Origin of the sequence: Priestia sp. 40, assembly GCF_049368575.1 — a bacterium.
Classification (GTDB): Bacteria; Bacillota; Bacilli; order Bacillales; family Bacillaceae_H; genus Priestia; species Priestia zanthoxyli.
Genome location: NZ_JBMPZA010000014.1, coordinates 114,419 through 172,089, shown reverse-complemented (window position 1 = coordinate 172,089; position 57,671 = coordinate 114,419). Strand labels below are relative to the sequence as shown.

The 57,671-nt window shown below is 37.7% G+C and carries 53 protein-coding genes and 1 pseudogene (2 of these 54 running past the window's edge); 11 read left to right on the top strand and 43 right to left on the bottom strand.

What is annotated here, in order from left to right:
* From ACO1DI_RS14890 to ACO1DI_RS14840, 11 genes and pseudogenes are all read right to left on the bottom strand, one after another.
* Positions 1-593, bottom strand: the 5' portion of a protein-coding gene (locus ACO1DI_RS14890; protein WP_243556977.1) for a Ger(x)C family spore germination protein. Its footprint begins 568 nt before the window's first position; 593 of the gene's 1,161 nt are visible here — the first part of the coding sequence; it begins with the start codon at positions 591-593; its stop codon lies beyond the left edge, outside the window.
* Positions 593-2,116, bottom strand: coding sequence for a spore germination protein (locus ACO1DI_RS14885; RefSeq protein WP_014460537.1), 1,524 nt, complete (start codon positions 2,114-2,116; stop codon positions 593-595). The genes ACO1DI_RS14890 and ACO1DI_RS14885 overlap by 1 nt, the downstream gene beginning before the upstream one ends.
* Entirely contained in the window at positions 2,103-3,200 is a 1,098-nt protein-coding gene (locus ACO1DI_RS14880) for a GerAB/ArcD/ProY family transporter (protein ID WP_042992171.1), read from the bottom strand. The genes ACO1DI_RS14885 and ACO1DI_RS14880 overlap by 14 nt, the downstream gene beginning before the upstream one ends.
* Positions 3,201-3,394: 194 nt before the next feature.
* Positions 3,395-3,967: an HTH-type transcriptional regulator Hpr gene (locus tag ACO1DI_RS14875; RefSeq protein ID WP_209368935.1), complete on the bottom strand. Its 573-nt coding sequence runs from the start codon at positions 3,965-3,967 to the stop codon at positions 3,395-3,397.
* A gap of 232 nt (positions 3,968-4,199) precedes the next feature.
* Positions 4,200-5,414 (bottom strand): cystathionine gamma-synthase family protein, encoded by a 1,215-nt coding sequence (locus ACO1DI_RS14870; protein ID WP_209368933.1) that lies wholly within the window; start codon positions 5,412-5,414, stop codon positions 4,200-4,202.
* A 285-nt stretch (positions 5,415-5,699) separates the two neighbouring features.
* Positions 5,700-5,936 (bottom strand): annotated as a pseudogene (locus tag ACO1DI_RS14865) (butanediol dehydrogenase); the annotation flags it as partial.
* A gap of 77 nt (positions 5,937-6,013) precedes the next feature.
* Positions 6,014-7,891, bottom strand: a complete 1,878-nt coding sequence (locus ACO1DI_RS14860) for a sigma-54-dependent Fis family transcriptional regulator (protein ID WP_209368930.1) — start codon at positions 7,889-7,891, stop codon at positions 6,014-6,016.
* A gap of 265 nt (positions 7,892-8,156) precedes the next feature.
* Positions 8,157-9,536 carry a dihydrolipoyl dehydrogenase gene (lpdA, locus tag ACO1DI_RS14855; protein ID WP_209368921.1) on the bottom strand — a complete coding sequence of 460 codons (1,380 nt, stop codon included), beginning with the start codon at positions 9,534-9,536 and terminating at the stop codon, positions 8,157-8,159.
* 16 nt (positions 9,537-9,552) lie between these two features.
* Entirely contained in the window at positions 9,553-10,782 is a 1,230-nt protein-coding gene (locus ACO1DI_RS14850) for a dihydrolipoamide acetyltransferase family protein (RefSeq protein ID WP_098626748.1), read from the bottom strand.
* A 24-nt stretch (positions 10,783-10,806) separates the two neighbouring features.
* Positions 10,807-11,841: an alpha-ketoacid dehydrogenase subunit beta gene (locus ACO1DI_RS14845; RefSeq protein ID WP_042992173.1), complete on the bottom strand. Its 1,035-nt coding sequence runs from the start codon at positions 11,839-11,841 to the stop codon at positions 10,807-10,809.
* An 18-nt stretch (positions 11,842-11,859) separates the two neighbouring features.
* A complete protein-coding gene (locus ACO1DI_RS14840; protein WP_049164126.1) occupies positions 11,860-12,852 on the bottom strand; it encodes a thiamine pyrophosphate-dependent dehydrogenase E1 component subunit alpha in 993 nt (330 codons plus the stop codon).
* A gap of 457 nt (positions 12,853-13,309) precedes the next feature.
* On the opposite strand from ACO1DI_RS14840, the gene ACO1DI_RS14835 reads away from it, so the two are divergent.
* The gene (locus ACO1DI_RS14835) at positions 13,310-14,644 is read left to right on the top strand and encodes an ArsB/NhaD family transporter (protein ID WP_014460545.1); all 1,335 of its coding nucleotides are present in this window, start codon (positions 13,310-13,312) and stop codon (positions 14,642-14,644) included.
* A 79-nt stretch (positions 14,645-14,723) separates the two neighbouring features.
* On the opposite strand, the gene ACO1DI_RS14830 is transcribed toward ACO1DI_RS14835, so the two are convergent.
* The 3 genes from ACO1DI_RS14830 to ACO1DI_RS14820 all read right to left on the bottom strand — a co-directional run bounded on the left by ACO1DI_RS14830 (position 14,724) and on the right by ACO1DI_RS14820 (position 18,155).
* Positions 14,724-16,100: an NCS2 family permease gene (locus ACO1DI_RS14830; RefSeq protein WP_140450718.1), complete on the bottom strand. Its 1,377-nt coding sequence runs from the start codon at positions 16,098-16,100 to the stop codon at positions 14,724-14,726.
* A 255-nt stretch (positions 16,101-16,355) separates the two neighbouring features.
* Entirely contained in the window at positions 16,356-16,682 is a 327-nt protein-coding gene (locus ACO1DI_RS14825; RefSeq protein WP_013056580.1) for a Na-translocating system protein MpsC family protein, read from the bottom strand.
* A 36-nt stretch (positions 16,683-16,718) separates the two neighbouring features.
* Complete coding sequence (locus ACO1DI_RS14820) at positions 16,719-18,155, bottom strand: NAD(P)-binding domain-containing protein (RefSeq protein ID WP_209368918.1); 1,437 nt, start codon at positions 18,153-18,155, stop codon at positions 16,719-16,721.
* A 390-nt stretch (positions 18,156-18,545) separates the two neighbouring features.
* Between ACO1DI_RS14820 and ACO1DI_RS14815 the strand changes: the two genes are divergently transcribed.
* Entirely contained in the window at positions 18,546-19,448 is a 903-nt protein-coding gene (locus ACO1DI_RS14815; RefSeq protein WP_098999848.1) for a COX15/CtaA family protein, read from the top strand.
* A gap of 47 nt (positions 19,449-19,495) precedes the next feature.
* Here ACO1DI_RS14815 and ACO1DI_RS14810 read toward each other — a convergent pair whose 3' ends face one another.
* The 7 genes from ACO1DI_RS14810 to ACO1DI_RS14780 form a co-directional block, all read right to left on the bottom strand.
* On the bottom strand, positions 19,496-20,380 hold the full coding sequence (locus ACO1DI_RS14810) for an SDR family oxidoreductase (RefSeq protein WP_209368916.1): 885 nt from the start codon (positions 20,378-20,380) through the stop codon (positions 19,496-19,498).
* Between the two features lie 347 nt (positions 20,381-20,727).
* Positions 20,728-21,222 carry a universal stress protein gene (locus ACO1DI_RS14805; protein WP_026106550.1) on the bottom strand — a complete coding sequence of 165 codons (495 nt, stop codon included), beginning with the start codon at positions 21,220-21,222 and terminating at the stop codon, positions 20,728-20,730.
* A 147-nt stretch (positions 21,223-21,369) separates the two neighbouring features.
* Entirely contained in the window at positions 21,370-21,666 is a 297-nt protein-coding gene (gene cyoD / locus ACO1DI_RS14800; RefSeq protein WP_182420708.1) for a cytochrome o ubiquinol oxidase subunit IV, read from the bottom strand.
* Positions 21,667-22,266 carry a cytochrome o ubiquinol oxidase subunit III gene (gene cyoC, locus ACO1DI_RS14795; protein ID WP_014460554.1) on the bottom strand — a complete coding sequence of 200 codons (600 nt, stop codon included), beginning with the start codon at positions 22,264-22,266 and terminating at the stop codon, positions 21,667-21,669.
* A gap of 1 nt (position 22,267) precedes the next feature.
* On the bottom strand, positions 22,268-24,235 hold the full coding sequence (qoxB, locus tag ACO1DI_RS14790; protein ID WP_209368907.1) for a cytochrome aa3 quinol oxidase subunit I: 1,968 nt from the start codon (positions 24,233-24,235) through the stop codon (positions 22,268-22,270).
* A gap of 1 nt (position 24,236) precedes the next feature.
* A complete protein-coding gene (locus tag ACO1DI_RS14785; RefSeq protein WP_115655145.1) occupies positions 24,237-25,175 on the bottom strand; it encodes a ubiquinol oxidase subunit II in 939 nt (312 codons plus the stop codon).
* Between the two features lie 426 nt (positions 25,176-25,601).
* On the bottom strand, positions 25,602-26,495 hold the full coding sequence (locus ACO1DI_RS14780; protein WP_182420710.1) for a TetR/AcrR family transcriptional regulator: 894 nt from the start codon (positions 26,493-26,495) through the stop codon (positions 25,602-25,604).
* 212 nt (positions 26,496-26,707) lie between these two features.
* On the opposite strand from ACO1DI_RS14780, the gene ACO1DI_RS14775 reads away from it, so the two are divergent.
* Together ACO1DI_RS14775 and ACO1DI_RS14770 are read left to right on the top strand one after the other, a co-directional pair.
* The gene (locus tag ACO1DI_RS14775; RefSeq protein ID WP_209368905.1) at positions 26,708-27,961 is read left to right on the top strand and encodes a cytochrome P450 family protein; all 1,254 of its coding nucleotides are present in this window, start codon (positions 26,708-26,710) and stop codon (positions 27,959-27,961) included.
* Positions 27,962-28,082: 121 nt separating this feature from the next.
* Positions 28,083-29,315, top strand: coding sequence for a cytochrome P450 (locus ACO1DI_RS14770; protein ID WP_423145430.1), 1,233 nt, complete (start codon positions 28,083-28,085; stop codon positions 29,313-29,315).
* Between the two features lie 203 nt (positions 29,316-29,518).
* Here ACO1DI_RS14770 and ACO1DI_RS14765 read toward each other — a convergent pair whose 3' ends face one another.
* Entirely contained in the window at positions 29,519-29,983 is a 465-nt protein-coding gene (locus ACO1DI_RS14765) for a hypothetical protein (RefSeq protein WP_140450712.1), read from the bottom strand.
* 216 nt (positions 29,984-30,199) lie between these two features.
* Here ACO1DI_RS14765 and ACO1DI_RS14760 point away from each other — a divergent pair, with 216 nt between their 5' ends.
* Positions 30,200-30,622 (top strand): CBS domain-containing protein, encoded by a 423-nt coding sequence (locus ACO1DI_RS14760; protein WP_014460561.1) that lies wholly within the window; start codon positions 30,200-30,202, stop codon positions 30,620-30,622.
* A gap of 65 nt (positions 30,623-30,687) precedes the next feature.
* The gene (locus ACO1DI_RS14755) at positions 30,688-30,813 is read left to right on the top strand and encodes a hypothetical protein (protein WP_013056562.1); all 126 of its coding nucleotides are present in this window, start codon (positions 30,688-30,690) and stop codon (positions 30,811-30,813) included.
* A gap of 62 nt (positions 30,814-30,875) precedes the next feature.
* Here ACO1DI_RS14755 and ACO1DI_RS14750 read toward each other — a convergent pair whose 3' ends face one another.
* Positions 30,876-31,931 (bottom strand): aldose epimerase family protein, encoded by a 1,056-nt coding sequence (locus ACO1DI_RS14750; RefSeq protein WP_243549138.1) that lies wholly within the window; start codon positions 31,929-31,931, stop codon positions 30,876-30,878.
* A 189-nt stretch (positions 31,932-32,120) separates the two neighbouring features.
* Positions 32,121-32,645 carry a DinB family protein gene (locus ACO1DI_RS14745; RefSeq protein ID WP_328575202.1) on the bottom strand — a complete coding sequence of 175 codons (525 nt, stop codon included), beginning with the start codon at positions 32,643-32,645 and terminating at the stop codon, positions 32,121-32,123.
* 316 nt (positions 32,646-32,961) lie between these two features.
* Here ACO1DI_RS14745 and ACO1DI_RS14740 point away from each other — a divergent pair, with 316 nt between their 5' ends.
* Complete coding sequence (locus ACO1DI_RS14740; RefSeq protein WP_140450693.1) at positions 32,962-33,855, top strand: sigma-70 family RNA polymerase sigma factor; 894 nt, start codon at positions 32,962-32,964, stop codon at positions 33,853-33,855.
* Positions 33,856-33,917: 62 nt separating this feature from the next.
* On the opposite strand, the gene fsa is transcribed toward ACO1DI_RS14740, so the two are convergent.
* Both fsa and ACO1DI_RS14730 read right to left on the bottom strand, forming a co-directional pair.
* Positions 33,918-34,586 carry a fructose-6-phosphate aldolase gene (fsa, locus tag ACO1DI_RS14735; protein WP_013082751.1) on the bottom strand — a complete coding sequence of 223 codons (669 nt, stop codon included), beginning with the start codon at positions 34,584-34,586 and terminating at the stop codon, positions 33,918-33,920.
* Positions 34,587-34,646: 60 nt separating this feature from the next.
* On the bottom strand, positions 34,647-35,156 hold the full coding sequence (locus ACO1DI_RS14730) for a hypothetical protein (RefSeq protein WP_033578705.1): 510 nt from the start codon (positions 35,154-35,156) through the stop codon (positions 34,647-34,649).
* Positions 35,157-35,650: 494 nt separating this feature from the next.
* Between ACO1DI_RS14730 and ACO1DI_RS14725 the strand changes: the two genes are divergently transcribed.
* Positions 35,651-35,947, top strand: coding sequence for a hypothetical protein (locus ACO1DI_RS14725; protein ID WP_013082749.1), 297 nt, complete (start codon positions 35,651-35,653; stop codon positions 35,945-35,947).
* 105 nt (positions 35,948-36,052) lie between these two features.
* Here ACO1DI_RS14725 and ACO1DI_RS14720 read toward each other — a convergent pair whose 3' ends face one another.
* A complete protein-coding gene (locus tag ACO1DI_RS14720) occupies positions 36,053-37,504 on the bottom strand; it encodes an NADP-dependent glyceraldehyde-3-phosphate dehydrogenase (protein WP_014460567.1) in 1,452 nt (483 codons plus the stop codon).
* A 515-nt stretch (positions 37,505-38,019) separates the two neighbouring features.
* Here ACO1DI_RS14720 and ACO1DI_RS14715 point away from each other — a divergent pair.
* Complete coding sequence (locus ACO1DI_RS14715) at positions 38,020-38,160, top strand: hypothetical protein (protein WP_014460568.1); 141 nt, start codon at positions 38,020-38,022, stop codon at positions 38,158-38,160.
* Between the two features lie 71 nt (positions 38,161-38,231).
* Here the strand turns inward: ACO1DI_RS14715 and ACO1DI_RS14710 are convergent, their stop codons facing one another.
* Positions 38,232-38,678, bottom strand: coding sequence for a hypothetical protein (locus ACO1DI_RS14710; protein ID WP_014460569.1), 447 nt, complete (start codon positions 38,676-38,678; stop codon positions 38,232-38,234).
* Between the two features lie 326 nt (positions 38,679-39,004).
* Between ACO1DI_RS14710 and ACO1DI_RS14705 the strand changes: the two genes are divergently transcribed.
* A complete protein-coding gene (locus tag ACO1DI_RS14705) occupies positions 39,005-39,160 on the top strand; it encodes an aspartyl-phosphate phosphatase Spo0E family protein (RefSeq protein ID WP_016763750.1) in 156 nt (51 codons plus the stop codon).
* A 135-nt stretch (positions 39,161-39,295) separates the two neighbouring features.
* Here the strand turns inward: ACO1DI_RS14705 and ACO1DI_RS14700 are convergent, their stop codons facing one another.
* The 10 genes from ACO1DI_RS14700 to ACO1DI_RS14655 form a co-directional block, all read right to left on the bottom strand.
* On the bottom strand, positions 39,296-40,264 hold the full coding sequence (locus tag ACO1DI_RS14700) for an alpha/beta hydrolase family esterase (protein WP_014460570.1): 969 nt from the start codon (positions 40,262-40,264) through the stop codon (positions 39,296-39,298).
* Between the two features lie 410 nt (positions 40,265-40,674).
* Positions 40,675-42,021, bottom strand: a complete 1,347-nt coding sequence (locus ACO1DI_RS14695) for an MFS transporter (protein ID WP_423145429.1) — start codon at positions 42,019-42,021, stop codon at positions 40,675-40,677.
* A 576-nt stretch (positions 42,022-42,597) separates the two neighbouring features.
* Complete coding sequence (locus ACO1DI_RS14690) at positions 42,598-43,008, bottom strand: GNAT family N-acetyltransferase (RefSeq protein WP_423145428.1); 411 nt, start codon at positions 43,006-43,008, stop codon at positions 42,598-42,600.
* 87 nt (positions 43,009-43,095) lie between these two features.
* The gene (locus tag ACO1DI_RS14685) at positions 43,096-43,380 is read right to left on the bottom strand and encodes a DUF5316 family protein (protein WP_014460573.1); all 285 of its coding nucleotides are present in this window, start codon (positions 43,378-43,380) and stop codon (positions 43,096-43,098) included.
* Positions 43,381-43,545: 165 nt separating this feature from the next.
* A complete protein-coding gene (ybaK, locus tag ACO1DI_RS14680) occupies positions 43,546-44,028 on the bottom strand; it encodes a Cys-tRNA(Pro) deacylase (RefSeq protein WP_034264724.1) in 483 nt (160 codons plus the stop codon).
* Between the two features lie 182 nt (positions 44,029-44,210).
* Complete coding sequence (locus ACO1DI_RS14675) at positions 44,211-45,200, bottom strand: ABC transporter ATP-binding protein (protein WP_014460575.1); 990 nt, start codon at positions 45,198-45,200, stop codon at positions 44,211-44,213.
* The gene (locus tag ACO1DI_RS14670) at positions 45,193-46,191 is read right to left on the bottom strand and encodes an ABC transporter ATP-binding protein (RefSeq protein WP_423145427.1); all 999 of its coding nucleotides are present in this window, start codon (positions 46,189-46,191) and stop codon (positions 45,193-45,195) included. The genes ACO1DI_RS14675 and ACO1DI_RS14670 overlap by 8 nt, the downstream gene beginning before the upstream one ends.
* A complete protein-coding gene (locus tag ACO1DI_RS14665) occupies positions 46,188-47,096 on the bottom strand; it encodes an ABC transporter permease (protein ID WP_423145426.1) in 909 nt (302 codons plus the stop codon). Before ACO1DI_RS14665 ends, ACO1DI_RS14670 begins: the two co-directional genes overlap by 4 nt.
* A gap of 9 nt (positions 47,097-47,105) precedes the next feature.
* The gene (locus ACO1DI_RS14660) at positions 47,106-48,059 is read right to left on the bottom strand and encodes an ABC transporter permease (protein ID WP_028413754.1); all 954 of its coding nucleotides are present in this window, start codon (positions 48,057-48,059) and stop codon (positions 47,106-47,108) included.
* A gap of 59 nt (positions 48,060-48,118) precedes the next feature.
* A complete protein-coding gene (locus tag ACO1DI_RS14655) occupies positions 48,119-49,657 on the bottom strand; it encodes an ABC transporter substrate-binding protein (protein ID WP_226701161.1) in 1,539 nt (512 codons plus the stop codon).
* Positions 49,658-49,948: 291 nt separating this feature from the next.
* Between ACO1DI_RS14655 and ACO1DI_RS14650 the strand changes: the two genes are divergently transcribed.
* Entirely contained in the window at positions 49,949-50,695 is a 747-nt protein-coding gene (locus tag ACO1DI_RS14650; protein WP_226701160.1) for a gamma-glutamyl-gamma-aminobutyrate hydrolase family protein, read from the top strand.
* 140 nt (positions 50,696-50,835) lie between these two features.
* Here ACO1DI_RS14650 and ppsA read toward each other — a convergent pair whose 3' ends face one another.
* The 5 genes from ppsA to ACO1DI_RS14625 form a co-directional block, all read right to left on the bottom strand.
* Complete coding sequence (gene ppsA, locus ACO1DI_RS14645) at positions 50,836-53,442, bottom strand: phosphoenolpyruvate synthase (protein WP_423145425.1); 2,607 nt, start codon at positions 53,440-53,442, stop codon at positions 50,836-50,838.
* A 368-nt stretch (positions 53,443-53,810) separates the two neighbouring features.
* Entirely contained in the window at positions 53,811-54,194 is a 384-nt protein-coding gene (locus ACO1DI_RS14640) for a hypothetical protein (RefSeq protein WP_014460582.1), read from the bottom strand.
* Positions 54,195-54,447: 253 nt separating this feature from the next.
* Positions 54,448-54,819 (bottom strand): hypothetical protein, encoded by a 372-nt coding sequence (locus ACO1DI_RS14635; protein WP_423145424.1) that lies wholly within the window; start codon positions 54,817-54,819, stop codon positions 54,448-54,450.
* 137 nt (positions 54,820-54,956) lie between these two features.
* Positions 54,957-56,444, bottom strand: coding sequence for a DEAD/DEAH box helicase (locus ACO1DI_RS14630; RefSeq protein ID WP_423145423.1), 1,488 nt, complete (start codon positions 56,442-56,444; stop codon positions 54,957-54,959).
* 308 nt (positions 56,445-56,752) lie between these two features.
* Positions 56,753-57,671 carry the 3' portion of an AAA domain-containing protein gene (locus tag ACO1DI_RS14625; protein ID WP_423145422.1) on the bottom strand. Its footprint extends 281 nt past the window's final position, so 919 of the gene's 1,200 nt are visible here — the last part of the coding sequence; the start codon falls outside the window, past its right edge; the stop codon is at positions 56,753-56,755.

Genomic DNA, 57,671 nt, shown 5'->3' with positions numbered 1-57,671 from the left:
ATGTTTACTTCGTGACTTGGTTCATTAAGATGGATAATGAGCTCTCTTAAATCAACTGGTGGAATAAAGGAGTTTTGCTTAAAAATCACTTTAGGATCGCTCAAGCGAGAAAGAGCGTTCGATACTTCGAACATAGGCGTAGCTAACAGCGTTTTTTTCAAAGGGCTTTTCGTAGCATACATCCAAATGTTGTATCTCGTTTCTCTATAACGATCTAAAAAATCCACCGCAGATTTGACAGCGCCATGCTTTAACGCATCGTCCGTTAGAACAAGGAAAGCTAAGTGCCCAAAAAAGATTCTGCGCTGAGAAATTTGATAATATCTAAAAATAGCTTCATCAATGGTCTTTCCTGTTGCGTAGCCAACTTCTACTTTGGCTTGACCCGCGCCAGCACCGCTTGCCTCCGATTTTGCCAATAAACTTAAATTGATGGTCTGCAGGTAAAGAACGTAACGATTATCTTTAAAATCTACCCCCATTCCCTGTGCATATACCATTTGTTCCGGTTCATTCGTATCCCAGCACCCCGAAAGAAACAATAAAAAAGAGCTCATAATAAGTATAAGTAAGTTCCTTATGGTCCTTTTCACTAACTTCCTCCTTCTTCGCGGGTGGAATCGCTGGGGTTAAGCATACTAGCTCTCGTTGCTTTTTTACTTTCGGGCAGGCGGAATAGAGATTTTAAAATATTTTTCGCATCTAATCGGGTTGCTAATTCGAAATATGGCACACCAAACGTTCGAATGTTTGTAATATAGATCATGACTAAAAAGATGGAAATAAAAAAGCCAAAAAAACCTAAAATGCTAACACAGATAATACTAAAAAAGCGGATCAGTGAAATTGTTCCTATAAGGGACTGATTTGCTAGCGTAAAGGTAGCAATCGTAGAGCCTGCAATGACAACCAGCATGGCAGGACTTGTTAAACCGGCTCTAATGGCTGCATCACCGATAATAAGCCCTCCGATTACACTGAGTGTCTGTCCGACAGAAGTCGGGAGTCTAAACCCTGCCTCTCGAAACAATTCAAATAAAAGAAGCATTAATATTGCTTCAAGAGAGGTAGGAAACGGGACACCTCTTCTTGCTTCAACAATCGTAGCTAATAGGCTGAGCGGAAGCTGATTTTGATGAAAAGCCGTCATTGCAACCCAAAAACCCGGCAAAAAAGCAGCGATAGAAAGCCCGAAGATTCGAAGAATACGCTCAAAAGAGCTGTATAAATATGTATTTTCTTTATCCTCAGATCCTTTTAATAAGTAAAAAAGGTTAATAGGTGTAACATACGCATATGAAGTTCCATCAATTAATATAATGAACCGGCCATTTAACAGAGATTGAACCGCAAAATCAGGTCTTCCTGTATAAGCGTGGCGAGGAAAAAAGCTATACGGATTTTTATTAATGAGCTCTTCTAGCTGTGTTCCGCTGAAAATACCGTCGATATCGATATTCCCTAACTTCTCCATAATTTCGTCAAGTATCTTCTTGTCAGCTACGTCTTCCATGTATAAAATGCTTACTTTTGTTTTTGTTCGTTTTCCAATCTCTAAAGATTTTGTTAACAAGGAAACCGATTTAAGACGCTTACGAATTAAAGCAATATTCACAGGTAAGTCTTCAATAAAATTGTCTCTAGGACCCAATATGGTTACTTCATTTTTCGTTTCTTCTGGACTTCTTTGAGGACGGTCAGAAATATCGATAGACACAACAGCGTTCGGTAATCCAAAATCAATGAATAATTTCCCGGAAAAAATTTCCGAAACTGCCTGTTCTTCATTTTGAACGATAGAAACTGAGGGAAGGTTTAATAATTTTATGATCTTGTCTCCTTCTACTTCCCCCTCTAGCTTAGCGCAGCATTCCTCTAATCTTTTAGGGATCATTCCATATAGCATTTCCGTACTCACTAAACCGGTACAATAAATCATAAGCACTCGTTTGTTATAAAAATAAACGGTCTCGAAGTTAATATCGCCGCATTTTCCAAATAAATCTCTTAACGTACACTCATTGATGATCTGAGAACGAGAAGAACTTTCTTTTAAAAGACTTTCGGTCTCTTGTTTTTTAGAGCTGTAGTCTTTTTGCTTCTTAAAAAATTCCACTTTTATCCCTCCTTGTTTTATGGGAAATTAGAAAGACTATGACTACTAAGAAAAGAGAAAAAGCAACAAACAGCCAGAAAGTAGCCGGTATGATTGTAAAAAATAAAAGATTTGAAAAAGTAAAGTCTGTTATAGGAGCCAGCGTGCATACAGTGATAACCACTAAAATGAGTAAAAGAAACCTTTTGTGGCCTTTTTGAAACGGAACTAATTCTTTCATAATAAAAAGAAAGGTCGAAATGCGGATGAAGGTACCCGACAGCCACTGATAAATAGATAAAAAGTCGATATGCTCTATAAACTTTCCAAGTGATGCAATTCCCCATTCTTCATAGGGGGGGAAACGTTGCTTAGAGGCTTCTACAGGACCAAATTCAGTAATTGCCCCAATAAGAGGCCCAATCGTAAGGCCTGTTAAGAGAATTCCTGCCACCGCTAAATGCTTATAGCGTATAGGCTGCGGTACTTTGTGCTGCAAGAAAAGCAGCAGCAGCAGCTCAACCATACCTGATCCTTGAAATACAATACTTTTAATAACAGGAAAATAGCCATTTTCTAAAACAGGCTGCAATAAAGAATAATCTTTAAATTGAAAGTTTGTAAAAGAAACAAAAAAACCTAATAGCACAATAAAAAATAAAAGAAACACGTTTACAATACTAATCGTTCTAATGCTCGTAGCGGCAAGTAAGCAACAGGTAAAACCAAATAGCAAAACGAGTATAATTAAAGGTGTTCGCTGAAGAAAAATAATATTGATCCACGTAATCGTCTCTCGTAAGGTGGCAATTTCCATAATGGTCAAATAAGCGATTATAAGAAAAATAACAACGTTGGTAAATGACTTATTCATATGTTTTTTCATCCATTGAAAAAGATGTTCGCCGTTTGTTTTTTTATTTACATATACGAGTAAAGGAACCCATATGAGTGTTAAAAGACAAGTAAGAAGAACGGTGATCCAAGCATCGCGCCCTGCCGTTTTAATTAATGGAGATATAAGCATCACATGAGTTTTTAAGCCAATAAACGTCATCGAAAGAAGGATCAGTTGAAAAACAGAAATTGAGTCTGACTTATTCATGGTAACCACTCCTTCTCTCCGGTAAATTTACTACTGGTAGCTTATCCTAAATTTCTCATAATATAATGGAGAATCATTATTCACAAAATAAAAAAGAGCTGTTTTACACGTCAAATTTCTCACGTATAAAACAGCTCGGTCTGTTATTTACTTATTTTCACGAAGCCCTATTCTCTGCACATTATTCACCGCGTTCAATTACTAGTTAGATGGACTTCTTTCTTATCTTCATTTTCTTCTATTTCCGCTTCTTCTATATTCACAAAAGGTTGATCAGCAACGGTCACTAGCTCGCCGCCACAAACTTGGCGAACAACGGTTACGAGCTCTGGAAAATCGGGAAATTTTCCGTATAACGTTTTTAAAGGAAGTGCGCCTTTGCACACCTTACTGTTATGTGGTTCATATCCTTTGAGCGTGTCAAGCAATAATTGTTCGCCATTTTCAGTCAATTTGATGTAGGTGTTTCTTTTATCATTTTCTCTTTTGGACAAATGCAGATATCCTTGATTTTCTAATTTTTTCGAAAAATTAAATGCTGTAGAGATATGCATAGCTCCTAAATTAGCTAACTCTGACATAGAGATTTCTCCCGTGCTGCTAGCCAAACATAAAATATGATGCTCATTTACATTCAGACCATAAGGTTTCACCCATTGCTCCCAGTCATCTTCCGCAGCTCTCCAGATGGCTTTACTTACCTGCATTAATTTGAATCCAAACAATGATGCATCTTTTATTGTGTATTCACTTTCTTGTTTCGACATACTATCATTCCTTATTTGTAGGCTATTGTAAGTTAGTTTATTTTTAAAGCGTGTAAAAACATTTTTATTTCATCTAATTTATCAGCATACCTACAAAATCAGACGAAAAAATACACGTGCAGTTTAATTTATCAGTTTTATTCCACAATATCTCTGCAATTCTGAAGAAATGTCTACCAACTAAAAAGAGTTGCTTACCTTATTTTTATTAAAAAAAGTAATACGCGTCTTTTTAATTACTAATAGATGATGCGGATTCTAAGTGAGCAAATGCTTGTTCTAAGTCTGCAATTAGATCTTCCGTATCTTCAATTCCTACAGATATACGAACCAGTCCTTCGGATATTCCAAGAGCTTTACGTTCTTCAAGCGTACATTCTACGTGACTAGTCGTTCTTGCCGGGCCGTAAATCGTTTCAACCGCTCCTAGATTACCGGCTTTATTTGCATACGTTAACCTTGGCAGCAAAATTTTAATAGCTTCCATTTCTCCTTTTAAAACAAAGCTTAATATTCCGCCAAAGCCTTTCATTTGTTTTTTGGCAATATGATGATGAGGGTGTGTTTCCAATCCAGGATAATAGACGGCTTCAACAGCTTCTTTCTTTCGAAGAAATTTAGCAATTACCAAAGCGCTTCGCTCTTGTTGACGTATACGTAATTTTAACGTTTTCATTCCTCTTAAAATAAGATACGCTGACATGGGATCCATGGTCGCGCCATTGATCTCACGGTAGTGATACACATGCTGCATTAATTCTTTAGAGCCGCATACTACCCCTCCTAAGGCATCCGCATGTCCGCTTAAAAATTTTGTGGCGCTGTGAATGACAAGATCTACCCCTAATTGAAGAGGGTTTTGATTAATGGGTGTCGCAAACGTATTATCAATAATGACCACTGCCCCTACTGCTTTTCCTGCTTTTGCTATTCTTTCAATATCAATAATTTTCATCGTAGGATTTGTAGGTGACTCTAAATATAGCACTTTACACCCTTTATTTACTTCCGCTTCAATTTCTTCATGATTCCCCGTATTGCATAAGGTTACATCCACTCCGATGTTAGGAAGGAACTCAGTGAAGATTTTATTTGTTCCCCCATATGTATCTTTTACTGATACGACGCGGTCTCCGGGTTTTAAAAACGTGTAAAATGTGCTGCTAATAGCCGCCATGCCGGAGGAAAATGCGACCGCTTCTTCTGCTTCTTCAAGTACCCTTACTTTTTCTTCAAAAGCTTTCACCGTAGGATTACTCATGCGATTATACGTATAGCCTGGTTTGTTTCCTAACGCAACTTCTTGCCATTCGTCTACGTCATCATAATTATAAGCTACGCTGAAGACGACAGGAACTTGAGTGGCATTGTAAGCAAGCGATTCTTTTTCTCCTGCCCATACCGCTTTTGTTCCGTCTTGTACATTTCTAAACTGTTTGTCTGTCATTCACTCATCACCTCTGATTTTATTAATTAGATAATGATTAGATTATATATTGTATACAATATACTGTATATAGTACAGAATAATCTGATAATAAAACAGCCATATTTACCTTATTAAATTTAAAGAGGTTGAGATATAACGAAATAAATCCAATCAACTGCTAGAAGTACTTAAACAATCGAACCTACGCTTACCATAACAAAAAAAACGAACCGCTAATCAAAAATCTTGATCAATGGTTCATTTTTTACTTCGTCTAAAATACTTTTGTCCCAGCCTCTTTTTTTATTCGGCTTTCACTAAAATTTTCACCTGTTCTTTTTCTTTTAACAATGTCTCAAAACCTTTTTCAATCACCTGTTCTAGTTTAATACGTTTTGTCACCAGTTTATCAGCAGAAAAATAGCCTTTTGCCATTAAACTAATAACCGCAGGAAATACATCGCGGTAGCCAATAATACCTGTTACTGTACGCTCTTGTAAAACGATTGTTTGGGGATGAATGGACGCTTCTTTTTCAAATCATGCCATCTTAATGCTTTTATTCTACTCAGCTCCTATCCTTATTTAAAAATTTAAAACAGCTACAAACTTTAAGCTTACAAATTGAATTTTTTTAATCTATTATAAAATGTACTTCTTGGTATATCTAACAGTTTAGCGGCAAGTGACACATTTCCCTGGGTTTTACGTAAAGCATCCATCATCAAGTCTTTTTGAACTTTTTCACGAAATGTGAGTGCGGATAGGGACGTAAAATCGTTTTCTTCTATTTCTTGTGAAGTATCAGAGTGAGAGATGTTCCTCTGACCACCAAGGTTTAAAGAACTCAAATAACTCAATATTGTCTCTTTTTCTGAGTCCGTGTTTAGCGAAATCTTCAAGCGCTCAAGTACATTAAATAATTCTCGAATGTTTCCCGGCCACTGGTAATCTATCAATTTATCTACTAGTTCCTTGGGGAAATTCATATTCCAATCATTCGTTTGACAAAAGTACCGCATAAGATGTGGAATATCTTCTTTTCTTTCCCGTAAAGGCGGAACATACACGGGATACACGTGAAGCCGGTAATATAAATCTTCTCGAAACTTCCCTTCACTGACAAGCTGACGAAGATCTCGATGAGTAGCGGTAATAATCCGGATGTCTACCGGAATTTCCTGATTGCTTCCCACAGGCGTGACCTTGCGCTCTTGCAATACTCTTAGTAAAGAAATCTGCATAGAATGAGGAAGCTCACCTATTTCATCAAGAAAAATCGTACCGTGATTAGCCTGCTCAAACTTTCCTTGGTATCCTTGACGCCGTGCTCCTGTAAAGGCTCCTTCTGCATAGCCAAATAATTCACTTTCCATAAGTTCCTTCGGAATGGCACCACAATTAAGAGCAATAAAAGGCCCGTTTTTACGCGAGCTGTTTTCATGAATGGTTTGAGCCACTACTTCTTTTCCAGTACCTGTTTCCCCTAAAATATAGACTGTTGTATCCGTAGGAGCCGCCTGCTTTATTTCTTCTAATGTTCGCTGAAAGGATCGGCTTATGCCTGCTTCTCCTTTAAAACAAAATGATTGAGCAGAGATCTGTTTAGTTGTTTGGTTATGAGTCGTTTCTTCTGATAAGTAAACAATCTTTCCAATAGAATGACCGTGTCTTTTTGAAATTACAGGCACTTCCATTACTATACGAAATCCCTGTTTTACAATCGTATTCAACTGCAAGCCTGACCATTTTGGTATACATTCCCGAACGGTTTTACTTGCTCCTACAATCACTTCTTTGTAATTGCAAAGCAGCAAGAGCTGTTTGCTATCAACAAAATTCATAGAAGCATGAACCAACTCAATTTCGTCTTTGTGCATTCGAATGCTTAATTCCCGTTCGATTGTATACGCGATGGATGTAACCATTCCAAGCATATAAGGATGAGCTCTGTTTACAGGACAGGAAATATTAATAATCCCAATTACATTTCCGTCGTCATTTCGAACAGGTGCTGCCGAACAGCTCCATTGATGCGAAGCAATCGAATAATGTTCTGTACCCGTTATCATAATGGGCTCTTCCGTTTGCAGAGCCGTACCGATTGCATTTGTGCCTACTTCTTTTTCTGTCCAACAAGCACCTTCCACAAAATTAATTTTTCTTGCTTCATTCAGTGTAAGTCTATTTCCTGTGATAGATAAAATATAGCCTTCTGGGTCAATTAATAGAGCAACCATTCCTAAATCCGCCGCTGATTGTCTGATTCTTTCTAAGTGCGGCAACGCCGTTTCAAGAAATAAAGAATTCATTTGTTTTCGAGAATGAAAATCTTCGTTTTTTAAAATTGATCTGCCTTTATCTAGGTAAGGATTAACATCTGCGCTTTTACAGCGGTGCCACGATTTTACAATGATGTCGTTTAACCTTGAAGATTCAAGTGCTCCTTCGTTTACAAAACGTTTCCATGTGTTTAAAGAAAGTGTGGATTCCATTTCTTACCTCTCCCCTATAAACTTAATTGAATATAGTAAATCAAGGCTTGTTGCTATTATTATAAATCACAAAGAAAACGTTATCATTACCAAAGAGAGATTCTTAAACTTTCGTTATGTAAAAATTAATAGAAAAACTAGACGAGGATGCAGGAAAAATCCTATCTCTCTTACATGATTCCTTCATCCTCTAGTTTATCTTTTTAAACCCTGCATTTTTATTTTTCATTCTTAAAGGGCTTAATTACTTAGGGCATTGGTATAGTTAAGAGTGAACGGCCTGACCTGCTGACTGCAAAAGAGCTTCGTGAATGGCTTCAGATAATGTAGGATGGGCAGCGATAAAGTCTTCCATTATATCTGTGGTCAACTCTCCGTGCATCATAATGGTTCCTTGTCCAATTAATTCTGTAGCATGTGCACCTACAATGGATAGCCCAATAATTTCATTAAACTGCGGTTCTACGATTACTTTCACTTTTCCAACCGGATCATTTGCAATCATCGCTTTGCCGTTTGCCGTAAACGAGAATTCTCCCACGCGAATATCGCCGTATTCGCTTCGAGCCTGCTTTTCTGTCATACCGACACTTGCAATTTCAGGGTGAGTATAAATGCAGCGTGGTACAGCTCGATAATTTACGCTCTTATCTTTTCCGCATGCGTGCAAAGCAGCAACTGTGCCTTCATGAAAGGCGACATGAGCAAGCTGAATTCCGCCAACTACATCTCCACAAGCATAGATGTTAGGTATATTCGTTTGCATATGCTCATTAACATCAATTCCTTGTTTTGAAAAATGTACGCCAACCTGTTCTAAACCCAAACCTAGCACTCTAGGTTTTCTTCCAATTGAAATTAATGCATACTCAGCTTGCAGTTCATGCAGCTCTTCTTTATGTTTAAATAGAGCTTTTTTGTTTTCAGGCTGCATTTCTGTTAGCGAAGCGGAGGTATAAATTGCTACGCCTTTTTTCTCTAACTCTTCCTGTAACGTAAATGCGATATCAGCATCTTCACCAGGAAGCAGCTGGTCTGCTGCTTCCACAATCGTTACTTTTGCACCCATTTGACTGTAAATGCTTGCAAATTCACACCCAATTACCCCTCCTCCTACTATTAAAAGAGATGAAGGGATAGCAGGCAGCGACATTGCTTGTCCACTGTGAATGATCCACTTTCCATCAAACGGAGCAAATGGCAGGCTAGCAGGTTCTGAACCCGCAGCAATAATAAACTGTTCAGCCTCTACATCTTCTACTTGATTTTCATTTCGCACGGCTAGACGATGATTTGTCAAAAAGGAAGCTTCTCCTTTCATGACTTTAATACTGTTCTTTCTCATCAAATAGCCAATTCCCTGCACTAGTTTTTTAACAATAGCTGTTTTATGATGCTGAACGCCATCCCAGTTAATTTTCACTTGTTCCAGAGGAAGAGTGATGCCGAATTGCTCAGCTTGCTTGATTTTCTCGTAGGCTTCCGCGCTTGCTAATAATGACTTTGTTGGCATACAGCCCTCATTTAAACATGTTCCACCTAAATCTTTTTGTTCGATTAACGTAACTTGTTTTCCTTGCCGGGCGGCAGTGATTGCCGCCACATATCCTGCAGGACCGCCGCCAATGACAACTAAAGGTTTCACGGAATGCACCACCTTTCTATAAGAGTAGTAAAATAGGTTGCTCTAAGTATTGTTTAATAGTTCCAAGGAAATTAGCTGCAGGTGCCCCGTCCAGTACCCGATGATCAAACGTCAGGCTTAAAGGCAGCAAGCTTCTTCTTTGTAATTCGTCTCCTTGATACATTGGTACATCTTCAGTAGCTCCAACACCAAGAATTCCTGTTTCAGGCGGATTTAATACAGGTGTAAAATACTCTACTCCGTAAGCACCCAGATTAGTAATAGTGAATGTAGAACCTTGCATTCTATCAGTGCTCAGCTGACCTTGCCGAGCATCCCCTGCTCGTGTTTTAATCTCTGCAGCTAATTCAACTAACGACATCTTTTCAGCATGCTGCATAACAGGAACAACTAATCCATTTTCTAAAGCCACGGCCATTCCAAGATGAACATGGTTATAGAGATGAATTTCGTTATCGATATAGGCACTGTTCATTTGCTTGTGTTCTTGAAGTGAAAGAACACAAGCACGAGCAATAAAATCGGTTAGAGAGATTTTCACCTTATGGCGTTGCTGGGTCACTTCTTTAATTTCTTGTTGAAGAGACAGCAAGTCCGTCACGTCAGCTCTCATATTAATCGTTAATTGAGCACTGTTTAATAAGCTATTATGCATTCGGCCTGCAATGACTTTCCTCATGCCCGCTACTGGAAGCGTTTCTTTGTTTATAGCGGGGTTATCTCTTTCTGCCGGTGGGTGACTCGCTTCTGCAGCTCTTTCCGCCAGCACTTTCTCTACATCCGCTTTTGTGATTCTTCCTTTAGGTCCCGTGCCTTTAATCGTCTCAATATCAATGTTTTCAGATTCGGCTATTTTCCGTGCAATTGGTGAAATGCGCACAGCTTCTTTGCTCTTCTTTGACGAAGCTGCGTTTGCTGGTGGCTCTTCTAAAGAAATAGTAGCCGCTACCTCGTTTTTGGGAGCCTGAAGCTCATTTGCTGAACGGTTCTGCTCAGTAAGCTGCTCGTTTGGATTTCCAACATAACAGATAATCGTTCCAGGAGGCACACCTACATCTTCTTGTACAAGGATATCAAGAATCACACCGTCCTGCGGAGCTTCAATTTCCATTTCGATTTTTTCAGAATTAATACTTGCAATCATATCTCCTTTTGAAACGGAGTCTCCAACTTTTTTATTCCATGTCGAAACGGTTCCTTCTTTCATTGCCATACCTAGTTTTGGCATTACAACCTCTGCAGCCATTTGCTTCCTCCTCCTTTTTTAAAATTACACGCTTAGAAGCGATTTATCTCCTAGCAACTCCGATACAACTTCAATTACTTTTTGTGGTGTCGGCAGATAAATATCTTCTAATGGAGGAGAAAATGGTACAGGTGTATGTGGTGCTGTAATTCGTTTAATAGGTGCATCAAGCATGTCAAATCCTTTATCGGCAACTAGCGCAGCAATATCTGTTGCTATGCTGCATCTTGGATTGGCTTCGTCAATGACAATTAATCGATTTGTTTTTTCTACAGATGAAAGAATGGTCTCTTCGTCAAAAGGTGATAAACTTCGCGGATCGACTACTTCTACGTCAATTCCTTTGTGAGATAATTGCTCAGCTGCCGTAAGCGCAGTATTTACTTGTTTTCCAATCGCTACAATGGTCAAATCCGTTCCTTCGCGTTTTACATCCGCTTTTCCTAACGGAATCGTATAGTAGCCTTCAGGAACCTCTCCTTTCATGTTGTACAATGTTTTGTCTTCAAAAAAGATAACCGGATCATTGTCTTCAATTGCTGCTAACAATAATCCTTTGGCATCGTAAGGGGTAGAAGGCACCACTACTTTAATGCCAGGAATGCTAGTGAACAAAGCATACAAGCTCTGAGAATGCTGAGCTGCAGCCCTAAACCCTGCTCCATGAGTCGTTCGAATCGTGACGGGCACTTCAGCTTTTCCTCCAAACATATATCTAAATTTTGCGCCTTGATTCAGCACTTGATCTAAACAACAGCCAATAAAGTCATTAAACATTAATTCTGCAACCGGTCTTAACCCTGTGGCTGCCGCTCCCATTGCAGCTCCTATATAAGCTGCTTCTGAAATAGGGGTATCAAGAATTCGTTCACGTCCAAATTCTTGTACAAGCCCCTTTGTCACTCCAAGGACCCCGCCCCAAGCCTCATCATCTTGCAGGTGGTCAATTTCCGCTCCACCAGCTACATCTTCTCCCAGCAGAATCACATTCTCATCTTTTCGCATCGCTAGTTTCATTGCTTCATTGATAGCTTCAGACATACTTAATTTTCTAGTCATTTTCTTTTCCCCCTTTAATTAGTAAGATACATAAACATCTGTTAATAGTTCGGAAGCATCAGGATAATCGCTTGTTTCTGCTAGCTCAACTGCGCGTTTTACTGCTTTTTCTACATCACCATCAATATCTCTAAGCTCTTTTTCTGTTACTACTTGTTCTGAAAGCAAGTAATTTTCAAAAAGAGCGATCGCATCTTTTTCCTGAAGATGTTCTTTCTTTTCACTTCCTGATTTATACGTTTGTGCGTCGCCTTCGAAATGCCCGTAATTTCGATACGTTACACATTCAATTAACGTTGGGCCTTCCCCTCTGCGCGCTCGTTGAATCGCTTCTGCAGCTGCTTCATAAACAGCCATCACGTCTTTTCCATCCACTCGTACCCCAGGAATGTTGTAAGATGCGGCACGGTCTGCAATCGTGCTGCAGCTTGAAGCATAAGAAAATGGAGTTGCCTCTCCGTAGCCATTATTCTCAGCAACAAAAACAACAGGCAGTTTCCAAATCGCTGCTAAGTTAATTCCTTCATGAAAAGTTCCTTCATTGCCCGCTCCGTCTCCAAAAAAGCAAACGCTTACATCTTTTGTTTTTTTATACTTAGCAGTTAAAGCAGAACCGCATGCAAGCGGAAATCCTCCTCCTACAATTCCATTTGCTCCTAAAATTCCTTTATCTAAATCCGCGATATGCATAGATCCACCTTTTCCTTTGCCTAACCCGGTTACCTTCCCAAATAGTTCAGCCATCATGCCATCTAAATCGCCGCCTTTAGCAATACAATGACCGTGTCCCCGATGAGTGCTCGTAATACTGTCACTGTCATTAAGATGAGCGCACATTCCAACCGCTACCGCTTCTTCACCTGCATACAGATGAACAAAACCAGGCAGTACACCTTTTGCAAAAATTTGATGTACTTCATCTTCAAACTTTCGAATTTCTACCATTTTCTGATACATCCAGCTGGCTTTTTCTTTCGTAAGCTTTTCTGTTTTATTTTGAGCAGTTTTCATTATGGTAAGCCTCCTCATTTGATTATCAAACTTCACTTAACTACTCTTGCAAGTACCGTGCCAACATTAAAATCGCTTTATACTAGCAATCTATTGTTTTATTTTACTTTTTGAAGTTAGACAAAATTGGACACTGTTCCAACTTTGTCTAACTTTGTCCAATCTTAGAGGAATCAATTATGTAAACTGGATTTAAGGTGCATAATAAGCGTGTGGGTTGAAAATTACATTGAATAATTAGCAAGAAAGCTTTTATGTAAATATGATATAATGCTGAAGGAATCGTCTTCATTTTGAATAACACCAAAGCTTTTAAAGGAGGTTGGTTAAAGTAAAACGGATTTTATAGAAGTTTTACCGTAAAGTTGGATGTAAATTAAACGATGAAAGATGAGGTGAAAACCTGGACAACATCCAAAGTTCTCGTCACTAGATGACATATCGCCAGGTTACTGTTATGCACAATGCAATTCAACACATTACAAGTTTTCATGTATACGCAGCCATTATTATATTTATCATTACATATTTTTTGATTATGACCGAAAAGATCAATCGCGCTTCAGCAGCTCTTTTAGGTGCTATATTGATGATTCTGTTAGGTATTGTTGACTTTAATAAGGCCATTATGGAGCACATTCAATGGGAAACGATTGTCCTTCTTATGGGTATGATGATTTTAGTCGGCATCACAAACAAAACAGGCGTGTTTCAATACGCAGCTATCAAGTCTGCTAAAATCGCTAAAGGTGATCCGGTTCGAATTCTAGTTATTTTATCGATTTTAACAGGTGTCGGATCCGCTTTTTTAGACAATGTAACAACGGTGTTGTTAATTGTTCCGGTTACATTTTCAATCACTACTATCTTAAATATTAACCCTTTTCCATTTCTTATTTCAGAAGTGCTGTTTTCAAATATTGGAGGAACAGCAACTTTAATAGGAGATCCACCGAATATCATGATTGGGGCAGCGAATCCTCATCTTGATTTTAACGCTTTTTTATTAAATTTAGCTCCTGCAGTACTAATTATCGGTGTTGTTACACTAGGAATTCTTGTTCTTATTTATCGTAAAAAATTAAAAGTAGAAGATAGTAAAAAACAAGAGCTAATGAGTTTAAATGAAAAAGATTATATTCAAGATTCCGCTTTAATGAAAAAATCGTTAACGGTATTAGTATTAACGATTCTAGGTTTTACCCTGCACTCCGTTTTACATATCGATGCGGCTATGGTAGCCATTACGGGTGCAGCTGTATTATTGGTAATTGGATTAAGAACCCATGATGAAGTAGAAAGTGCGTTTGATTCTGTTGAATGGACAACGATTATTTTCTTTGCTGGTTTATTTATTCTTGTCGGAGGATTAATCGATGTAGGCATTATTAAAAAGCTGGCTGCCGGCGCGTTGAACGTTACAGACGGCAATATTGCACTGTCAGCTTATCTGATTTTGTGGATTAGCGGAATTGCATCAGCTGTTATTGACAACATTCCTTTTGTTGCTACAATGATTCCGCTTATTCAAGATATGGCTCACGGAATGGGAATGAGCCCTGATTCTGCTCAAATCAGTGTACTATGGTGGTCACTGGCTCTAGGAGCATGTTTGGGAGGAAACGGTACGTTAATTGGAGCATCTGCCAACGTCATTGTAGCTGGCATGGCTGTAAAAAAAGGACATAAATTTTCATTTATGGATTTCTTAAAAATTGGAGCTCCAATCACACTCGTATCTCTTTTGATTTCAACGTTATATATCTTCCTTCGCTATCTTTTATTTCTGTAAGGGAGAGAAATTAAAATCTATACGAACAGTAAAAAAGACTTCTCAGCTGAGAAGTCTTTTTTGCTCTAGATATATGCGCTCAGGCAGCCCAGATGAAGTTGATAATAAAAGCGGCGCTAATGATGTACATAATCCAGTGAATTTCCTTCGCCTTGCCTGCTAACAGTTTAACGAATGTATAAGATAAAAACCCTAGAGCTAAGCCTTCGCCAATACTAAACGTTAACGGCATCAAAATAATGGTACAAAAAGCAGGTACAGCATCTGTTATCTCATCTAAAGGAATGTTTTTTATTTCCGTTAACATGAGAGCTCCAACCATAATTAAAATAGGGGCTGTAGCAAAAGAAGGAATAATGCTAATTAATGGCGTAAATAAAAGACTCACTAAAAACAATATGGCAACGACCAGTGCTTTAAGGCCCGTTTTGCCTCCTTCTGCAATTCCCGCAGCATTTTCTACATACGCGTTCATTGCGGTAGATCCCATAGCAGCACTGGCTACAGTCGCAAGAGAATCTGCCATAAGCGCTTTATCTAACCCTTTAATTTCTCCTTTTTCATCCATTAATCCAGCTTTTTTAGATAATCCAATCATCGATCCTAAATTATCAAATAGCTCCACAAGCGTAAATGAAAAAATAATAGAGAAAAGACCGTAATGAAGAGCAGATTTAATATCCATTTGTAAAAAAGTTTCCGACATGCTCGGCATTGAAAACGAGACTACGCTGCTGATGCTTTTAGGTGCTTCTACTATGCCCAGCACCATCCCGGCAATTGATACTAGCAAAATGCTAATCAGGGCAGCTCCTTTAATTTTTCGAGCAGTTAATACAGTTACCGCGATGAAACCTAATAAAGCGAGTAATGGTCCCGGTTTTGTAAGCTGACCAAGGGCTACTAAATTTTCTTTGTTGCTTACAATAATTCCTGCTTGTTTAAAACCGATAAAAGCAATAAATAGACCGATTCCAACAGAAATAGCACTTTTTAAAATAGCAGGTATCCCTTCAATAATCTTCTTGCGTAAGCCTGTTATTGTTAAAATAAAAAATACAACCCCTGAAATAAATACGGCTCCTAAACCTGTTTGCCACGTTAACCCTTCACCCAATACCACTGTATACGTAAAAAAAGCGTTTAGCCCCATTCCTGGTGCAACTGCAATAGGCATGTTCGCCCACAATGCAAACAAAAGAGTTGCAAACACAGTGGCAAAAATCGTAGCTGCAATTGCTGCTTCTTTTGGAATACCTGCATCTGCTAAAATCGTCGGATTAACAAAGATAATATAGCTCATCGTCACAAAAGTAGTAATTCCCGCAAGAATTTCTGTTTTTACATCTGTTTTGCGTTCGGTTAAATGAAACAGCTTATCTAACCATGAAGGGTTGGGTGCTGAGTTTTTTGTTAGTTCCATATGCTGAACTTCCATTTTTTCATTCATCGCCACTTGCTTTTCACTCCTTTAATGATCGATTGGATTTTTTTAACTAGTTTTTACAGCCCCTTTATCAACAAGTGTGTATTCAGTCATTTCCCCCCTCCTTTTTTATGAAAATATCTATAAAAAAAGCCGTGAAAACAGAAGGAAATCCTTCTATCTTCACGGCTCTTTGCTTCTGTAAACAGAAGATAAGCATCCGTCTTTTACGTGTTTTGCGAAACAAACGATTTCATCGCACGTTTTGCAATTTATATAGAGAAGTTATTTAAAGCAAATAACTGTACAAGAATTTTCGGTAACAGGATCATAATCTCTAAATAAAGAAGTGACCTGGATATCAAATAAAAGCTCCACTTTTTGCTTTAGCATTTTTTTATATTTAGTCGACAAAGCGGCATCAAGAGACATCACTAATTCTCTGTATTCTTCACTGAGGGCTTCTAGTGCCGGCATTCTTTTTGATTGAGCTAGAATAAGAATTTTATTATCAATAATATCTATTTTTTGAGTATTCACGCCTACATTAAAAATCTCTTGGCTAATTTGAGTATACAAAGTAGCTATCTTCTTTTTAGAGATCGGCTCCATATGCTTCACCTTTTTCGTTGTTAAAAATGTGTTTTGCTATATTGTTTTTACTTGATTATCGTCCTTTGACCAGCTGCCGATAAATTCAGGCTCATTATAGTCAAAGAAATTGGTTAAATTCTCATGGCGGTTATCAATAAAAAGCTGATTAGCGACTTCTGATACGAGCTTCGGTATCGCATATTTTAGACCTGAAAGAGCGGAAGCAGAAATTCCACAGCTAATTAAAGCGGAATAATTAAAAGCAAAAAGGCCATATACCATTTTTTGACCTTCCCCATCGCGATTTAAAAAAGCAAAGCCATTACTAAGATAAGGGTGGGCATCCAATACTGGATTGGCGATTTCATGTGGTGCTTTGTAATGATCGCTCCAGCGAGCGATGTGTTTTTCAACAAGGCGTAATTCTGGACGAAGAGCCGGATCTGTTAGAAGCCCTGTGCTAATAATTAAATAGTCAAATGTAAAGATTCCCTGAGGAGTTGTGACAACTGCTTTGTTCTGTTTTTCTTCGACATCCAGCCACGGTGCATGTACGTGTAAATGAAAACCCGGCCATGAGGAAGCGCGTCCAAATGTATCATTCGTAGGTGGCTGGTTGTATTCGAAAAAATGAGCCATCACTTCATATTTTTCAGCATCTGACAAAGCGTGGAAACGTTCAATCATTCCTGAAGCTTCCATTTGTCTGATTGGGTTAATACGCGGAAGTTCTTTTCGGCGAACAAATACATGAGCTTCAGCAACCCCTTCAGAAAGCGCATAGTTGGCGTTATCAAACGCGGAAGCTCCTCCTCCTAAAACAGCTACTTTTTTGTTCTTCAACGTAGTAAAATCAATGGTTTGGGAAGTGTGAGAATAAAGGTGAGGTGGCAACTTTTCAGAAACCATAGGCGGGACGTGCCACTCTCCTCCTCCTTGAATTCCTGTAGCTAGTATAACTTTACGTGCCATCAGTGTAGGACACGAAGCTCCATTCCCTTCAATATGCAAACGATGAATACCTGTTTCTCCCGGCTCAATTAACGTTAATTTTATTTCATTTGCCACAGGGAGGTTAAGAATGCTCCGATACCAGCGCAAATAATTCATCCAGTCTCCTCTTGGAATTTTGTCAAGAGCTTCCCATCCTCCTGAGCCAAATTGTGCTTCCCACCACGCTTGAAACGTCAGTGAAGGAATTCCTAAATCGATAGATGTTAAGTTTTTTGGTGTTCTCAGCGTAATCATTCGCGCATACGTTTCCCACGGCCCTTCTAAACCCGAACGGTTTTCATCAATAACAAGAATATTCGACACGCGTTCTCGCAGCAAACCAAAAGCCGTTCCTAAACCGCTTTGACCTCCTCCAATAATGATTACATCATATACGTGTCCGCTCTTAGGGATGATTGGCCTTGCTTCTGTTGGTTTCCTGAAGGAAAGGTAAGACAGATCGGTTTCTACTCTTTTATTTAAAGCTTCTAAGCTCATTGTTATCTCTCCTTTCAATAAAGTTTCTTTCTAATAAAAGTTTATTTTAAACCTTACACAAAATGATAGGTTTTATAACATCGTTTAATTTATATTTATATTATCACTTTTGGAATATGATTGTATCTCCATTCTCTCTAAAGTTTTTTTTGCAAATTGTATAAAATCACTAATATAATTTTTTTATATCTTATGTATGGAAGCATATTTACATCGTTTAAAAGGAAAAAACCATTACAAAGTTTAAGGAAGAAAGCTTTTCTGACATAAATTTTAAGGTAAACATGTGCGAGTTTGTGACAGTTATTTGTTAATTACGCTCTACTACTTGACTATCGTATTCATCAAATCTATAGTCATAATTAGTAACTCAGCAAAGGGAGTCAACGTATGAGAAATTTATTTAAAATAACAGCTATATTTACAACGATTGTTATGTTTATTTTAATGATTGCCGGCAGTCTGGTCACAACCACAGGATCTGGATTAGGATGTGGAAATGAGTGGCCACTGTGCAACGGGCAGTTAATACCCGAATACGCGGTAGCAACAATGATTGAATATACGCATCGTTTGATTACCGCATTTGCAGGTCTTCTTGTTTTAGCATTTTCTATTTGGGCTTGGATTCGTTATCGCAGAAACCGTGAAGTGAAAATTTTAGCGATTATGAGTATTGCATTTATCGTTATCGAGTCATTACTCGGGGCTTCAGCAGTTATCTGGCCTCAGTCAGCTGAGGCGCTAGCACTGCATTTCGGTCTTTCGCTTATTGCGTTTACCGGTGTATTTTTACTTTCCATCTTTGTTATTCAAAAGGACCGTTCGGACCATTTTATTAAAGGAGCGGTTACAGGCAAATTTAGATGGCTCGCATGGTTTACGCTTATATTTACCTACTGCGATATTTATTTAGGTGCATATGTACGTCACAAAGGTGCAAGCTTAGCATGTACAAGCTTTCCTGCTTGTTATGGCAACACTCTTATTCCAAAGCTATCAGGAACAACAGGCATTCACTTTGCCCACCGATTTGCTGCTCTTGTGCTGTTTGTTCTTATCATTTGGATTATGGTATCTGCCATTAAACAGTATAAAGAAACCCGCCGTGATATTTACTATGCGTCCATCATTGCAGTTGCTTTAACCGTTGCTCAAATATTTAGCGGTATCTTTGTTGTCATGTCTCGTTTAAATGTCTTTGCTACACTGTCTCACTCAGCATTTATTACAGCGTTATTCGCTACGCTTAGCTACATTTGTGTACAGACTTTAAAAGGTAAAAGACGATAAAACAAAAAAAACAAGTGCAGTTCATAACTGCACTTGTTTTTTTTGAGTTAAGCTAGTTCTATCCCGCCTGTAATCCCGTAAACTTGAGCTGTTACGTAGCTTGCATCCGTTGAAGCTAAAAATACGTATACATTTGCTAACTCTACCGGCTGACCAGCACGCTGCAAAGGTGTATCTTGTCCAAAGCCTGGAATAGCGTCGCTTGGCTGCCCTCCAGAAATTTGCAGCGGTGTCCAGATAGGTCCTGGAGCAACTGAGTTGACGCGAATACCTTTTGAAGCTAATTGCTTGGCTAGTCCGCGAGTGAATCCGTTAATGGCAAACTTTGTAGCTGCATAATCTAATAAATTAGGACTTGGGCTATAGCCTTGTACAGAACTTGTGGTAATAATAGAAGCACCTGCTGGTAAATAAGGCAGCGCTGCTTTTACGGTCCAATATAAAGAGAATACATTTACTTCAAAGGTTTTGCGCAGTTGGTCCGTTTCTAAATCAGCAAGATCTTCTACTGCCTGCTGTTTACCTGCTACGAGCGCTAAAACGTCTAATCCATCTAATTCCTTATAAGCTTTTTCTACTAGCTCCTTGCAAAAAGATTCTTCGCCTACATCACCAGGTATGAGTACTGCTTTTCTTCCTTCCGCTTCAATAAGCTTTTGTACTTCTTCTGCATCAGCTTGCTCTTGTGGCAAGTAATTAAGCGCAACGTCCGCTCCTTCTCTTGCATAAGCGATAGCTGCTGCTCGGCCAATACCTGAATCTCCACCTGTTACAAGAGCTTTTCTGCCTTTTAATTTACCTGCACCTATGTAACTGTTCTCCCCGCAGTCTGGGATGACGTTCATTTCTTTTTGTACACCAGGCGGTTCTTGATACTGTTTTGGATAGTCTTCATGGAAATATTGAGTTAATGGATTATTTAACTTTGACATATTCGTCACTCCTTTATAAATCAACCTTAACCAACTAAGGAAAAGTTTTCTATATGCTTGTTCTTCCCCTCTTCTTCTTTAATAAACATGTTTAATGTGCTCTACTATTCTCACCTTTCTTTCATTGCCATTCCCCTTCAATCAACAGCTAGAAACAGCTGCATACATGAAAACTACATTCACCATCACAATAAAAAATCCGAACGAGTCAAATTCTCCCTTAAGAATCTTGACTCCTTGTTCGGATCTTCTTTTAACTAAAATACGTTTATCCCCCCTCTTTAAATAAAGGGTGAGAGCTTTGTATTTTGTTGTGTACAACAAGTTTTATTTCTCGTCTGTGTCTGCTACTCTGTTAGTTCTACTTGTAAAGGCTTTGATTCCTCTTCAGCTTCTTTAGGAGTGCGAACGATTAACACATCACATTTTGCATAGCGCAAAATATGCTGAGATACACTTCCGATTAAGATACGCTCTACCGCGTTTAACCCGGTTGCACCGCATACAATTAAATCAACGTGCTTATCGGGAGCAATTTTTTTAGATATTTTTGTTTTAGGAGAACCGTGTTCAATTAATGTCTCGACTTTCGTTACTCCAGCCTTAATGGCTAGGTTACTATAGTTGGTTAAAAGTTCTTCAGCAAATTTCTCTGCATCTTGAAAGCGTGTATCCGTATAAAATGCATAAGGTGATGGACTTAACGCCTGTATGTCGATAACGTGACAAATTATCAAATGAGCGTTATTTTTTTTGGCACTGTTAACTGCTTTTTTGAATGCCCACTCCGCTTCTACAGAACCGTCTACTGCTACGAGGATGTTACGATAAGCCATATTCATCATAATCTCTCCTTTGTCTTTCGTTTATAAAGAACTTTCTTTGCTACACTTTTATTGTACTTCTTGCGCAAGCGAAAGTATGTGATTTTTATCACAAGGTAGAGGAATTAATAAAAAATGGAGCCGTGTGGGGGCACGGCTCCATTTTTATTGAACTTGAGAGTTAAAAGTCATTATCCAAATAGATCCTGCTACAATCGTAATAACAAAAACGATTCCAAGTATTAAAGCCATCACATTATAACGAGGCTTTTCTCCGTCTTTAATATGCATAAAGAAAAACAATTGAACAAAAAATTGAAGCACGGCCATTCCTAGAATGCTAGCTAGTAATATATTTTTAGCAAGTACGTGGTTTAATACCAGCAGCAGAGGAATAATGGTTAAAATAATCGAGAAAATAAATCCGATTGTATAAGCTTTTAACGACCCTTGGTTCTCCATCTACATCACCCCCATTAAATACACAACCGTGTAAAGGAAGATCCAGACGGCATCAAGAAAATGCCAGTATAAGCTGATAATCGTCACTTTTCGTTTTGTTACAGAGGTAATTCCGTATCGTTTTAACTGGATTGTAATTGAAATCATCCAAATGATTCCGACCGAAACGTGCAGCCCGTGTGTACTAACTAGCGTATAGAAAGCCGTAAAAAATGCGCTCGTAGAAATGGTTGCTCCTTCGTGAACCATTGTTTGAAATTCATGAATTTCAAGTCCAACAAAGCATACACCTAAAAGCAGAGTTACGATTAGCCAGCCAATTAAAGGCTTTATTTTTCCTTTGTGCATGCTTAACACGGCCAATCCGCTTGTAAAGCTGCTCGTTAATAAGATAAACGTTTCAGAAACAAATCCTGGGACTTCAAAAAATTCCTTTCCTGTAAGGCCTCCTACAGTATGATTAACAAGAACGGCATATGTAGCAAATAATGCTCCAAATAAGATACAGTCCGTTACGAGGAAAAGCCAAAAACCCATAACTTTGATTTCTTCATCATGTTCATGATGATGTTCTTCGTGGTGCGCTGTCGCATATGCCATGTTACCCGACCCTCCCTACTGAATCTTCTGTATGTCGAATTTCATCCACGGGAATATAATAGTCCGAGTTGTATTGAAAAGAACGGGCTAGTAAACAAGCTCCTACTCCTGTCAAACCGAATATCGCTACCCATACCCAGTGGAACGTTAAGCCAAAACCAGCAATGAACCAGAAAACCGACATGATAAATGGAATACCTGAATTCTTAGGCATATGAATTGGAGAAAAAGCCGCTCCTTCCTTCGCTTTTCTCTTTTTTCTTTCTTCTTTTATCGTCCACCACGCATCTTGCCCCGTTACTGTTGGAATCACTGCAAAATTGTAGTGCGGCGGAGGTGAAGGGATGGACCATTCTAATGTACGTCCATTCCATGGATCTCCTGTTACATCTCGTTCTCCGTACTTAATGCCATGAAGAATCTGCCATGCTTGAAAGATAAACCCTATGCCCATAAAGAAGGCTCCCACTGTAGAGATAACGTTCAGCGGTCCCCATCCCATGTCAAAATCGTACGTATAAATACGGCGCGTCATTCCCATAAACCCTAGTGCATATTGAGGCATGAAGCATACATAAAAACCAATATTCCACGTCCAAAATGCCCATTTGCCAAGACGGTCATTTAACTTAAAGCCAAACATTTTTGGCCACCAATAGTACAAACCTGCAAAAAAGCCGAATACAACGCCTCCGATTAACACTTGGTGAAAGTGTGCAACTAAAAAGTAGCTATTATGATACTGATAGTCTGCGGGAGCTGCTGAAAGCATAACACCCGTTGCTCCTCCCACAACAAAGCACGGGATAAAAGCAATTGTCCATAGCATCGGCTGGGTCATTTGAATACGGCCGCGGAACATCGTAAATAACCAGTTGAACACTTTAACACCCGTTGGAATTCCGATAGCCATCGTCGTAATAGCAAAAAACACATTCACGTTAGCTCCTGCACCCATCGTAAAGAAATGATGCACCCATGTGAAATACGAGAGAACGCTAATAATCATCATTGAAAAAACCATAGATTTATAGCCAAATATCTTCTTTTGAGAAAACGTTGCAACGATTTCAGAAAAAATGCCGAATGCCGGAAGTACAACAATATACACTTCAGGATGTCCCCACATCCAAATTAAGTTAATGTACATCATTGGATTTCCTCCGCCGGTCATGGTAAATAAGTGTCCGTCAAAGAAGCGGTCAATAAACAATAAAGCAAGCGTTACGGTTAATACAGGAAACGCGAAAATGATAATAATACAGCTTGCTAGAACAGACCATGTAAATAGCGGCATATGCATAAGTTTCATACCGGGCGCACGCATTTTTAAAATGGTCATAATGAAATTAATTCCAGAAGCCAAGCTGCCAATACCTGATATTTGAATGCCCCAAATATAAAAATCTTGACCTGGTCCAGGACTGAACTGCATGCCAGAAAGCGGCGGATAACTTAGCCACCCTGCATCTGGCGAGCCTCCGATTACAAACGACAAATTGAAAAGCATGGCGCCAAAGAAAAATAGCCAAAAGCTTACCGCGTTTAAAAAAGGATAGGCGACATCTCTTGCTCCAATTTGAAGCGGCACAACGATATTAAAGAAAGCAAACATAAGCGGCATTGCCATAAATAGAATCATAATGGTTCCGTGCGTAGTGAAAATTTCATTGTAATGATTAGAATCTAGAAAATGCCACTGGGGAAATGCTAGCTGCATACGCATTAATAATGCATCTACTCCGCCTCGAAACAGCATTAACAATGAAGAAAGCATATACATGATTCCAATTTTTTTATGATCCACCGTTGTGAGCCACTCACGCCATAGCCACTTCCACTTTTTAAGATACGTAAGAACAAAAATAATACCGGCTAGCGTTAACAAAATGGCGACATCTGCTCCGTAAATCATCGGCTCCCCTGTCACAAAAAAATGAGATGAAAAATCTTTTAATTTGTCTAACAACTTAGTTTCCTCCTTCCTGGTGCTCGTGCTGTGTATGTGCTTGTTCATCAGAAGCCACATTCATGGTCTTCATATCTTCATTTTTCATATGGTGATGCTGACTATAATATTGACCACCATTTTTAATGACAATTTCTTGGAACAAACCTTTAGGAATGGTAGAATACGATTTCTCCAAAGAAAGACCTTGTTTGGCAAGACTGTTATAATCAGCTTTTGTCAAAGCCGGTGCTGTTTCTTTTACTTGTTTTACCCACTGATTAAATTCTTTTGTCGATGTAGACTTAACTTTAAAGTTCATATGGGCGAACCCTTCACCCGTAAAATTAGCCCCTGAACCAAAATATTCTCCCTTGTGATCAGCTTGCAGCCAAAGCCCCATGGCCATTCCCGGCATGGTATATAATTGTCCTCCCAGCTGGGGTACCCAAAAAGAATTCATAGGTGCATCTGACGTTAGCACGAATTGAACAGGCACATTCTTTGGAATTTCTACATAGTTGACTGTCGCAATATCTTGATCCGGATATTGAAATAGCCATTTCCAGTCAAGGGATGTTACTTCAATTGTTAGCGGCTTTACATCTTTTTTCGGCGGATCTACTAATTCATAAGTTGTCTTGGCCGTAGCGAAACCTAAAATGCCGATAATAATAATGGGGATGCCCCACCAAATAAATTCAAGACGCTTGCTATCGTCCCAGTCTGGTCGATACGGAGCCTTGTTTCCAGGCTTATCACGGTAGCGTAAAACGATATACACAAGCAGACCTAAAACAGGAATAACAACAATTGTGCATAAAATTATGGAAAAAATAATTAACTGGTATTCTTTTTGAGCCACCGCCCCCTGCGGATTTAAAATCAAATAACGACTATCACAACCTGCTAGAAAAATTGTAATGAATACGAAGAGAATGATTAACTTGCCAATATGCATTGATTTTTGCTTTCTCACCTAAGCTCAGGCTCCCTTCCTTTAAATCTCTGTACATAATAATGGTATATAAACGTTCATATTAGAGATGCATCCCAACGGATCAAAGAGCTAAAAACCTCCTAACATATTGAAGTTTGTCATGACATATTGCTTACTTCTAAAAAATTATCATGTTGTATGTTTAAAAGGTGTGATATTTATCACACTTGAAGCGATTTTTATCTATTTTAAATGGCTTTACCATAATTTCGTCACATATTTGGTTAAATGTGGTGTGAAATGCCTTGCTCCTGGCGGGTAGATTCTTATAAAAGCAAAAAGCTCTTCCAGTTATTATTAACTGGAAGAGCTTTTTATAAGTAATAGTAGAAGTGGCGAGCTTCAAATCCTTATGAGTTTGTTTACTTGATCTGCTGAAATATCCAATCAATCATTTTTTGTTAAGAGAGTTACGACTTCCTTATATTCCTCTAACTCTTTGGTCTGTGCGAGAGTATTGATTTTCTCTAGCGATAAAAGAGAGCTCTGAATGATAAATGTGCGAGGCTCCGTATCATTTTGCAGTAATTCATCAGATATAAACGTAACAAATTCCAGACTCTTCTTTTGTTCCTCTTCGTTTGTTATTTTATTTTCAATCACCCGTTTTAACTTCGCGGTTACGCGCGTAAGCTCAGTCGAAAAATGACTTTCTGTTTTTTCATTAAATACCGCAGAGTAAACGGAAGGATTAAATAACTGTTCTTTTTGTTCTGCTACTTCGATTACGATTTCCTCTATACGCTTCATACAATAACGGACAATTTGTTCAATAGGCAATGGATAGTTCAGCGCTTTGTTCATTTTAAACATATTGTTAAGCATTCCTTCTAGCAGCACAGCTCCATCGAATAAATAAGGAGAAGTCTTAGACGGGAAAATCTGCTGAAAACGTTCATATATCCAGTTGAATGTTGCAGCTTTTAATTCCTCTACATATTGAAATGTTTTAACTTCATTTAAAACGAGTGTACTTTCAATCATTTCAGGAATTTTGTTTTGCTCTGCAAAGTTCAGCATAAAAATTATCTGTTCTTCAAATACCTTCTGATTATCTCCTTTATATTTAATGGCTACTTTTTCTCTTTGTAGAATAAGTGATTCTTGCAAAGACGAAAGTAATGAGAGAAGCAGTTCGCTTTTAGATGAAAAATATTTATAAAATGTTCCTTTTGAAATACCGCTTCTTTCTAATATATCTTGTACCGAAGTGTCTACGTATCCTTTTTCCATAAAAAGCTGGTGTGTGTGCCCTAAAATATCGAGCTGTTTTTGATTCATTGCTGCTACTCCTCTGTTTCTAATTTACTTTTTATTTAGTATAACTTATCTGCCTTTTCCTACGTGAACTTTATCCTTTTTCCTTGATAAATAAATAAAAATAATTATATACTATTAGTACACTTTTATACTATGTGTATAAAAATGTACTAATAGTATACTCGTAAAAAAGCTATATCCGGCTACAACTATATGGAGAAAGGAATGTTTTTGTGAAAAACCTAGATAAAACCGTAGAAGATAAGGAAGTTTTAGACTTATTTAGTGGTAAGAGCCGCGAAAATCCATTTGTGTTATTTTCGAAAATGCGGAAGATGGGAGCTGTTATTCCTATTCCTTCTCCGATGGAAGAAATAAAAACGCAGGCGTGGGTTGTGACTCGTATGGAAGAGGCTATGCAAGTTCTAAAAGGTCATCATCATTTTACGGTAGACCAAAGTTCTATTAACACACCTCATGATACACGAAAACATAAAGCTGATGAGTCTGATCCCCCTACATTTTTTGGCGGACAATCGATGCTTTCTGTTGATGATCCAGATCACCGGCGCCTACGCAAGCTTGTATCAAAAGCATTTACTCCAAGATATATGGAAAGCTTACGTCCGCGTGTACAAGAAATAGCCGATGAGTTACTCGATGAAGTACAGGACAAAGGAAAAATGGATCTTGTTAAAGACTACGCCTATCCGTTACCCATCAACGTTATTTCTGACATGCTCGGTGTTCCGAAAGAAGATAAAGAAAAAATTCACGGTTGGTCTGCTGCTATTGCAAAAGGACTGAGCCTAGGGAGAAGAGATCCTGGGGTGGATAAACAAATAAAAGCTTTTGGAACGTATACCATGCAGCTAGTAGATGCTAAGCGTAAGCATCCTGCCGACGACTTAACAAGTCAGTTAGTCGCGATTGAAGAAGAAGGAGATCGCTTGAGTGAAGGGGAATTGCTTGCAATGATTACGTTATTAATTTTTGCGGGTCATGAGACTACCTCAAATTTAATTGCGACCGGATCTTTAATGTTATTTGATCATCCTGAACAGCTGGAAAAAATTAAAGCCGATTCTGCTTTAGTAACTTCAGCTGTTGAAGAATTGCTTCGTTTTAACGGGCCAGCCACTATTTCAGGACCTCGTTATGCTACCAAAGATCTTGAATTGGGCGGTCAGCAGATTAAAAAAGGCGACATGGTAATTCCTGTCTTAAAGTCAGCGAATCGTGATGAGCAGCAGTTTATAGATTCAGAGGAACTTGATATTACGCGTACTATCAAGAGGCACTTGGCCTTTGGTCATGGTATTCATATGTGCTTAGGAGCTCCGCTGGCTCGTATAGAAGCAGATATTGCTTTTTCTACCTTACTAAGACGTATGCCTAATCTGCGCCTTTCCATTCCTCGGGAAGAAGTAAACTTACATTTTACACTAAGCTCACAAGGAGTAACTTCCTTACCCGTTATCTTTTAAAATATCTAAAAAGTACAATTCGATAAAATAATTATTGATCTAGCAAGTGACAGCTGCTTAGCTATGTAGCTGGTAGATTTTGAACCTATACCTACCTATTCTAAAGGAGGAATAAGATCATATGAACAAAGAAGTCATTCCCGTTACAGACATTCCAAAATTCCAATCACGTGCAGAAGAGTTTTTCCCTATCCAATGGTATAAAGAAATGTTGAACAACTCCCCTGTTTATTTTCATGAAGAAACAAACACATGGAATGTATTCCAATACGAACATGTTAAACAAGTCTTGAGCAACTACGAATTTTTTTCAAGCGATGGACAAAGAACCACTATTTTTGTTGGAGATAATAGTAAGAAAAAAAGCACATCTCCAATTACCAATCTTACAAACTTAGATCCTCCTGACCACCGGAAAGCACGATCTTTGCTTGCTGCAGCCTTTACCCCTCGCAGTTTAAAGAACTGGGAACCGCGAATTAAGCAAATTGCAGCAGACCTTGTAGAAGCGATACAAAAGAATTCAACTATTGATATTGTTGAAGATTTATCTTCTCCTTTTCCTAGTTTAGTTATAGCAGATTTATTCGGCGTACCGGTAAAAGACCGATATCAGTTTAAAAAATGGGTAGATATTCTGTTTCAGCCTTATGACCAAGAAAGATTAGAAGAGATCCAACAAGAAAAGCAATGTGCAGGAGCTGAATATTTTCAATACATCTACCCGATTGTCATTGAAAAGCGCTCCAACCTTTCTGATGATATTATCTCAGACTTAATTCAAGCGGAAGTTGATGGTGAAACATCCACAGATGAAGAAATTGTGCACGCTACCATGCTGCTTTTAGGTGCAGGAGTTGAAACCACCAGTCACGCCATTGCAAATATGTTTTATTCTTTCTTATATGACGACAAGTCGTTATACAGCGAGCTGAGAAACAATAGAGAATTAGCTCCAAAAGCAGTAGAAGAAATGCTTCGATATCGGTTTCATATCTCCAGACGAGATCGTACGGTTAAACAAGATAACGAGTTATTAGGCGTTAAACTAAAAAAAGGAGATGTCGTTATTGCGTGGATGAGTGCATGTAATATGGATAAAAATATGTTTGAAAACCCTTTTTCTGTAGATATTCACCGTCCAACTAATAAAAAGCACTTAACATTCGGAAACGGACCTCATTTTTGTTTGGGCGCCCCTCTTGCCCGGCTTGAAATGAAAATTATATTAGAAGCATTTTTAGAGACATTTTCTCACATCGAACCGTTTGAAGATTTTGAATTGGAATCGCATTTAACAGCTTCAGCTACCGGTCAATCTTTAACGTATTTGCCCATGACCGTGTACAGATAAAGTTTATATATATGACAAAAAAGAGAAACGTGAAAGAGATTGGTCTTCTCCCTCACGCTTCGCTTTTTTGTTATTTAGCTATTTATTGGACTTTTAGTATCTCTGTTAAGTATTTATGTACTACACTTGAAGGCCTTTAATACCATTTAAGATTGGCAGTAAGCGAAACTTAAATGCGGAGGAGCTCATTAACGAACTATCAGCTATTTTCTTCTCTGCCCTAATACATCTTCTATAAAAGACTGATACAAATAATTAATAAGAGCAGTCGCAATCGAAATCACAAAAAGTTGGAAACGCGTCATGTTGACCATTTTGTATACCTTTAGTTTTTCTGCCAGACTGGTCAAAGGGTAAGCAAATAGATAGTCAAATAGGACGTTAATTAACAAATATTTTTTGAAATTCCCATAGGTCAGCTTGAATACCCAAAAATTAGCTATAAAAAACGGTCCAAATATAAAAGAAACGTCGCTTGAAAGTTTAGGGAAAAGAGGTTTCCTTACTTTCCACCATGTAAAGCTTTTAGATAACTCACTGATAAAAGCAATAACTAATGAACTAAATGTCAAAACAGGTAGGTATCTTTTAAAGACAAATTTATCAACTTTTACTATAGACAGCCAAGGCAATAAAAGTACTGCCAACAGCGTTAACTTTCCTTTCATTATGTACCCAACTCCTGCCGTTACGAAAATGTAAGCTAAATCATATTCTCTTTAGTTTGTGTAATAGGCTCTTTTTTATGTGTTTATTACACTGCGTTAGTTCTTTTATTCGCCTTTTATTACAAGATTTTTTGCTTTCAGGAAATTATTGATTCTCATATTCTGCATGTGCATGGAGAAAATACGGAGGTGAATGTTTAAAGGGAGGAATTAAAAATGACCACAGTACGTGAAGTTATGACTCAAGATGTGAAAGCTTGTGCACCGCACGACCCAGTAACAGCAGCTGCAAAATTAATGCGTGATATTAATTGTGGCTCTGTGCCGGTGTGTCAAGAAAATCGAGTAATGGGAATGATCACAGACCGTGATATCGTGTTAAATTGCGTGGCGGATGGAAAAGATTGCAACACTGTGCATTGCCATGATTGTATGACTAAAGATGTAGTTACGTGTTCTCCGGATACGGATATCCATGAATGTGCACGTATGATGGCAGATCATCAAATTCGCCGCATTATTGTAGTGGAGAATAATAATATGGTTGGAATCTGTGCAATCGGCGACCTTGCGACAGTGAACGTATATGTTGATGAAGCCGGTGCAGCATTAAGCGAGATTTCTAATCAAGTTCATTGAAATTTTTTAGCATATAAATCCTTAATGCTTGTACAAAATAACCCTGTCTGCAAGGAGGTGCTAATATGCCAAATTTAAATGATAACAAATTTAAAAAGATTCAGTCTGAGAGTCAAAAGCAAGGAAAGTCTCAAGAAGAATATGCGGCTGAGCTTGACGCTAATCGTGCAAAAAGCCAAAAGAAAAAGTAACAATAAAAAAGGATTACAATCGGCAGAGGTTCGGTTGTAATCCTTTTTATCATCCCGTTTTGTTATAGGCTGCGATCAGTTATAAATGTATAGTGAGTAGATGCTTCATACTTCTCACCAGGCTTTAATACACAAGAAGGAAAATGCTTATGATGAATAGCGTCTGGTAAACCTTGTGTTTCCAGGCAAACGCCAAGATATTTCTCTGAGTGAACCCCTCTAATTTCGAATTCTTCGTCTAGATGATTTCCCGTATAGAGAACAACTGAAGGCTGATCCGTTTTGACTTCTATTTTGCGACCGCTTGCTGGATCAAATAATGACATCTGATTTTCAGTTTCTGCTTCTAAAAGAAATGGATGATCGTATCCTTTACCAACTAATACATTTTGCGGATGTGTGGATTCCACTCCTTCCTTGAGACTATGTCCTTCTCTAAAATCAAATGGGGTATCTGTGACACTTATCGTTTCTCCAGTAGGTAAAAGATCATCATTCAGCTCTAAGAATTCGTTACTTTTCAGCTTTAAAACATGATCTAAGACCGTTTCTTTTAGATTTCCGCTTAAATTGAAATACGTATGATTTGTTAAATTGATAAGAGTGTCTTGATCTGTTGTTCCCTCATAAGAAATATGAAACTCATTTTTATTAGTCAACGTATACGTAACTTTCACTTCAAGATTGCCAGGGTACCCTTCTTCTCCGTCTTTACTTACATATGTAAATTCAACACCTACGTGATCACTTGCATCAATTGTTTTGGCATTCCATATTTTGTGACTAAATCCTTCTGATCCGCCATGCAAATGGTTGTTTCCTTCATTTCTCTCTAGACGATAGGTTTCATCATTAAGCTGAAACTCTGCTCCCCCTATACGTCCTGCTACGCGTCCGACCACAGCTCCGAAATAAGGAGAATACTGTTGGTATTCTTCTATTGAATCAAATCCCAATACAACACTTTCAATCTTCCCTTCAGAATCCGGCATTTCAATATTTGATATCACACATCCATAGTCAAGGCAGGTGATTTTAAGCCCTTCATCATTTAACAAGGTATAAGCATGTACAGCTTGATTGTTTAGTTCGCCAAATTTCTCAAAATTAACTTTCATTTTTAATCATTCCAATCCTCTTTTTATTCGTAAATTGCTTAACGGACCCTACATGTTATAAACATGGGATATGTTCATATAGTTCCCTCTGCAATCCTTCCTGAATCTTCATTATTCTCATTTTATTGTAATCGTGTACATTTCCTAATTCAAGCTTGAATGATAAAGGCTTGCTACTGTTTGTCATTGCTATTTCTTTAGTATTCCTAAGTATTCTTCCCAAGGTCCTACATCTTCTCTGTATCGTTCTGCCATTACTCGAACAATTTGCGCAATATGCGTTAAATCGTGAGCAACCCAAGTCGAGAGCAACTCTCTGACTTTTACTTCCCCAAACTCCGGATGTTCTCCTCTCACTTCAAGATGCTTTTCATCCTTAACTAGCAGCTTTAGTTGTTGTAAATTCTGCATTCTTATCATGTTGAATTCAAGAAGCTTTTCTTCAATAGAACTAGTAGATTCCTTGTTTAAATGAGCATAGCGGTCAAACGGAGGAAAAGCTCCCTCATTTTCTTCTTGAAGAATAAATTCTAGCCTTGGTATCCAATTGTTTTTTTCTGCTTCTATTAAATGTTCTATGACTTCGGAGGTATTCCACGTTCCTTCTCCTTCATTGCATTGCAGCCACCCTGCAGATAGCCCCGACAAAAGTTTTTCAAGCATTTGTGGGGTATGCTCAAGTATTTCGACCGCTTCTTTTAAATTAAAATTCATGTAAATTCCCCTTTCGACAAATATGACTTTCAACGTAATAATAATGAGTTATCAGTTATGTGAAAATTCTTGCTATTATAGTCAATTTTACCACAATTGACTTCTATTAAAGGAAAGAGCTATTCTTCTACTTACCTTAATGCTTACTTAAATAAAAATCAGAACATACGTTTGGTTTTCCTCTAGAAATATGATAAAATATATATAGGCTAAAACGCAGTGAGTATCAGTCTGAATAGACACTGCTTATTCGTAAAATAGATTGCTAGCAACTTTTTCATCTTGAGCTTTCCGTGTGAATTGGAGTGAGACAACAGTGAGTAAAAATCAAAAGCGATGGACAAAAGAAGAAGATAGATTTCTTATCCAACACTATGGCGTTATGACGCTTCAAAAGATGGGTAAGCATTTACATAGAAGCAAGGAATCGGTTAATAAACGGCTTACTCGATTAAATCTTCGTGCTTCAGATACAGCTTTACGTAAAAAGTGGACGTCTAAACAAGATGCTTTTTTACAGCAGAACATTGATATCATGAATAACCGTGAAATGGCACACTCCTTAGGCAGAAGTCCTTCTTCTATTGCTACGCGCATAAAAGTTTTAGGACTAACAAGAAAAACAGCCATGCGAAGATGGACAGTACAAGAAGACGATTATTTACTAAGGTATTACGGAATAAAACCTCTTTCACACATATCAGCTAAATTACAGCGAAGTGTGCAAGCATTAGAATCGAGGTTAAACCGTTTAGAAGTGTATGGAGCGAAAGCGCACGTAGGACACATTACAGCGTGTGAACTAGCAGCCTGCCTTGAAGTAGATGTTCATACAATTTACAAGTGGATTCATAAAGAGAATCTACCGTATAAAATGATCATCGCCAAGACAAGAAAATTTATGGGAATTGACATTCAATCTTTCTGGCAGTGGGCCGAACAAAATAAAACGTGTCTTAACTTCTTTAAAATACCTAAAAATACGCTTATTCCAGAACCGGCGTGGGTGGATGAACAAAGAAAGCTAGACTATGTAAAGCGCCCTAAATACGAACATAAAAAGTGGACAGCAGAAGAAGATGCCACATTGTGGCGTATGTTTTATCAGGAAAAGCGCAATCAGCGAGAAATTGGGCAGCTGCTCGGGCGTTCAAGAAATAGCGTGCAGCGACGTTTAGAGCGGCTACGCAAAAAGAAAATAGCTAGTTAAACGATAAAAAGCTTGGGATAAGCATAGCTTATCCCAAGCTTTTTTATTGATATGACTTTTTGTTAAGCTTTAACTGCTTTTTCCCAATCTGCTGCAAATTTTTCCATTCCTTGGTCAGTTAACGGATGTTTTGCTAATTGCTCAATAACAGCGTATGGAATTGTGGCAATATGAGCTCCTGCAAGTGCTACGCGCGTTACATGATCCGGATGTCTTACAGATGCCGCAATAATTTGAGAGTCGATGTTTTGAACGCGGAATAACTCAGCGATTTTAGATACTAGCTGTACTCCATCTTCTGAAATATCATCAAGACGTCCTAAAAATGGAGAAACATACGTCGCTCCAGCACGAGCTGCTAAAAGCGCTTGGTTTACTGTAAAGATCAAAGTAACATTTGTTTTTACGCCTTTTTTTGCAAGGTAGCGCGTCGCTTCCAAGCCAGCCAATGTCATAGGCAGCTTAATCGTAATATTTTTATCTCCGTCGTTAATTTTAATCAGTTCTTCAGCTTGAGCAATCATGTCTTCAGCAGAAAGTGCGTCAGGTGTTACCTCAGCGGAAACGGATTCAACTTCCGGTACCATTTGAAGAATTTCTTCGATACGGTCTTCAAATCTTACGCCTTCTTTTGCTACTAAAGATGGATTGGTTGTCACACCAGCTAGAACACCTACTTTGTATGCTTTCTTAATATCCTCAAGGTTTGCTGTATCAATAAAAAATTTCATCTCACTATTCCTCCTTATTGTTGTACATCAATCTGCATTTCAACTTGCTCGAACTATAGCCTAGCCAATTTGCTGCAGGGCATATAGGTTTTCTATAGAAGCGTTTTCAATCTCTTTTGCGGTTAATACTTTTAATTTTTCTAAAAATTGTATAGCGTCCACGCGGTCTTCAATATCTTCTTCTGTACGAATATTCTCCGTTTTAATCTGGTGGATACATTCGTTGATAACTTCTTTGTACGCATTCGTTTGAATAAACCATTCTGCTAACAGCGTTTTTGTTGCTTCTCTTTCTTCTTCACTTTTCACTGCAAACAAACTTTCTGTTTCCGTTTCACTCAGCATAAGGCTGCTAAAATCGTGATTCATACAAAGCCAAAAATAACCTTTTTGGCTATCGTAATACTTTCCTTCTCTTAAAAGAAAATACTTGATTCCAAATTTAATTTTATGAGATTGGTTCTCTGAACTCGGCATATGAATTTCTTTTATTTCTACGCTTTCTGGTACATCCAGATATGTTTCTAAACCGTACTTTGTATTCACTACTTTTGCATCCAATATGTCCATTCTCATTCTCCTTTTCTCAAGTTCTATTTATTTTTATAAAAAAACAGAGGTCTGATTTTATGTAATAACGAATCCAGTTTTTGTGGATATTTTTCTTAACCAACCGACATGTTTTACTGTTTACGCTTTCATTATATATCAGATTATTCAAAAAAACATCAAAAACAATCAAATTCATTCAAAAAAGTCATAAAATCCTAAAAAAGTAGTCAAAAAAGTTCATTAACTATTAAAAATAGATAAACTTTTACGTTGATTACATGTTTCAAGGCATCCTAAGGTAATTACCTCTTCAAAAAAAAACCGACTTTTATTACATACCCTCTTCGCAAAAATATACCCACTCATTTCACCGTTTTTTCACTTTAACATGATATCCTGTAGTATACTTTTGTTTCACGTACTAATTCCCATAATTTTTTACTATTTGAGGTTATTCGTTTTTATTAGTGGGAAAGTTACATAAATACAACACGTTATAGGGGGACTTTAACATGGATAAAAGAATTGAAACATTAAAAGAAAAACTGCCTGATAATCATAAGGAGGTTGCTGTTCTTACCTCTCATATTTTTGATGCGCTTGATAAATTAACAACTGAACATCGCAGATATGTTGATATTTCGGCAGCAGCCAAAATAAAGCCGAATCCGGATGAAGAGAAAGCTTTTTTTGATACCATCTATCAAGTGAAAACACTCATCATGTCAGAGCTCGAAAAAACCGTTGAAGATATCGAGCACAAAGGTGATAAAAACTGGCATAAGAACTATAAAGATGGAATAGAGTGATAGGTAAATAAGACGTTTAAAAGCCTGTGCTTTTTGGAGCACAGGCTTTTTTCCATGAGATTCTCTACATTCTACTGACTCGATTGGATAGCTCATGGAATTCAATCATTGAAGGTTTAATACCGTTACTTTTTCACGAGTCATGGATTCAATGCTTTTACGAATACCTTGAGCGCCCATACCGGATCCTTTTACACCGATAAAAGGAAAATGATCAGGACCGCGTTCTGTACGGCCGTTGATTTGAACGGAACCGACTTCCATTTTATTTGCAATTGAGAAGGCTTTATTAATATCTTTTGTAAAAACGCTTGCTTGTAAGCCGAATTCTGATTCGTTTGCTATGTCAATGGCTTCTTGGTCAGAAGCGACGCGGATAATTGGTAACACAGGACCAAATGGTTCTTCCCATGCTACACGCATAGTATCATTCACGTTATCTAAAAGAGTAGGATAGATAAGGTTGCCTTCACGCTTGTTCCCAGTCACAACATCTGCACCTTTTCCGAGGGCGTCTGCAATTAAAATCTGAATAAAGTCCGCTGCCTTGCTATCAATTAATGGAACGATTGTACATCCATCTTCAGGAGAACCAACTGATAGTTTATGTACTTCTTCTTTTAAGATGTCGACCAGCTCGTTTGCCACTTTTTCATGCACAAGTACACGTTTAATGGCTGTACAGCGCTGACCCGAATAAGAAAATGCTCCGCTTATAATATGTTTTGCTGCTTCCTGCAAATCTGCATCTTCACATACAATACCCGGATCTTTTCCTCCAAGTTCTAGTACAAGAGGAATCATGCCTGCCTTTTTAGCTAACTGAGTACCTGTATTTGTTCCTCCGGTAAACGAAATCATGTTAATGCCTTTATGTTCAACCAAGTAATCACCAATTACAGATCCGCGGCCCGTTACGACGTTTACAAGTCCTTGTGGAATACCTGCTTGATCAAGAGCTTCAATCATTTTAATACCGCTGATCGCTCCTTGCGTTGCGGGTTTGAAGATAACTGCATTTCCTGAAATAAGCGCAGGCGCAAGCTTAGCAGCTGACAGATTTACCGGATAATTAAATGGAGGAATCGCGAGGACAACTCCTAAAGGTACACGTTCAACAATGGCCACTTTAGACTTAGAGCCTCCAGGAAAACTATCTCCTTTCATGCTTTCTCCGTTCATATGAAGTGCTTCTTCAACTGTATAACGAATGAAATCAGCTGTGCGCACGACTTCATTTCTTGCATCTTTTAAGCTTTTTCCAACTTCTTTCATAATAATTTCGGCAATTTCACTCTGCATTTTTACCAGCTCATCTGCCCACTTATATAAATATTTGGCACGGTCTTGCAGAGAAGTTTCCGCCCACCCCTTCTGAGCTTTCTGTGCGGCATGTACTGCTTCATCGACTTCATCTTTTGTGATAGCCTGCACTTTTCCAATCACATCATGACGATATGGAGAAACAATATCAATTGTCTGCCCTGATTTGCTTTCTTTCCACTCACCGTTAAGATAAAAAGAATAAGTTGATACATTTAATACCGTTGTTGTCATAAAAAGTCCCCCTTAATAAAAGTGAAATTTATTATCTGAATTTTCAGTCTTTTTAACGAATGAAAACTCTGTGAATATCTGAGCAAAAAAGAATTCTAGATGTATCCATTTCTATACCTTTTTATATCGCTTGTAACTTTCTTAAACTTGCTGCCTTTAAAGCAAACAGCTTTTCTCTTTTCGACTCAAAACCAAAGCATCATATAATTTAATGAATATTTTGTATTTTTAATATATATAAATTTCTTTCATTCGTACAATACAAATAAGTTATCTCAATGATTAATAATTTTAATGATTTATATCCCCCATACGAAAAAATTTTATGGATTCCTACTTTTTTAGGGGAAATGGGAGTTTTAAGCTCTCTTGATTATATTTATTTCTAGGAAGATATTTAAGAGATGTACTACTCTTTTTGTTCTATGTGTTGAGAAAATAAAATAAGGGTATAAAATAAATATAGGAGAATGAAGATGAAAGTAGAATATATATTCTAAAGGGAGGGATTTATTGTGATTGTTACTTTAGGTTTTGTGGCATCAATTATTGCGTTGTTTATGCTTTTTACTAACCGGACGTCCAATATCCCGGAAGAAATAATCCATGAAACAACACATGCCAATAAAGAAGAGCAGTATATGTATTATATATAAAGCGTCTTAACAGACGCTTTTTTGTTGCGCTTTTTACAAAGTCTATAGCGGTTAGAAACGGCCCTCACCTATCATTTATCTTTATTTGTCAGTGCCTGATAGCCATAAATAGTTAAACAGAAACCAATAAATGAAAAAAAGATATGTTTTGGTTTAAAGTTGACTAACTTAAATAAGTCCAACTTTTGATACAAGTAACTTAGCGGAAAAGCAAATAGTGAATCCATAAGTAAATTAACCAGAAAAAATCGTTTGAAGCGGCCAAACGTAAAATGAAAGATCCACAGTGTCCCGACCAAAAAGGGACCAAAAATAAAACTGCTATCGTTTAAAATTTTCCCTTTCCACCCTCCTTTTACACTCCACCACTTGTAAGGAATAGCTAATGAACACATTCCAATTACTAACGATGAGGCAAAAAGAGAAGCGGGAAAATAGGTCCTAATTGATTTTTTTGGCATAAAAACAAGGGAAATCCATGGAAGAAGCAATTGAAGAATTCTAATGACATTGGGCATATTAGTAAATTCTCCTTTCTTATGTTAACATGCCTAAATGTAGTGGTATTATGCCTATATCCTAAAAATAGGATGAGCTCTATTACTCCTAGAGTTATTTACAACCGGTGGAACAATCATGATCAAGACAGTGCACGGATTCCAGCAAAACGGTTAAGAGTTAATTCTTTTTAAGTAAAAATATCTGAATTCAAAATACGACAGACTTCGACACTGTCTATTTGTTACTATATTTTTTAGGTTATATTTTTAGATTTGAAGCGTTTTTACATAAAAAATTCAATAATTTAAGCCTTTAAAATGACGTGGCAAGTGGAGGAAACTTAATGTGTTTCAAATGTAGACTACTGCTGATAAAGATAGAATTCATACGAAAAATGATGATGATGATTGCCTTAGAAGAAGGATTTACAAGTAGTAATACCATTAAAATCAGCCAGGATCTAGATGTATTGTTAAATCGGTTTGAAGCTACTTGTTAAGAAATGCTGGTGGATAACAGAAAAAGGATCTTTCCATAAGATCCTTTTTTGTTATTGGTCGACAATTATTTGTTTCAAAAAAATGAAGGCTGATGTTATTTAGTAGTACATCTTGATCGTTCGTTCATATTCTATTTAATCTTTCTGTGCTTCAAAAAAATCCCACATTATTTTTGAAGCATTAGGACCTTTTGAATCAGTATCTGATCCATTGTCATTTCCTCCTGACCATGCATGCCCCATATCCTCTACCATAATTTTTTTCATCCAGGTTTTATTTTCTGTATCTACGTAGTCAGACATTATGTAGCTATAATGATTTCCATTGTCTTGTGACGTATAAAATGCAGCCTTTTCATGTAGGTTTATACCGAAATTCTTATAGGTATAAATCCACTGCTGAATTAATGTAGACGCATTAACTGGATTGACTGTTGTATCTGATTGACCATGAAATGTAATGATGGGAACAGGCCGTGCATAAGGTCCCATTTTCTTATAAGCTTCATCACCGTCAAGTTCAGGATTTAGAGATCCATATAGCATAACTTCTCCAGCTGTGATGAGGTCTACAGCATACGCATTACTGCCTGCTGAATGAATACCTACCGCTTTAAATACATCAGGATAAGCAATAGCCATCACATTTGCCATAAATCCTCCAGCTGACATGCCAGCAAGGTATATATTAGTAGAATCAATCGCATATTTAGTGGTTATGTGATCAATCATATCTTTTATTATGTCTGGCTCTCCATTACCGCGAAACTGGTTATACTCATAAAACCAATTCCAGCACCCGTTGGAATTAGCAAAGTAATTCATCTGAGGGTAGAGAACAATAAAGCCTTTTTCTTCCGCTAGCTTATTCATCTCTGTACCCGTAGCAAAATCATCTGCGTCTTGTTGACACCCATGAAGCATAACGATTAATGGTACTTTACTTAATCCAGTATATGTACTTGGAACATATACCTTGTAGGTAAAATAATCATCATAATTATACTCTTTCCAAATAGGTTGAAAGAACACGCTCTGTAATTCTATTAAAAGCGTAGAAGCAGTTAAAATTGGATTTGTAAAAAAGGAACATAAAGTATTCACGGAGTTTACCCTCTCTCTATTTCTGATGTATACTCTCTATTTCGTTATATCACAAAATAATCCTTTTATTATGACGCTGATCTTTTGTATATGCCTTTAATTATTTCTCTCTTCATGCTTTAGTTGTACAAATTCATATAGTAAGTTACGCTCTGCGTTGGATAACAACTTTAGTTAATTTTATTAAACTTACTATAACGACTATCCAATCGGGAAAATTTTAAAGGGAGTGTTCAAAATGCCGAAAGTAAAGCCTGGTTTTAAACATTATTGGAATGAGATCATACAAGGACTTATTATCACCAAATAATATACGAAAATCCTAGTATAGAATTAAGGGTATAAAAAAAGACTGGCTATAAAAAGCCCGTCTTTTTTATGTTACCAAACGATTATTTATTTAATCAAAATTAAAAACTGATATTATTTGGCGGTACATTGTCTCCTTTGTCATCTGTCTTGAGCTCGGATTCTATGTATGAATCTTTAGAGGATTCTCCCATACGCCAATAAACAAGGAAGCTGATGGCAATACACCCTGCTACATAGAAGAAGAAAATTGATTCATGGCCAATACTTTTTAGCCATAGTGCGATAAATTCTGCTGTCCCTCCAAATATGGCAACTGTAAGTCCGTAGGGTAATCCTACACCAAGAGCTCGAATCTCTGTTGGAAAAAGCTCAGCTTTTACAATTGCGTTAATAGATGTATAACCAGTTACAATGATAAGTCCAACTGTCATTAATAAAAAGGCCATAACTGGGTTATGTGCTTGTTTCATAAAAAGAAACAGCGGTACAGTCAGCAATGTTCCCAAAATACCAAAGCTCATTAACAGAGGTCTGCGTCCAATTTTATCCGATAGCATACCTGCTATTGGCTGGATGACAACAAATACAAGCAGCGCACAGAAGTTAATCCAGCTTACGACCCCTTTATCCAGACCTACACTGTTTACCATAAATTTTTGCAAATACGTTGTATACGTATAAAAAGCGACCGTTCCTCCTAAAGTTAAGCCAATAACGGTCAATACTGCTTTAGGATGCTTCATAAGTGCTTTAATAGTCCCTGCATTTTCACGGCTTTCAGAGTCCATTTTAGAAAATTGCTCTGACTCATCCATCGTACGGCGCAGCCATAAAACACTTAGCGCTCCGATTGCTCCAATGACAAAAGGAATACGCCAGCCCCATGAAATCATATCTGCTTCACTAAGAACGTTTTGCAGAATAATTTGAACACCTAATGCTACCAGCTGACCAGCAACAAGCGTTACATACTGAAAGCTTGAATAAAATCCTCTTCGCCCGCTGCTTGCCATTTCAGAAAGATAAGTTGCAGACGTTCCGTATTCTCCCCCTAAGGAGATTCCTTGAAGCAAACGTGCGAGTACTAGAATAATAGGAGATAATAACCCTATCGTACTGTAGCTGGGGGTACAAGCGATAATCAAAGAACCGCTGGCCATAATCGTAATAGATAAGGTAAGCGCAGCACGGCGACCATATCGGTCCGCGTAGCGTCCCATTAATAAACTACCGATTGGACGCATTAAGAAGCCGACGGCAAAGATTGCCGCTGTGTTAAGCAGCTGACTTGTTGGATCGCCTTCTGGGAAAAATTGCGATGAAAAATAGACGGCAAAAGCAGAGTAAACGTACCAATCGTACCATTCAATTAAATTCCCAACAGATCCTTTAAAAATATTACTTGTAACACGCCTGTTGTTTGCAGCTTCACTGATATGAGCCATGAGTGATCCCTCTTTTCTTTGAGTGTTTAATGTTGGTTCTCCTGTAACATGAAGTAGTAAGTAATTTACCAGCAAATCTTTTTTAACAGCTAGATTGTATTGCTTTCTATAAAACCTATTCAACCAATTATTTATATAATGAGAGCGCTTAACAAAGGTTGAATAATTCATTTCGATATCACCTATAGATACAAAATAAGCGGGTTTAAAAGCGGCTGCTGTCTATTACATATGTAGTGTTAATCCTCCCTTCTATTTATATATTGTACTATTGATTTATTAGAAAATATAATATTTTCTAATTATTTATACAAAAATTTTACAAAGTTCGGTTTTCTAATTTATATGTGAAACAGAAAAAAACCACTTTCTTTAAGTAAGAACATGGTTAAGAAAATACTCTTTTCAACTTGAGAGTGTAAGCTGCTTACATTTACATAATATGTAGAATAAACATAACTTGTACTAAGCTCTAACCTAAATTTAAGATAATTATCGAATTTTAATCTTATCCTCTATTATATATACAGCCATAGATGCTCTATAATTTTGTTACATTGGCAACCTTAATTTGGCTCATTTGATTTTAAATTCACACAAAAAGCGTTCCACTCCGAGATATTTTTCGCCTAAACTTGTTATTTGGAAGCCAAAATTAGAATAAAAGTTTACTGCCTCTTTATCTGTCTCAGCAAAAATAGAATGTATATCATAGTTCTTACAAAGAAAGCGAATCATGCTGCTTCCTATTCCTTTCCCTCTCTCTTTTGGTAAAACAGCTATATGTTTTATAACAGCTTCCTTGGCGTTAAGAAATTCAACTCCTATACAGCTAACTGTTTCTCCATTTACTTCAATAGTATATAATTTCCGACTTGGCAAACAAGTGTATTTTTTATACTCTCCATCAACCTTCTCTTCTAAAGTTGCATAAGATAACAGCTTTTTTATTGTAGGGTTCACCATAGTTGAAGTGATTTCTTTCATCCTAGCACCTCTTTTCGCTATTATCTTATGAATAATTAGTTTGTTTTTTAGGACCTTGCGGCTTGCTCTTACATGTCGAAGAATAAACTATACAAAGTAATGAATGAGAAGAAATACCCCGAGAACTGGAGCGGCAGCTAGCATAAGTTTTATAGAGTTTGTAATTCTCCACTTCTTGTCTGTTTTTGATTCTGTGGAAAGGTTAGCTCTCATTCGATCACCGCTTACAGCTGCTCCAGATATGATAAGAGCTAGCCCCACTAATATAATGAAAGCGGTGAAAAGTACTGTTTCTGAATTTACGTTAGCTATTGTACATGCTACTAAAAGAATAAAAGATAAAATGAACCCACCAATAATTGATTTAATCATTTCTGTCTTCCTCCTAGTTTTTTTATAAAACCCCACATATTATCTATATAATATCATTTTTTCTATATTTTTACTTTTGTTTTTTTGTTATTCCAACAGTAATTAAAGCAACTAAAAAAGCGAAACGCTTATGTCTAAGTGCGTTTCGCTCAAGGGAACTACATTTCAACTATCTTTTGTGATGTCTGCCGGACGTATACGAATTACTTTTGATAAGTCACTTAGTGGTAACTGTATCTGATGACCTACACGCCCGCCTGAAAAGTAAATCGTTTCACAGTCTTCTGCCGTAGAGTCAATGAAGGTTGTGAACTGCTTCTTCATTCCGATAGGAGAACACCCCCCGTGAACATATCCTGTAAGAGGTAACAGCTCTTTTTGAGGAATCATTTCTAAGGACTTTTCACCAGCCGCTTTTGCCGCTTTCTTTAAGTCAAGCTCCTTTTCAACCGGTACCATGAAGACATAATGTTCTTTTGATTTTCCTACGGTCACAAGTGTTTTGAAGACTTTAGCAAGATCCTCTCCGAGCGAAGTAGCTACCTGTACCCCACTCAGATTTTTAGTTTCATAAGAATAATAATTGTACTCAATTTTTTTCTGATCTAAAATTCGCATTACGTTCGTTTTGTCTGCTTTTTTACCCATAATTATCACCGATACCATCATAACACGTTTGGTTTTCATATCTCCATATATTAGGATAGGTAGATTATTTTGTTTATTAAAAAAGCCACTAGAGACGCTAGTGGCTTTTTTCATTCCATACATTCAATTGTTCTACTGCATCAATACGTTTATCTACAGTCTATATAGTTAAGATTTTCACCTTAACTATATAGGTGACATTTTACTTTATGCTTGCTATCAATCACTGTATCTTCAGGTGTTTCTTTCATGCAGCGGTCAAATGCGAACGGGCATCTTTTATGAAACGCACAGCCTGAAGGTGGATTAAGAGGAGAGGGAATTTCACCTTTAACCTCAATTTTTTCACGTTTTTCATGTTCATGAATCGCTGGGACAGATGATAAGAGAAGCTTTGTATAAGGATGACGAGGATTTGAAAAAATCTCATCTGTTGGTCCTTCTTCTACTAATCTTCCTAAATACATTACGCCAACGCGGTCTGCAATATGTCGTACGACGCTTAAATCGTGGGAGATAAAGAGATATGAAAGCTTCATTTCTCTTTGCAAGCTGCGCAGCAAGTTTAAGATTTGTGCTTGAATGGATACGTCCAGCGCTGAAACCGGCTCATCACAAATGATAAGCTTTGGATTCAAAATCAATGAACGCGCAATGCCTATACGCTGGCGCTGGCCGCCTGAAAATTCGTGCGGATAGCGGTTGTAATCTTCTTCGTTAAAACCAAGCTTTTTTAATAACTCAATGACAAGCTGCTTTCGCTCGCTTTTTGCGCCTACATTATGAATTGTTAATGTTTCTTGAATGGAAGCTCCAATCTTTTTCCTTGGGTTAAGGGAAGTATGCGGATCTTGGAAAATCATTTGCAAATCTTTACGAATGGTTCGTAAGCGTGATGCTTTGGATTCGAAAATACTTTCTCCATTAAACTGTGCTTCTCCGCCTGTTGGTTCTACTAATTTTAAAAGCGTGCGCCCTGCTGTACTCTTTCCGCAGCCAGATTCACCTACTAATCCGTACGTTTCGCCTTCATAAATGTCAAAGGATACATCTTGAACCGCTTTGATTTGTCCCTTCGCTTTTCCTAAAGCAGAACGAACCGGATAGTATTTTTGCAGGTTGCGAACTTCAAGCAAGGGCTTCACGCTTTGCTGCTTTGCTTCACTAGACATACGCGACCTCTCCTTCTTGAATTTTTTCATAGTGCCAGCATCGAACGCGATGCGTCTCATCGGCATGCTCTAAAACAGGTACTTCTTTACGGCATTTTTCCGTTGCAAACGGGCATCTTGGTGCAAAACGACAGCCATCTGGCACGTTTGAAAGCGGCGGAACGGTTCCGGGAATGGACGAAAGCTCTTGTGTTCTGTCGCCATCTAAGTGAGGAACCGACTTAATTAAGCCCATTGTATAAGGGTGAAGCGGCTTTGAAAACAGCGTTTTAACGTCCGTTTCTTCCATCACTTGTCCTAAATACATCACGGCTACTTTTGTACAAATATTAGCGACAACTCCTAAGTCATGGGTGATGAACAGCACGCCCATGTTGAGCTTGTCTTTTAAATCCATCATAAGATCAAGGATTTGCGCTTGAATGGTTACGTCTAAAGCCGTTGTTGGCTCATCGGCAATAAGAAGCTTCGGCTCGCAGGCTAAAGCCATCGCAATCATAATGCGCTGCCTCATTCCTCCCGAGATTTCATGCGGATACTCTTTTGCTCGCTGTTCTGGAGACGGAATGCCAGTTAGTCTCAAAAGCTCTACGACTTTCTTTTGCGCTTCTTTTTTAGAGACTTTTTGATGCAGACAAATCACTTCAGCAATTTGTTTTCCAATTGGCATAACGGGATTTAATGACGACATGGGATCCTGGAAAATCATTGAGATTTCGTTTCCTCTTAGCTTTTGAATTTGCTTTGAAGACATGTCCAATAAGTTTTTTCCTTCAAACAAAATCTTACCATCGTAGCTTGTTAGGTCTTCATCTAATAGCTGAAGAATAGATTCGGACGTTACGCTTTTTCCAGATCCGGATTCACCGACAATGCCTAATACTTCTCCTTTATTTAATTGAAGAGATACATTGTCCACAGCCGTTACTTCTCCGCTATACGTTGTAAAAGTTACTTGTAAGTCTTCTAATTTTAAAAGGGCGTTACTCAACGTTTTTTCCTCCTTTTCTTCAGCATTACGTTTTTCGGATTTAACCAATCGCGCAGACCGTCACCAAATAAATTAAGACCGAGTACAATTAAAATGATGAATACACCCGGAAACACGGTCATCCACCATGCGTTGTAAATCGCAAGCTTTCCGTCATACAGCATATTCCCTAAGCTTGGCGTTGGCGCAGGAATTCCAGCTCCTAAAAAGCTTAGAGAAGCCTCTGTTAAAATCGTCACGGCAAACACGTATGTTACTTGAACGATTAAAGGTGATAAGACGTTTGGTGCCATATGAAAACAAATGATTCGAAGTGAGCTTGCTCCTTGAGCTTTTAGCGCTTCAATAAACGTTTTTTCTTTTACAACAAGCGCAGCTGAACGAACAATTCTCGCAATCGAAGGAATAAATACAAGGCTCAGTGCGATAATAACGTTGCTTGTTTTAGGTCCTAAAGCAGACATGATGGCAATTGCTAGTAAAATAGATGGAAAAGCAAACAAGCCGTCACAAATTCTCATTAAAATATAATCGAGAATTTTATAATAAGAAGATAAAAGTCCAACGATTAAACCAAGTACAGTAGCAATAATCGTTACTGCGGCTCCAATCATTAACGATATTCTGACGCCGTACATTGTCCGACTAAATACATCTCGTCCAAAGTTATCCGTTCCAAACCAGTGCGTGCTTGATGGCGGTGCCAATCGATTTGCAGGGTCGATTTGTAAGCTTCCAAAAGGAGAAATGAGCGGAGCAAAAACAGCAATCAAAATAGATAATGAAATAAGTGTCGCTCCTCTTACTAGCAAACGATTTGAGAAAAAGCGAGCTGCCGCTGGGTTTCTTTTTTTCTTTGCAGTTACTGAAATGGTCTCTGTATTTTGTTGTGCGTTCACATTCATCACCCTCCTTTAATCATGATAAGAATTGCGTACACGCGGATCGATCACGGCATACAGCAAATCAACAACTAAATTGATGACCACATAAGCAACCGTAATTAAAAGTACAGCTCCTTGAATAAGCGCGTAATCTCGGCGTTCAATTGATGAAACAATTAGCTGACCTAACCCGGGGATGTTAAATAATGATTCTGTTACTGCCGCGCCGGTTACAAGTCCTGCAAATGATTCTCCGATAACTGTTAAAATCGGTAAAAAACTCACGCGCAGCGTATGCTTAAGCATAATTGTACGTTCATTTAACCCTTTTGCTTTTGCCGTTTTAACAAAGTTTTCAGAAATGGTATCGAGTAAAGAGGAACGCGTCATACGCGTAATTAATGCAGCTTGAATCGCTCCAAGCGTAATCGTTGGTAAAACTAAATACTTTAAGTATTCAAATAATCCAGCATTTAACGGAACGTATCCTGAAACAGGGAAAATTCGAAGCTGTACAGCAAAAAGCAAAATAAGGAATGAACCGAGAAGAAAGCTAGGAATAGAGATACCTAAAAGACTGGCTCCCATAATGCTTTCATCACGAATCGTTCCTTTATGTTTAGCTGCATATATACCAAATAGTAAAGCAAACACCACGCCAAAAATTTGCGCAAGTATAGCTAGAGAAACCGTAGGACCTACATTATCCCAAATCGCCCCGAGCACAGGTTTATTTAAAAAGTAGGAATAACCAAAATCTCCGTGAAAGATGTTAGATAGCCAAATAAAGTATTGATTGACAACAGGCTCATCCAATCCCATTTCTTTGCTCAGCGCTGCAATTTGTTCCGGACTTGCGCCTTGTCCTAAAATGATTGCTGCGGGACTTCCAGGCGTTAAGCGCGTAATTAAGAACACAACAATAGATACAATGAATAAAACAGGAATTAGTGCAAAAAGTCTCTTAAGTGTATAAGCTCCCATCGTAAACTCCTTTCTAAAACAGAGAGCATAAGCCCTCTGTTTATTAGAATAATAAGATATTATTTTGTTAAACTCATATTGTAGAAAATTGGACCTAAATTATACTCATAGCCTTTTGCATTGTTAGAAACGGCATTGATGTTCACTTTATGACCAATAAGCGTGAACGGAAGCTCGTCCCATACGTATTGCTGAATGGCATCAATGTCACCGCGAGCTTCTTTAACAGAAGGAGCAGCTTTAATTTTGTTTAAGTAGTCCAGTGATTTTTCAACTGATGTACCTTTTGTAGTCCAGAATCCTTGGAAGATGGTAGAACGAGCATTCCAGTCAACAGGATAGATGTCCCATTGGTTTGTATCACTCATTTTATCGCTGAATGTCGCCCAGTCGTACACTTCTAATTTCACATTCATACCAATGTCTTTTAATTCTTGTTGAACCACAACAGCTGTATTGTATTGATCTTGGTAATCACGAGACGCCATTAAGCGAATTTCTTCTCCGTTATAACCAGATTTCTTCAAATATTCTTTTGCTTTTTTCTTATCGTGCTGGTTATATTCTTCTTTTCCAGCTGTACTGTAGTAGTTTGGATACTCTTTGTTCACAATGGATGAAGAAAGCTTGTAATAATCTGAGCTTCCGTAAGAACTGTCTAAAATATCTTTTGAGTTAAGAGCTGCGTTAACTGCTTTTCGTGCATTGATGTCTTTAAAGACGCCTTTATCTGCGTTGTAGAAAAGTCCCATAAATCCGCCTGGTGATGTTTCTACTTTTGCATTTTGGCTGCCTTCAACTTGTTTGGCATTATCACTTGATACAGATAGCGCAACGTCAAATTGTCCGGTTGTAATACCAGAAATCCTAGTTGACTCATCGCTTACGAAACTAATCTTAATTTCATCGACGTGAGGAGTTTTCTTAACTTCGCGGCCTTTCGAAGAATAATCTTTAAATTTTTCTAATAAAAGATATTGATTTTTCTTCCACTCTTTTACTTTATATGGACCTGTTCCTATGTAGTCTTTGATCCCTTCATCAGATGCATTGTCAACCACTTCTTTTGGTAAAATAGCTGCTGCGGGGATTGGATCAGCTAATAAAGATAGCGTGTTAACATTTGGCGATGGTAAATGAAGCTCTACCGTATAATCACCGGTTTTTGTCATTTCAGCACCAGAGAAGTTTGTTTTCCCAAGGGATGATAGCTTAATCCATCGGTTAATAGAAGCGACAACGTCATCTGCAGTCATTTCTTTACCGTTATGGAATTTAACCCCTTTTCTTAATTGGAACGTGTATGTTTTTTTATCATCGCTAATATCTACTTTAGACGCTAAGTCAGGCTTAGGATTTCCTTTGTCGTCTAAAATCATTAACCCTTCATAGATACTGCGCGTTGCATCTTTTACATCTGAGTCCCCAGTGATTTGAGCATCTAGCGTTGCTGGCTCACTTTGAGACGCGACGTTTAGTGTTCCGCCTTCTTTTCCTTCTTTTTCACTTGAAGTATTTTTACTTGCGTTACCACTGCACCCTGCTACTATAAGGACAATGGTTAAAAGAGAGATGAAAAGTAAATAAGTCCTTTTCACTAAAATCACTCCTATTTCCTTGTATAAAATTTTAATCCGACTATAATAAGAAGAATAGTAGGAATGTGAACAATTGTAGCACTACCTTTTACCTTTGGCAATTAGTATTTTTAACATACAGAGGCTATTATACCATTTTCTATTAAATAAATATGGTATATATGTATAATAGTTGAACAAAATAACCATTTATTTCTTATAAAGCAGGCGATTGAAAACACTTTATCAACGCAGTAAAAAAGAAAAAACATCTCAAGAAATGGTAATTTAACAAAAAAGGAGAAAACAACAGTGGGATTTTTAATTGGTATATCAGGAAGCATTATTGTCGATCAAGGAGGACGCTTTCCAGGCTATAAGCGAGCGTATGTAAATAACGACTATATTGAATCAACAGCGCTCAGCGGCGGAGTTCCTTTTATCTTGCCAGTGCTAAAGGAAGAAGAAATGATTAAAGCGCAGGCAGAAAGTATAGACGGGTTGATTTTATCAGGTGGACAAGACGTCAATCCCCTTTTATACGGTGAAGAACCGACAACCAAAACAGGTTCCCCTTTTTTAGCACGAGATCAGTCTGAACAGCTATTGTTAAAGCATGTGATTGATCAAGGAAAGCCGGTATTAGCGATTTGCCGAGGCTTGCAAATTTTAAACGTTGCTTACGGCGGCACTCTTTATCAAGACATGTCAGACATTAAAGAGTCATTTATCAAACATGATCAATACAACAATACAAGCGACCCTTCTCATTCCATCATGATTAAAGACGGAACACGCCTACATGACCTTTACGGTAATCAAGCTCTTATTAATTCATTTCACCACCAAGCTATTAAAGACGTAGCGCCAGGTTTCGAAGTTTCTGCATGGGCAAAAGACGGAGTCATTGAAGCCATTGAAAAACAAGGAGAACAATTTGTAGTTGGCGTGCAGTGGCATCCAGAAATGATGGCAAAAGAACATGCTTCAATGCTGAACTTGTTTAAACTGTTTATGGAGAATGTGCAGCAGTCGGCTAGGAAAAAAGTCAGCATTTGACGTTTCAATCTACTTTGTTACCAATATGGAAAAGGCAGGCCATTGCGGCCTGCCTTTTTGTATTAACTGAAGATGCGCAAAGAAATCTAGACAAATCTTCATCTATTAATTAGATAAAATAGTGCAAGTATTTTTGGCTTTTACAGTATTTCAATATACCCTTCTGTTCCATGTACGCGAATTCGCTGACCGTCTTTTATCAGCCGAGTAGCATTCTCTACTCCAACAACCGCTGGCAATCCGTATTCACGTGCAATGACTGCACCGTGAGTCATCAGTCCGCCAACTTCCGTAACAAGCCCTTTTATCCCTACGAATAACGGGGTCCAGCTAGGGTCAGTAAAGGAAGTAACTAATATATCGCCTTCTGATAGATTAGCATTTTCCATGTTTAAAATGACGCGCGCTCGCCCTTCTATCACTCCTGAAGAAACCGGTAAACCTACAATTGCTTGGGACGGGATGTTTTCTCGTTTGTACGCACCGGTAATAATTTCACCTTGAGACGTAATCACACGCGGAGGTGTTAGCTTTTCATATAATCTGTACTCTTCTTTTCGTTTGCTGATGATTTGGTAATCCAGTTTATGTGTGCGCAAGACTTCGTGAAGTTCTTCAAACGTCAAATAGTATATATCTTCTGTTTCATCAATAACGCCGGCTTTTACAAGCTGCTCGGCTTCTTTCAGCAGAGCCTGCTTATAAACAAAATAACGGTTAATCATCCCGTATTTGGGATATTCACGATAACCGATAAAATTCCGGAGGAGATTAATCTTTTCTTTTGTTTCTTTTACTTTTTGTTCACCATCCGGCAATTGGTTTAATCGATTTAGTAGCTCTTGCTCTTTTTTTAAGGCTTCCTGCAGGCCTTTTTCAAATTTTTTCTTGCTGGCATTAGCCTCAAAGTTTTTAATATTACCAAGAATCACCGGGATAAGTGCAGCCGGCTTTTCGCTCCAGCGAGTTTTCGTAATATCGATTTCTCCAGGACATCGCATTCCGTATTTGCTGAGATAATCATAGATAGCGTCTTTGGTTTCCTGCCCACCTTTAAACTTAACTACTTCATCCAAAAAGTTATCATCTTTTACATGTTGTAAATAATGGATGACTTCTGGATAAGGACGAATTACATCTGCGACATCCAATAGCGCAAGACCCATTTCTGAAGTAATATTGTTTGGGACAGATTGAGAAAGCGTATCTGCTGCGTTTTTTTCACCTAGCCACGTCTCCATTTTTTCATTGATCCATGATGAAGCATCCATAGCGGCCATAAACACAGCTGTACTTTGTGGGTCAAATAAGATTTTCTTTAATGTCCCGATATCTTCTGAAATAAAATCGACTAATTCCGGCCCTGATTTCGTCTGGATGGTTTCTTTTAGTTCTTCTATTGATGCTTGATTCTTCTTGATCAAGTCAGAAACAATGGTCGAGTCGTTTTCAATTTGTGCCTTATACTTCGTAGGCGGCACGCTTTTAGTGCTTTTACCGGAACTTTGATCATTGGATAAAGATTTTATGAAATCCCCCCGTTCTATTATGCTTGTAAGTGCGTCTTTCATAAGCGGATCATGCTGTCCCATGGCACCTAACATCCTTTTTCTGCTGTCAGGGGAAGCCAGCATAGGCGTGACATCGACAAACAGCCTTCCACCGGCTGTACGCATAGGTGCATTAGTCGTTAACAGAAAAAAAGACAATCCCAGTGGTTTCATGGCATCGGTCATCATTTGCTGGTGTCCAACAGATACATACACGTGATTTTCTTGATCATCTGCTTCAGGAATTGGATATAAAGTAGTGATTGGACGACTTTGGACAATGTAAAATGTATCATCAGCCAAGCACCATTCAATATCTTGAGGACAATCAAAATAAGCTTCAAGCTGTCTTCCAACGCGTTCTAAATGTAAAATTTGAGAGTCAGTGAGCGCTTGCGTTTTTTGTAGATCAAAATGAACTTCCTTGGTTTCTGTTCCCCCTTCTTTTAATCCGTAGATAGCTACCTTTTTAGCTGCTATTTTTTTATCGACGATTTCTCCTTCTTGTACTTTATAGCAATCGGCAGATACCAAGCCAGACACTAGCGCTTCTCCAAGTCCAAATCCTGCATCAATGGATAGCAGCTTTCGATTAGAAGTGATTGGGTCAGCGGTAAACAAAATACCTGAAGCCTGCGGGAAAACCGTTCGTTGAACAATAACCGATGCGTGCACTTGACTATGGTCAAATCCATTTTTTATACGGTAGGTTACCGCGCGATTTGTAAACAGGGAAGCCCAGCATTTGCTAATGTGCTCAAGGAGGGCTTCTTTGCCTCTGATATTTAAATAGGTGTCATGCTGACCAGCAAAAGAAGCATGTGGCAGATCTTCAGCGGTCGCACTTGAACGAACTGCATAAGCATGCTCTTCCCCAAACTGAGAGAGAGAATGAATAACCGCTTTTACAACGTCAGAAGGAATTTTTATTTCCAGAATAATTTGGCGAATTTTTTCACTAATTTCACTAATTTGATCTCGGTCATCAGCTTTTAGCATCGTCAGCTGGTTCAGTAACGCTTGAAACGTTTCGTTTTGTTCAATGGCTTTTTGATACCCGACCGCTGTCACACAAAATCCGTCCGGCACTTGTATTCCTTGAATTTTTGATAACGCCCCTAAATTCAAGCCTTTTCCTCCAACAAGTGAAAGCTGTGTTTCTTCTATTTCTTGAAAGCTAAGAACTAAAGAGTTCATTCAACATCTCTCCTAACCGGTAATGTTTTATTGATTTTACCAGCAGTAAATGAGAATAAACAGTCTATATCGGCGTTTTTTTATGTGGTATAATTAAAGTAGGAAGAGAAATACACGCCTTTTTGTTTGCGTTTACATATTTGGAAGTTGTATAACTAACTTATCTAATTGATTTGTATCCTTTTTAAAGCAGATAAGCACACGCCTCATAACGCTGCTATTCTTCCCGCCTCGTTTGACCGCAAGAGAATTCTTTTCAATGTTTTTAATCACTTTATCTTCTCATACAGAATGAATTTCTTTTTCCCCCTTCTTTCAGCTAGTCACCTGAAGAGTCTAGCCCATCAAATGACTAACTCTCTGTTTTGCTATTTTGAAATCATAGCGTTACGAATGTATCTCTTCGCTCGTTTTCTAGCAAGTGTATAAATGATTGCCTGTAAGACAAGCGCCGCAAGGCTTATCAGTATGATTTGCTCAACAGAATTAAAGGGCGAAAAATATTTCTCCCATTTAGGATCAGGAAGTCTTATTGCGTTATAAAAATATGAAGTACTAAAAGAAACGATATTCCCTAAAACAAGTGATAAATCGGCTCTAATAAGCCCACTTAGATAAGATAATACGACTGTAACTATAGCCATGATTATATAGTTTACTTTTGAATCATCTTCAAAATCTTTTCGTATAGATAGATAAACATATGGAATGCAGTAAATGGTAAAAATTATAAAAGGAAGTAATCTTCTCATATAGTAATCTCTCCAATATTTAGGATTCGACATGGTTCTCTATTATTATAAATTACTAAGAATAATTTTTTCCAGTTTTTTGTGCACAGAGAGTGTAGAAATACCTATATATAAAATGGTTGTTTTTAAAATTATTTCTTAAAGCGAAGTAAAAAGCACTCTTATGAGTGCTTTTTTAAAGTATATTCATTTAAACAATACATGTGTTTTAATCTAATATTCTCTGTTTACTAGAGAATATTGCGTCTTCATACTAAGGCTGCGCCCATAGAGTTTTTAATTGTAACTGAACTTTTTCATTTTCGCGCTCGGCGTACTGTTTTTCCATTTGGCTAAAATGATTAAATTGTAATGCAATGTCCGAATATTTATGTGAAATCTCTCCGATATTTAATGCACTACCCAGCGCTTTTTCTGTTGAAGGAAATTCATATGTAACAGCTCCGCTTTTGGTTTGTATGCGCATGTTGATATGAAGACTTTTGGATTTCGACATCCATGGTACGTTAGGATCAAACTCAATAGACCTTACGTCACTCCATGAGATGTCTGTGGTTTTACTAATGACAGCAGAAACATGAATCCCCTTTTTGTCTATCGTTTTGACTCTTTTTTTATTTTTCATAGCTATCTCCTTTAGTTCGCTTGCTGTATGCTGTTTATTGTATTAAAAAAAAAGAAAAGAGTCAGACTATCTCATTTGATACTCTAAGCTTTACTAGACAAAGTGATTTAGGTTTTTGAAACAGTATCATAGATCTATTAGATATGGCTAACTTGTTCTACAACCTCTAAGTGCTTTGCAAATTCCTTATAATTTCTCTTAGCACTTAAACGTTTAAAATCACCCACTAAATAAAATTCAATTTTAGCACGCGATACCGCTACATTCAGTAGATTTGGTTTTGAACACGACCAGTCCGCTGCAGTGTCTGATTGTTTATCTGTTCCGACAACAAAATATACAATATCTGCTTCTTTCCCTTGAAAAGTATGAACTGTTCCAACAGAATTTACAATCCACCTATTTAGCTTACGCTCGTCCATATGCATCCATTCTTCTTTCAACTTAGATTTTAATAACTTAGTAATTTCTGTTTTCACTTTCGTAAAAGGTGTAATAATAAAAACATTTGGGAACTCGGCCTTTTTCTCTGATTCCTGAAGGCGCTGAAAGTGTTGCTTGATTTTTTCTAAGACGAATTGACCTTGTTCTTTTACATAATGTTTATTTATGGCTCCACCATGACAGTCGTACCAAACACCAGCGCTTTGATCAGAATCCATAGCTAAAACCATTTTATTGTCATATGCAATTTCATTTGAAATAGAAAACATGGGATTGGCGCAGCGACGGTGAACCCAGAGTGGTATACCAATTCGCTTATTATTGCCAGTATACGTTCCTATAGGATTTGCTAAGTCTGCTAGTCCCTGTACCGAAGCTTCTGGACCGATATATTGCTCGCCTATTTTAAAGCGCCTGCGGATATCGTTTAAAATGGTATCATCGAGAGTAACAACGGGCTCAATCTGAATAGGATCTCCTACAATTATTGAACGTTTAGAACGCCATAATGCACCTGCAGCTTGCTGTGGAGAAGCTTGGCCAGCTTCATCAATGAATAAATAAGAGATAAAATCTTTTTTAATTCCTTTGTACATTTGAGAAAAGCTGGCAAATGTTGTACTGATGATGGGCGTTATAAGATGTATTACATCCCACATGTTTTCAGTTTCGCGAATACCTTCACTGGTATTTAAGTCAACTTCGCTACGATTAGCAAAAAGCTGAAGAGGGCGCTCTAAAGCTTGTCTATTGTAGATAAGAAAAAGCTTGTGAAGCTGTAAGGCCTTTATAAATAACAAGCCCCGTTTGAAATTTAATGAGTCCGTCTGCCAAATAATATCCTTTTGACGTTTTTCATATGCTTCATCAGTTTGTGCCCAATGTGCATCAATGGAAAGCTCTAATCTTTCTTTTTTAAAGGACTGCTGTAACATTAAAAAATGCTGTTTTTTCTGTTTAAGAGAATTCAATTCCGCTTCTAAGGTTTTAAGCCTTGATAAGCTTTGATCTTTTAATGCTCTTAAATCTTTTACATCTTGTTTAAGGTTCTTTGTTTGAGTATCTTCTTTATTAAATAACCTTGTCAGAAAATTAGGCTTTGGTAGCTTTTTTAGTTCTTCTTCTTTTACTTCTATATCACCATATATAGTACCAAGGGGATGTTTGATTTCCTGTATCATTTTTGTATACTTACATATCTCCAAGTCTATGTCTTCTACAACGTCCGGGCTCTGTTTTAATATCTCAATGTATGTGTGTAAAGCTTGTTTGTCATGCTCAATTTCTTTATATAAACTTGTAAACTCTGTTACTGCATCCGACCAAGACGAAGGAGTTAGATTTTGAACTTCTTTATCTAGTAAATTTATTATCGTATCAACTTTTAGTACATCTGCTGCTTGGGTTTGATTGCTTTTCTTTCCAAGTGCTACCGATATTGGTGCAAAAATAGTATCTTCTGATTTCTGGGCTTCATAAGGACCAAGAACTAATTGTTTTGAGAGTTCTTCAAAAATGCTAGCTCTTTAATTTCTGTTAGATAGCTATTATCATTTTGGTTTTCATCTTTTAATTTTAACTCTTTTAATTTTGGTAGGTCTTTAGAAATATTTTCAACCGCTCCATTGTTACTTGAAGCAATAACCATTTTAAATTTTGTTAATGATTCCTTTAAAAAAAGTTGATTTCCTTCAAATGCTTGTTTAGGGTCAGAAAACTTTGCCATTTCAGTAGCGCGATTAACAATAATTTGTGCAAAAATATCCTTTAATAATGTTGTTTTCCCTGTTCCTGGAGGCCCATTTACTGAATTTATTCTTTCATTTTCATTAAGCACTTGGTTTACAGCTACTTGCTGCATTAATGATAAACGATATTCATTTGTTGAAGGCCATCGCCCAGCGGGCAAGTTTTTTGGATCAAGAGCATTCTCAATGGCAGCACGATTTTCGTTAATATCAAGAGCTAATTTGCAGCCTTCTAAAAAGTTTTTCAACGTTTCATTTGGTTTGTCACCTAAAATAAGTTCTAAATTGTTCATATAGAAACTTGTGAAGTTTTTGGATTCTGAGGAGTCCTCTTTCTTCAAAATAGAAATTTCAATATAATTCTCTGCATATTGAACTGATCGTTTTGCAAAACGATGAAATGTTTCATCGTATTTTGTTAGAAGCTGAAGAATTGCTGATTCATTCACTCCATCTATAAATACAGAATTAGCAAACTCCTCCCATTCCTTCGTCATTAATACGTATTGTTCTGAAAACTGTTCAATGTTATAGCCTCCGTTCTTCACCATTTCTGTTGTGATTAAGTGAAGCGGCGGAATAAACAGCGACTCTTCAATATATTGACCGTTTTCATTTAATGAAAAAGTTAAACTGAAATTTTTATTCCACTTAGCATTA

What these genes read in the sequence shown, in the direction of transcription:
- ACO1DI_RS14730 (WP_033578705.1), bottom strand. Translation starts at nt 35,156, where the DNA reads ATGGACATATTGGATGCAAAAGTAGTGAATACAAAGTACGGTTTAGAA.
- ACO1DI_RS14705 (WP_016763750.1), top strand. Translation starts at nt 39,005, where the DNA reads ATGTGTTTCAAATGTAGACTACTGCTGATAAAGATAGAATTCATACGA.
- ACO1DI_RS14725 (WP_013082749.1), top strand. Translation starts at nt 35,651, where the DNA reads ATGGATAAAAGAATTGAAACATTAAAAGAAAAACTGCCTGATAATCAT.
- ACO1DI_RS14845 (WP_042992173.1), bottom strand. Translation starts at nt 11,841, where the DNA reads ATGACTAGAAAATTAAGTATGTCTGAAGCTATCAATGAAGCAATGAAA.
- ACO1DI_RS14710 (WP_014460569.1), bottom strand. Translation starts at nt 38,678, where the DNA reads ATGCCCAATGTCATTAGAATTCTTCAATTGCTTCTTCCATGGATTTCC.
- ACO1DI_RS14810 (WP_209368916.1), bottom strand. Translation starts at nt 20,380, where the DNA reads ATGTCAAAGTTAAATAATCCATTAACTCAATATTTCCATGAAGACTAT.
- ACO1DI_RS14880 (WP_042992171.1), bottom strand. Translation starts at nt 3,200, where the DNA reads ATGAATAAGTCAGACTCAATTTCTGTTTTTCAACTGATCCTTCTTTCG.
- ACO1DI_RS14675 (WP_014460575.1), bottom strand. Translation starts at nt 45,200, where the DNA reads ATGTCTAGTGAAGCAAAGCAGCAAAGCGTGAAGCCCTTGCTTGAAGTT.
- ACO1DI_RS14660 (WP_028413754.1), bottom strand. Translation starts at nt 48,059, where the DNA reads ATGGGAGCTTATACACTTAAGAGACTTTTTGCACTAATTCCTGTTTTA.
- ACO1DI_RS14635 (WP_423145424.1), bottom strand. Translation starts at nt 54,819, where the DNA reads ATGAAAAATAAAAAAAGAGTCAAAACGATAGACAAAAAGGGGATTCAT.
- ACO1DI_RS14840 (WP_049164126.1), bottom strand. Translation starts at nt 12,852, where the DNA reads ATGAAAACTGCTCAAAATAAAACAGAAAAGCTTACGAAAGAAAAAGCC.
- ACO1DI_RS14780 (WP_182420710.1), bottom strand. Translation starts at nt 26,495, where the DNA reads ATGAATCAAAAACAGCTCGATATTTTAGGGCACACACACCAGCTTTTT.
- cyoC (WP_014460554.1), bottom strand. Translation starts at nt 22,266, where the DNA reads ATGGCATATGCGACAGCGCACCACGAAGAACATCATCATGAACATGAT.
- ACO1DI_RS14750 (WP_243549138.1), bottom strand. Translation starts at nt 31,931, where the DNA reads ATGAAAGTTAATTTTGAGAAATTTGGCGAACTAAACAATCAAGCTGTA.
- ACO1DI_RS14835 (WP_014460545.1), top strand. Translation starts at nt 13,310, where the DNA reads ATGCACAATGCAATTCAACACATTACAAGTTTTCATGTATACGCAGCC.
- ACO1DI_RS14860 (WP_209368930.1), bottom strand. Translation starts at nt 7,891, where the DNA reads ATGGAATCCACACTTTCTTTAAACACATGGAAACGTTTTGTAAACGAA.
- ACO1DI_RS14770 (WP_423145430.1), top strand. Translation starts at nt 28,083, where the DNA reads ATGAACAAAGAAGTCATTCCCGTTACAGACATTCCAAAATTCCAATCA.
- ACO1DI_RS14760 (WP_014460561.1), top strand. Translation starts at nt 30,200, where the DNA reads ATGACCACAGTACGTGAAGTTATGACTCAAGATGTGAAAGCTTGTGCA.
- ACO1DI_RS14785 (WP_115655145.1), bottom strand. Translation starts at nt 25,175, where the DNA reads ATGCATATTGGCAAGTTAATCATTCTCTTCGTATTCATTACAATTTTT.
- ACO1DI_RS14630 (WP_423145423.1), bottom strand. Translation starts at nt 56,444, where the DNA reads ATGATACAGGAAATCAAACATCCCCTTGGTACTATATATGGTGATATA.
- fsa (WP_013082751.1), bottom strand. Translation starts at nt 34,586, where the DNA reads ATGAAATTTTTTATTGATACAGCAAACCTTGAGGATATTAAGAAAGCA.
- ACO1DI_RS14690 (WP_423145428.1), bottom strand. Translation starts at nt 43,008, where the DNA reads ATGAAAGAAATCACTTCAACTATGGTGAACCCTACAATAAAAAAGCTG.
- ACO1DI_RS14720 (WP_014460567.1), bottom strand. Translation starts at nt 37,504, where the DNA reads ATGACAACAACGGTATTAAATGTATCAACTTATTCTTTTTATCTTAAC.
- ACO1DI_RS14870 (WP_209368933.1), bottom strand. Translation starts at nt 5,414, where the DNA reads ATGACAGACAAACAGTTTAGAAATGTACAAGACGGAACAAAAGCGGTA.
- ACO1DI_RS14695 (WP_423145429.1), bottom strand. Translation starts at nt 42,021, where the DNA reads ATGGCTCATATCAGTGAAGCTGCAAACAACAGGCGTGTTACAAGTAAT.
- ybaK (WP_034264724.1), bottom strand. Translation starts at nt 44,028, where the DNA reads ATGGGTAAAAAAGCAGACAAAACGAACGTAATGCGAATTTTAGATCAG.
- ACO1DI_RS14815 (WP_098999848.1), top strand. Translation starts at nt 18,546, where the DNA reads ATGAGAAATTTATTTAAAATAACAGCTATATTTACAACGATTGTTATG.
- ACO1DI_RS14805 (WP_026106550.1), bottom strand. Translation starts at nt 21,222, where the DNA reads ATGAATATGGCTTATCGTAACATCCTCGTAGCAGTAGACGGTTCTGTA.
- ACO1DI_RS14850 (WP_098626748.1), bottom strand. Translation starts at nt 10,782, where the DNA reads ATGGCTGCAGAGGTTGTAATGCCAAAACTAGGTATGGCAATGAAAGAA.
- ppsA (WP_423145425.1), bottom strand. Translation starts at nt 53,442, where the DNA reads ATGAACTCTTTAGTTCTTAGCTTTCAAGAAATAGAAGAAACACAGCTT.
- ACO1DI_RS14640 (WP_014460582.1), bottom strand. Translation starts at nt 54,194, where the DNA reads ATGAGAAGATTACTTCCTTTTATAATTTTTACCATTTACTGCATTCCA.
- cyoD (WP_182420708.1), bottom strand. Translation starts at nt 21,666, where the DNA reads ATGGAGAACCAAGGGTCGTTAAAAGCTTATACAATCGGATTTATTTTC.
- ACO1DI_RS14820 (WP_209368918.1), bottom strand. Translation starts at nt 18,155, where the DNA reads ATGAGCTTAGAAGCTTTAAATAAAAGAGTAGAAACCGATCTGTCTTAC.
- ACO1DI_RS14875 (WP_209368935.1), bottom strand. Translation starts at nt 3,967, where the DNA reads ATGTCGAAACAAGAAAGTGAATACACAATAAAAGATGCATCATTGTTT.
- ACO1DI_RS14665 (WP_423145426.1), bottom strand. Translation starts at nt 47,096, where the DNA reads ATGAATGTGAACGCACAACAAAATACAGAGACCATTTCAGTAACTGCA.
- ACO1DI_RS14755 (WP_013056562.1), top strand. Translation starts at nt 30,688, where the DNA reads ATGCCAAATTTAAATGATAACAAATTTAAAAAGATTCAGTCTGAGAGT.
- ACO1DI_RS14825 (WP_013056580.1), bottom strand. Translation starts at nt 16,682, where the DNA reads ATGGAGCCGATCTCTAAAAAGAAGATAGCTACTTTGTATACTCAAATT.
- ACO1DI_RS14745 (WP_328575202.1), bottom strand. Translation starts at nt 32,645, where the DNA reads ATGAATTTTAATTTAAAAGAAGCGGTCGAAATACTTGAGCATACCCCA.
- ACO1DI_RS14685 (WP_014460573.1), bottom strand. Translation starts at nt 43,380, where the DNA reads ATGATTAAATCAATTATTGGTGGGTTCATTTTATCTTTTATTCTTTTA.
- ACO1DI_RS14765 (WP_140450712.1), bottom strand. Translation starts at nt 29,983, where the DNA reads ATGAAAGGAAAGTTAACGCTGTTGGCAGTACTTTTATTGCCTTGGCTG.